Raw genomic sequence first — 57,671 nt, 5'->3', positions numbered from 1 at the left:
CATCGGTGGCGCAGGCCGCGGACCGCTTCATTACCGTTGCATCGACCACATCGACGGAAAATTCGGGCCTGTTCAGGCACCTGCTGCCGCTGTTCACGGCGAAAACCGGGATCGAGGTGCGCGTCGTGGCGCAGGGCACCGGTCAGGCGCTCAGGACCGGCGCCAATGGCGATGCGGATGTCGTACTGGTCCATGCCCGCGCGGCGGAAGAGAAATTCGTCGCCGACGGCAACGGCGTCGCGCGTGTTCCGGTGATGTTCAACGATTTCGTCATCGTCGGCCCGGCGGCCGACCCGGCGGGAATCGCAGGCGGCAAGGATGTCGCCGCCGGCCTTCAGGCCATCGCCACGGCAAAGGCCCTGTTTGCGTCGCGCGGCGATGATTCCGGCACCCACAAGGCGGAATTGCGGTTGTGGAAGGCGGCGGGCATCGATCCGAAACAGGGCGGCGACTGGTACCGGGAGATGGGGTCGGGCATGGGCGCGACCCTGAACACGGCGGCGCAGCTTGGCGCCTATACCCTGTCCGACCGCGCCACCTGGATCGCCTTCAGGAACAAGGCGGATATGAAAATCGCGGTCGAAGGGGACCAGCGCCTGTTCAACCGGTACGGCGTGATCCTGGTCAATCCGGCGAAGCACCCGCATGTGAAGCAGGCGGACGGCCAGGCGTTCATCGACTGGCTGGCCGGCCCGGCGGGCCAGGAATCCATCGCGGCGTTCCAGGTCAACGGCCAGCAGCTGTTCTTCCCCAACGCGGACATGAAAGGCGTCTGACGCCATGACCCGGTCTGTCCTGTTGAAGGCGCTGTAAATCGGTAACCGGGATTTTGCGTCAGGCGCCGGCGGCCTGCCCGGAAAGCCGGACCCGGTTTCGCCCGGCGTTCTTGGCCTGATACATTGCCGTGTCCGCCGACTTCATCAGATCATCGATATTGTCGCCGTTAATCGGGTATATCGCGACGCCGATGCTGGCGCCGGTCACGATGGGTTCGCCCGATGTGTCGACCGTAATCTGCAACGAACCGCATATGCGGTCGGCCAGCATCTGGGCTTCCTCATCGTTTATCACCCTGGCGGCAACGGCGAATTCGTCGCCGCCAAGCCGCGCGACCATGTCGGTTTCGCGAATGCATTGCCCGATGCGTTCGGCAACCTGGATGAGCAGGTTGTCGCCCCGTTCGTGGCCCATCACGTCATTGACCAGCTTGAACTTGTCGAGGTCGATGAAAAGTACGGCAATCGTGCAATCCGGCGGTTCCGGTGAACACAGGACCGCCTCAAGATACTCAAAGAAGTAACGGCGATTGGGAAGCTGCGTCAGAACGTCGTGCCGGGCCAGGTAATCGCTGCGCTTCTGGTTTTCCTCGACCAGTTGCTTCTGCGTATTCAGTTCTTCCGCCAGGAAATTCGCATGCGCGGCCTGTTCCTCCATCAGGTCCCGGTTATACCGGAGTTCACTGATCAACCGCTCCCGCTCCTCCTCGGCCGACTTGCGGTTGGTGATGTCGCGAATGATGCCCATGAAATAGCGTCCGTCGGGCAATTCAATCGAACTGACGGCGATGTCGACCGGAAAATCGGAACCATCCTTGCGTCGTGCGCTCAGTTCCCGCACGGCGCCGCGAATTTTCAGTTCGGTTCCTTGGGCGTTGCGCAGGTAATTATCGTGACGCCGGGCATTCTCGTCGTCCATCAGCATGGAAATATTGTGGCCGATCAACTCCGATTCGGAATAGCCGAAACAGGCTTCCATTACCGGGTTGGCGACGATGATTTCGCCATTCGGCTTGATCAGCGTGATGCCATCGACGGCGTTTTCGAGCACTTTTTCCAGGTAAATGCCCTGACTGGTCAATTCGCGATCCTTCTCCTCGAATTGCCGGGAAACAATAGACGCGATCAGGGTCAGTTGCGTGACGACAAAGGCGACGCTGCCGATGACAATTGCCATGCTGTGATGGCTGAGCGCCATATTCGAGGCCATGACGTGCGATTCGCCGGGCGTGTAATAGGTGGCCGCCATTCCCGTATAGTGCATCGAGGCGATGGACGCCCCCATCAGTACCGAACCGAAGGACTTGACCGCGAGGGAGCGGGCGGCATAGCCGTATTGAAGCATGCGCAAGGACAGCGACGAGAGGACAACGGCAACGACAATCGATACGGCGAATATCAGCGGGTCATATTTGATGCTCGCCGCCATGCGCATTGCGGACATGCCCATGTAATGCATGACGCCGATACCCGCGCCCAGGATCACGCCGCCACAGATTATTCGCGGGAGGTTTCCCGTCCCTTTGCTGACGATGCTCTTGGCAAGGCCGCTCGCGACGACCGCGGCCGCCGCCGAAAGAATGGTCAATGTGACGTCATACCGGACCGCCATGTCCATTTCGACCGCCAGCATGGCGATAAAATGCATCGACCAGATGCCGCCGCCGAGGGTAACCGCACCGGTGGCGAGCCATGCGAATCGGCTGATCCGGTTGCTTGCGGCGTTTAACCGGTCGAACGTGTCGAACGCGCAGTAGGCGGCGAGGATCGCGATGACGATGGACAGGGCTACCAGCCGGTAGTCGTAATCATACGCCATCGCTGTGCGAAGTTCGGACTGTTCGGCGATGAACCATTCGCGAAGCATTCAAACCTGACTCTATGCGCTCGCTGTCGTTTGGCGGTTTCACGACGGAAAAGGTCGCAAAGGGGTCTTTGACAGCGGCAAGGTTAATGCGGTGGCTTTTTTAATTTTACGAATTAGCGATTATTGTCGCAGGAATTGGTTAACGAAGCCTTTGCGCCGATAATTGCCGCTTAAAAGAGCGCGGTCCGCGGGTTGAACCCGCCGGTCCGCCGCCGGATGCGCCATTCGAAGCATTCGTCGCCGTAATCCATGCGCCGCAGGACTTCCAGCACGAGGAAGCGGTTATGGGCCATCAGCGCGCCCTGCCACAGCCCGTTCCAGCCCTCGAAGGCGCAGTCGTGCAGGTTCGCCCGGCCGCGCATGACGCGCCAGCCGAATTGCCGCACCAGCATCGCGTCGCCGGCGGATTCCACCTCGGCCCGGTCGCCCTGCGCTTCGGCCATGGCGGCGAGATACGCCGCGAAATCCGCTTCCGTGTCGCCGCTCAGGCCCAGCAGCGCGCGGGTTTCGTCATAGAACTGCATCCCGATCAGCTTGCCCGTGATGCTGGCGTAATGGGTCGCGTCCGCCGGGCCGTAGATCGCGGCGGATTCGCCCAGCAGGGCGCGGGTGAAGTTCATCGAATAGTTCCGGTTGGCCTTCCGCAGCCGCTCTTCCGGCCAGTCGGCCGCATCGAAACCGGGTGCGGCGTCGGGGTCGAAGGGCGGCGGCGTTTCGCCGGGCGAAAAGACCAGCCGTTCCTCCGGGGAAAGATCGCGGTCGTATTCGCGGAAATATCCGGCGAGCCCGTGCTGGCCGTCCATGGTCTGCGCCGTGCAGACGAAGCCGAGCCGGGGATTGCCCAGCGCGACGCCGTTATGCCCGTACCAGCCGCGCAGCAGGGCGCGGGATACGGAACCCGGCACGCCGCAGATCGCCGCGCCGTCATAGACCCAGCGCGGCGGCACGAACCGGACCCAGGCCTTGCGGTCCGATTCATACATGTATTCGACCTTCACCCCGGCGACCCGGTTGGACAGGTAGTGGTATTGCGCCGCCTTGACCGCATCGGACAGCCCGTCCAGCCCCAGCTTCGTCAGCCCCGGCAGGAACAGGTCCAGATGCTGGCGGCGGAACACGGCGAACCACAGATCCTCGGCCTCCCGCGCGCCGCCGCGCGTCGCAACGGTCAGGATGAAGCCGGTGATATAGGCGTGGTACAGTGTCGCGACCGCTTCCCAGCCGCGCACGGTCCGGTCGTCCATGCAATCAGTCTTTCATGACCTTGCGCAGGACGTGGCGACGGTTGGTGGTGTGCGGGCGAACCTCGGTCGGCCAGCGCCCGGTTTCCCCCGCCTTCGCCCAGGCGTCGGACATCAGCACATCGGGGCTGTCGATTTCATAGATCGCCTGGTAGGTCGGCTCGCCTTCCATGACCATCGTCTTTTTCTCGCCACCCAGCATCATGGTCAGCGGCGCCATCTTCGCCCGGGTGACGGACACCACGCCCGGCACGCCGCCCAGCAGGGGAACATGCTCGGTATCGTAGACTTCGTTGAACAGGTCCTCCTTGTCCGCCGCCACGTCCATGCTGACGATGAACAGATAGTTTCCGCTGATGGGCATGCCCTGCCTCCCCTGATTGATGTTGCCCGGAATGTCCTCGCCGTGATGAGAAAGGGCCGGGCGGCAATTGTCAATTCCGGGCGCAGTTTGCGCTGTTTACGCTGTTCAAACGGGCCGGGTCGGTAATCGGTCGCGGACGGGTGACAAAACCGCGCCAACAGGGGATATTCCCCGCAACGGCGCTGTCCCCAACGGATGGCGAAAACCATAACCCTTGAACAGGCAGGATATCATGGCGCTTCCCCTTCTTCCCACGACCGTTGTCGGCAGCTATGTGCAGCCCGACTGGCTGGTTGACCGCAACAACCTGAAAGGGCGGCTGCCGCCGCGCATCCGGGCGAAGGAAATCTGGCGCGTGCCGGAAGAATTCCTGACGGCGGCGCAGGACGACGCGACCGTGGTGGCGATCCGCGACATGGAGCGCGCCGGGGTGGACATCATCACCGATGGCGAGATCCGCCGGGAAAGCTATTCCAACCGCTTCGCCACCGCGCTGGGCGGCATCGATATCGACAATTACGGCACGGCGCTGGACCGCACGGGCGAAGCCAATCCTGTGCCGCGCATCGCCGGACCGATCCGCCGCGACGGGCCGATCGAGGTTCGGGACGTCGAATTCCTGCGCGCCAATACCGACCGGCAGATCAAGATCACGATCCCCGGTCCCTTCACCATGACCCAGCAGGCGCAGAACGATTACTATCCCGACGGCGAGGCGGCGGCGATGGGCTATGCCGAAGCCGTGAACGAAGAGATCAAGGCGCTGTATGCGGCCGGCGCCGATATCGTGCAACTCGACGAACCCTATATGCAGGCGCGGCCCGATGTGGCGCGCGGCTATGCGATCAGGGCGATCAACCGGGCGCTGGAAGGCGTGACCCGGACCACGGCGCTGCATATCTGTTTCGGCTACGCGCATGTGGTCCATGAAGGCAAGAACGACGGCTACAAGTTCCTGACCGAACTGGAGGAATGCGTTGTCGACCAGGTCTCCATCGAGGCCGCGCAGCCGAAGCTCGACCTGTCGATCCTCGACGGGCTGCCGTCGAAAACGATCATGGTCGGGGTGATAGACATGGGCGATCCCAACGTGGAAACGGCGGATATGGTGGCCGGTCGGGTGCGCAACGCGCTGAAGCACGTTCCGGCGGAGCGGCTTATCATCGCGCCGGATTGCGGCATGAAATACCTCGACCGCGCCACGGCCTTCGGCAAGCTGAAGGCGATGGTCGACGGCACGAAGATCGTGCGCCGGGAAATCGCCGGCTGACCGGCAGGCGAAAGGATAACACGACATGGCGCTCCCCCTCCTTCCCACCACCGTCGTCGGCAGCTATGCGCAGCCGGACTGGCTGGTGAACCGTGAAATTCTGATGGGCCGCGGCCCGGCCCGCATCCGGGCGCACGATATCTGGCGCGTGCCGGAGGAATTCCTCGACGACGCCCAGGACGATGCGACCGTCGTTGCGATCCGCGACATGGAACGGGCCGGCGTGGACATCATCACCGATGGCGAAATCCGCCGGGAAAGCTATTCCAACCGCTTCGCCACCGCGCTGGGCGGTATCGATATCGAAAACTTCGCCATCGTGGCCGGACGCTCCGACAAGCCGAGCCAGGTGCCGCGCATCACCGGGCGGATCCGCCGGGTGGCGCCGGTCGAGGTCCGCGATGTCGAATTCCTGCGGGCCAACACGGACCGGACGATCAAGATCACGATCCCCGGCCCCTTTACCATGACCCAGCAGGCGCAGAACGATTATTACCCGGATGCGGAATCGGCGGCGATGGATTACGCCGCCGCGGTGAACGAGGAAATCAGGGCGCTGTATGCCGCCGGCGCCGATATCGTGCAACTGGACGAACCCTACATGCAGGCAAATCCCGACGAGGCGCGCAAATACGCGGTCAGGGCGATCAACCGGGCGCTGGACGGCGTGACCGGCACGACGGCGCTGCATATCTGTTTCGGCTACGCCCATACGATCACGACGGAAAAGACCGGCGGCTACAATTTCCTGGCCGAGCTGGAGGATTGCAGCGTGCAGCAGGTTTCCGTGGAGGCGGCCCAGCCAAGGCTGGACCTGTCCATCCTGTCCGTCCTGCCGTCGAAGAAGCTGATCGTCGGCGTGATCGACATGGGCGACCCGGATATCGAGACGGCGGAAATCGTCGCGGACCGGGTGCGCAACGCGGTGGCGCACGCGCCCGCCGAACGGCTGGTCATCGCGCCGGACTGCGGCATGAAATACCTCGACCGCGCCACGGCCTTCGGCAAGCTGAAGGCGATGGTCGACGGCACGAGGATCGTGCGCCGCGAACTGGCCGGGTAGGCCGATCAGGCGCCTTCGCGATCCCAGAAGCGCAGGCTGTTGCAGGTCTCGACGAACGAATTCGCCTTCGCCGTGTTGTCGAATGGCATGAAGCCGTCGTCCAGGTCCTCCGGCAACCCGGCTTTCTTGAACAATTGCCGCGCCGGTTCGGTGAACAGGACGAACTTGTAGTGGGCGAATGCGTCGGCCACGAAGTCGCGGGCGGCGGGTTCCGGTAACAGATCGCCGATACCGTCCCGGGAAGGGAGGATCGCAACCGCGTCGTACAGGACGGACGGGCCGCCATCCAGCTTTTCATCGCCCTCGACGGTGCTGCCGTCGGACGCGGTAACGCCGCCGACGGTCGGGGCAATGATGTCCATACCGGCGCCCGCGCCTTCCAGGGCCTGCTCCAGCGCGGCCAGTAAACCGGCATCCACGCCGTCGGTGACAAGAACACCGATCTTCCGTCCCCTGAATGACGTTTTGTCGTCCTTCTGGATGCTGAGGGCCGGTGACGGTTCCATATCCTGCTTCGTCGGGCTAGCGGCACTGGCGGCTTTCGGCATTTCCTTGAGCCCCAGCCCGTCGGCAACGCCCCTGGCGAGGCTGCTGTCTATATTCAACAGGTGCGAGACCATGCGAGAGCGGATGGCCGGGCTGTTGACCTTGCTCAGCTCGAAGACCAGCGCGTCGACGATGTGCTCCTGCTCGACCGGAGTCTGGCTGATGAAGAACTGCCGGGCCTGGCTGTAATGATCGTTGAAGGACTCTGAACGCACGCGCTCCCTGGCGCCGGACTCCTCCGCGGGATAGGAGGTGAAACCATTGTCCGGCGATTCGCGCGGACCGCCTTCCGCGCCGCCCCAGCTGTTCGGCTCGTAATTTGCCCGGCCTTTCGGGTTATGAATGGCCATATGACCGTCCTGCTGGAACAGGTGGAAGGGGCACTTTGGCGCGTTGACGGGGATATGGGTGAAATTCGGGCTGCCGAGCCGTTTGAGCTGTGTATCGAGGTAGGAGAAATTCCGTCCCTGGAGCAGCGGGTCGTTGCTGAAATCAATTCCCGGCACGATATTCTGCGTGCAGAACGCGACCTGTTCGGTTTCGGCGAAAAAATTGTCGACAAGCCGGTCGAGGACGAGCCGTCCGACAATCTCGACCGGGACCAGTTCCTCGGGGATCAGTTTGGTGGCGTCCAGCACGTCGAAATCGAAGCTTTCGGCGAACGCTTCGTCGAAAACCTGCAGGCCCAGCTCCCATTCGGGGAAGTTGCCGGACTCGATGGCGTGCCATAAGTCCCGGCGATGGTAGTCCGGATCCGCGCCATTGATCTTGACGGCTTCGTTCCAGACAACCGACTGCATGCCGAGTTTCGGTTTCCAGTGGAATTTCACGAATTTCGATTCGCCCTGCGCATTCACCATTCGGAACGTATGGACACCGAACCCTTCCATAAACCGGAACGACCGGGGAATGGCGCGGTCCGACATGATCCACATCACCATGTGCATCGATTCGGGCATGAGCGAGATGAAATCCCAGAAGTTGTCGTGCGCTGTCTGCGCCTGCGGAAATGCGCGATCGGGTTCCGGCTTGGCCGCATGGATCAGGTCCGGAAACTTGATCGCGTCCTGGATGAAGAAAACCGGAATATTGTTGCCGACGATGTCCCAGTTACCCTGCTTTGTGTAGAGCTTCACCGCGAAACCCCGCACATCCCGCGCCAGATCCGCCGAGCCTTTGCTGCCGGCGACAGTCGAGAACCTTACAAAGGCGGGCGTTCTTTCTCCCTCGCGTTGGAAGATATCCGCGGCGGTGAGTCGGTTGAGGGACTGATAATTTTCAAAATAGCCGTGCGCGCCATAGCCGCGGGCGTGGACCACGCGCTCGGGAATACGTTCGTGATCGAAATGGAACAGCTTTTCCCGGAAATGAAAATCTTCCATGGCCATCGGGCCACGGCGTCCGATCTTGAGCGAATTCTGGTCGTCGCTCACCGGCGTGCCCTGCTGTGTCGTCAGGACAGGAGCGTCGCCGCCTGCGGTCTGATGGACTTCGCCGCCGTTGCCTGTCTGTACGGCCGTGTCGCCGAATGTCGGGGATTTGGTTTTCGATCCGCGTGCCTTCGCCATGAAACTGCTCCCGGTTGTGCTGCGATACGCACTTAACGCTGCGCCGGGCGACGGGTTCCGCCAATTCCAGGCGGGCGCAAGGCCGTGCGTTTCGAACCGGAAGATCAGGCGGCCTGTTTCAGCAGCCTGCTAAACGGAATCGGCCTCGGACGTCGGCTTTCCCAAGGGCGAGGCCGGGGTATGTCTCGTTACCGTCGCGATCAGGCGATCGACAAAATCCGCGAGCACCTGCATGCCCATGACCGACAGGGCGGCAGAACCCGCCAGCATGCCCGGCCAGACCGGATACTCGACCGCGCCGAAACGTATCTGATTCCGTACGGTGGCGTAGATCGCCTCGCTCCAGGCCTGCCATGTCATCAGGCAGAAGAACACCAGGACCAGGAGCAACACGACGGCTTCCAATGGCAACAGTATGCGCGTGGGCAGCCGGTCGATGAACAGGCTTAGACGCAAGTGCCCCTTCAGGAGCTGCGTATACGAAAGCAGAGCGAAGAAGATGAACGCCATGAGCATTTCGACCAGTTCGACGACGCCTAGAAACGAATGGCCGAAAACATAACGACCAAACACCTCGGCCAGCATCGCAATCGTGATGACGATGATGCTCAGCGAACCAAGAGCGCCCATGAATACGCTGAGCCGCCCGATTACCCATTGCACCTGCCGTAGCACTTTTCCAACCGCTTCCATTTCCGATCCTCTCAACCCAGACTGGCGCCCATCGGTGTTGCCACTGCCACGAAGCCATAGGCTGCAATAATTCTTCAATAAGATAAATCAGAAAGATAAATCAGATAGTGTTTAACCTAAACATTGAATCGCGCGATCGGCGCACGCGCGCGAGGCCCTGGCGGGTTCCTCGCGCGCGTGGCTGATGCTTAGTCCGGCCGTCCGATAGCCGCAGACACGGGATCGATGTAGTCCGTGGATTTCGGCTCGTTCTCGGCGATGAGTTCCCGGAACCGATCGAAGAACTCCTGGGCAGGAACGCCACGTTCCTCGCGTGAGTCGATCGCCTGCTTCCAGACCGTATCGCGGACCATTTTCGTTGCTTTCTCCCGTTCTTCCTTGGACCAGCGCATGATCGTCATTTTCGATTCTTCTATCGCCTTCGCCCGCTCGCGGTTCAGCTGCGCAAGATCGGCGATGTAAACGTCCTTCACCAGCTCGGAGAAAGTATCCAGGAGCAGGCTCTGCGTCTTTTCGTTCAGACCGGTGAAGCGGGGCTTGTTCATCACGATGGCGTTGGCGGCATAAAGTCCACCGCCATAGTCGATGACGTAGTCGGACACCTCATGCAGGGACCACGGCGGAATGAGGCTGGCCGGCAATCCCGAGTAGGCGTCGATCACCCGACGCTCCATGGAGGCGTAGATATCCGGCGCCGGCAGTGCGACAGGAACCGCACCAAGGGTATCCAGCGCCTGATTGATCAGGCCGAAAGCGCGAATGCGCTTGCCCTTGAGGTCTTCGATGTTCCGCAAGGGTTCACGGCTGCCCAGGATCGTGGGGTCTCCCGCCAGGCCCGTGAGCAGGACGAGATTGTTTTTGTCGTATTCCTCCTTCATCCCGTCGAATTCACCGTAAATCTGCAGCAGGCTGGCCAGCAGCGCCTGCGAATTGTTGGTGAGGAAGGGCAGATCCAGCAGTGTTGTCATCGGCAGCTGGGAGGGAAAATATCCCACGGCCAGATAGCTGATGTCCGAGATCCCGCGGGACGCTCCGTCGAGAAGATCCAGGGTTTTGAGAAGCGCCTGGTCCCGGTATGCATCGAACGTGACGCGGTTACCGGAACGCTTGGTAACTTCGTCCATCCATTTCTGGATGAATAGTTCGCGGGCATGGCTCGCTGGCAGATAGCCGGCATAGCGGAGCTTCACTTCGTCGTATTCATCCGAAGCCTGGGCGACGTTCACGATACCGACGCCCGAGATCAGGGCAGACATCGCGACCGCGATCAACCCTCGTTTCCAACGATCAGGTTTGGTCATGGCATGCTTCCTCCTCTAATTCTGTTCTGTTTTTTTCTCCACCCTGAAAACCTACACCGTTCCCGGCGAGGCTGTCGAATCCGGCGTTCGCCAAACGCATTTCCCGCTTTCGACAATAGCGTCCCCCCCGGTAAAAACTGTTGCGGGTGCAAGCTTGGGCGGCTTAACCTCGAAAACGAACCTCGTCTTGAGAGGCGATGAAAAAGGGACGGTCGGTATCCTCTGGCGGAATCGGTCGATTCTGGAGAATGGTGCGGAGAGGGAGGGAAGCGAATGGATCCGACGTTAATCGGTATTCTGGGGCTGGGACTGCTGTTGTTGCTGCTATCTGTTGGCGTACACATTGCCTTCGCCCTCGGAGTATCCGCTTTTACCGGCTTGTGGTTCCTCCTGCCGCCGCAGGCGGCGCTCAGCGCACTCTGGATAACGCCATGGGGATTCGCGTCGTCGCACGCGCTGAGCGTGGTCGTCCTGTTTGTGCTGACGGGGTATCTGGCCTTTGCGTCAGGGATCACCGCAAATGCCTTCGAAGTCGGTTACAAACTGTTCGGGCGCTTTCCGGGCGGGCTGGCCCTCGCCACGGTATACGGATCGGCGGCCTTCGCCGCGACCACCGGATCCAGCGTGGCCACCGTCGGCACCATGGGCCGGGTGGCAATTCCGGAGATGGAGCGTTACGGCTATGATCGCGGACTGGCCGCCGGATGCGTGGCGGCGGCGGGCACGCTTGGAACGCTGATCCCGCCGAGCGTCCTGCTCGTCCTCTACGGGATCCTCGCCGAAGCATCGATCGGCCAACTGCTGATCGCCGGTATTATTCCAGGCATCCTGTCAGCGGTTATATACGGCTGCATGATTGCCGTGCGGGTGATTTTGAATCCCGAACTCGCGCCACCCGCTCCGCCGACACCCTGGCGGGACGCCGTGCGGAGCCTGCCGAAGATGAGCGGCGTGTTCGTGCTGTTCTTTGCTATGATCGGCGGTATTTTCCTTGGAATCTTCACGCCCTCGGAGGCCGGGGCGGTCGGGGTGCTGGTTGCTTCCCTCGGCGTGCTGCACCGCTTCTACAAACACCGGGTAATGGGCGTGCTGCGGCGGATGGGCCTCCCGACCAAGGTGCCGGCCGGCGTCATGCGGGTGATCGGCGACCCGGAAGGCGTGGATCCGACCGCCGGCGCGGCGTTTCGGCAGGCGATCGGCGAAACCACCCGTGTCGCCGGGATGATTCTTGCCATCCTGATCGGCGCGGCGCTGTTCTCGCAGTTCGTTTCCCTCAGCCGGATTCCCTACAACTTCTCGGAAATGCTCAGCGCGCTGGATCAGCCGGGCTGGGTGATTCTGTTGCTGATATTGCTGATGTACATTCCCCTCGGAATGTTCCTCAACCCGCTGTCGGTGATGATCATCACCGTTCCCATCACGCTCCCCGTCATTATCGAACTCGGCCATTCCCCGATCTGGTATGGCATCATCGTCATCAAGATGATGGAGGTGGCGGCCATTACGCCGCCGGTCGGTCTCAACGTGTATGTCGCAAAAGCGGTTGCGCCGCACATCCCCATGGAAGTCATCTTCAAGGGGATATTCTGGTTTTTCATCATGGACCTTATCACCATCGCTATTCTGGTGATATTTCCGGACATCATCCTCTTCCTGCCGAATCTCATGTTCTGACGAGAGCGGGTGCCGCGGCGGAAGGTCAACCTGTCGAACGCCTAACCCGCGGGCGCCGCCTTGTGCATCCGGCGGGCGGCCAGCATCAGGACGGTCGCCGCGGCCATAAATCCCACGGTGGCGTAGATCATCGTATCCAGCCCGATATCCGCGTCCATGGCCCAGCCCATCAGCGGCGGGCCGAAGGCGGAACCGAAGACGCTGAGCGTGGTCGCCAGACTCTTGATCGCGCCGATATGGCGGGAGCCGCAGCGTTCCGCCCACATCGCCGGAACGACGGTCTGGCGGATGCCGGACGCGAAACCGGAAATCGCCAGGTAGCCCCAGGCCCAGGCGGGGTGGTCGAACCAGGCGAGGGTCAGCATCCCCACGGCCAGCGGCGCCAGGATCAGCGGCAGCAGGCGGATCGCGCCGATCCGGTCGACCAGCGGTCCCATGGTGATCGACACCACGACCATGACGGCGGCGAAGACGGTATACCCCGCGGTGACCCAGGTCGGCGACCAGCCCTTCATGTCGGCGATGGTCAACTGGTGGAAGAACAGCGCCGTATCGATGACCGACGCCGCCATGACCCCCGGTATTATCAGCCAGAAGAACGGATCGCGCAGGAACTGCGACACCGATTTATGCGTTTCGGCGCGCGGCGCGGTCCCGGTTTCGGATTTGACGGCTTCCGGATCGAACAGCCGGTTCTCGACATTGCCCGCCAGCAGCCAGGCGACGAGCGGCAGCATCACGGCGGCGGCGAATACCGCGCAGATGAGGTAGGTTTCGCGCCAGCCGATGGCGACAATACCGATGACGGCGGCCAGCGGCATGATCGCCCGCGCCACGGGATGGCCCAGCAGCGCCAGCGCGATGGCCTTGCCCCGGTTATGCCGGAAATATTTCACCATGCCGGTGATGGCGGTGTGGCTGGCGAGGCCCTGTCCCGCCTGGCGCAACAGGAAAATCACGACGATCAGGAACCAGCCGGCCGGCGCCGCGGCGGCGACAAGGCAGGCGACCGTCAGCCCCGCGCAGACCAGCATCGCATAGGCGCGCAGCGAAATCCGGTCGATCCAGCGCCCGGTAAACGGCAGCAGCGCGGCGGACATCAGCGTTCCCGCCATATAGATCGTGCCCCATTCCGCGTGGCTGAGCCCGAATTCGGCCTCGACCGACGGCCCGAACACGCCGATGAAATGGGTCTGCCCGAAGCAGGACCCGAAGGTCATCAGCAGCCCGAACGCCAGAAACCGGCGGTTTTCCACCGCAAACCGGACATAGCCCGGCGCTGCGACCGTATCGGTCAAAGTCTCTTCCCTATGCAGGTTGGCCGCATGGCGGATGCATGCGCGGGACGGATTATAACGGTAATTCCGGCACCCGTCATGTTCGCGGCGCAGGGGGGCGGCGGAATCGGTCGAATACTGCGCGTGAACCGAAGATGGCAAGCCGGAAAGGGCGAAGTTTGTCCTGAAATACGCCTGGCACGGAAATATTAATACTTGTTAATATATGAACGCCTGCGGCGTGTATTTCTGAATTCAACAATAATCTGAAGCAATGCATGGAGGCTGTCGGATTTCTTTACATTGCCGGATGCGGGCGTCCGCTTTGACGTGGCCAGATAAGTATTTGATATCGTTCGGTGAAAATTAGAAATGAGGGCATTTTTCCCGAATTTGATGAAACCCCGTGTCGGTATTCTTTACAGAATTTGCAAAAACCCGAATTTGAGAAACTCAAACATCACGCCATTACAAAGACTTGCCCATTGGGCACGAATGTTGCATAATATTCGATATGAATATTCAGGTAATCGTATTTAGTTAATGTAGTGGAGTCTTTTCCTGATGGATATACGAAATAAAGCAATCGGCGGGATGATCGGCATCGGTATTTTCGCCGCAGCCATGTCATCGGCGCACGCTATTCCCAGCACGGTGGCGGGAACCGTTATTTCGAACGGGTCAGTGACATTGGGCGTCATCAATATGTTCGATGTTTCTTCGGATTCGGCCCAGGGAGCAATTGAATTTTCGCTCGCAGGCGTATCGAATCCCGTGTCATCCGCACTTCTTCAGGTTTTCGATTTAAGTTCGGCGACAAGTTTTCCCGGGAATACGCTCGTGAATATTTTCGGATATACGGGCGATGGCGCGCTGTCGTTTGCCGGTGATTTTGACGCTGGCGGCGCGACGTCAATTGGTTCCTTCACGTTCGTTGACGGACAGGTGGCGCCTTTTGAGGTCGATGTCACGGCTTTTGTAAACTCTCTCATTGGAACCGCGGGTTTTGCCGGGTTCAATCTGCGGTTGGGGGAAACTTCTGAATTTGTCGACCTGCAGGGGCAGAACGGCAGCCCGGATACCAACCCGCAACTGATCCTGACGGCGGATAACGGCAATATTGACGAAGTGAGCGAACCCGGGACTGTGGCGCTGCTCGGTATAGGATTGCTTGGAATCTGCGCCGCAACGCGGGGCCGAAAGCGCAAGCCTGCCTGAAACCCGTCGCTTTTACGATAACTCTATGGTTCCAGATCCTATCGGAACAGATTCAGGATCGCCTGTTCGCTTTGCGCGGCGAGGGACAGTGAATTAAGCCCCAGTTGCTCTCGTGTCTCCAGGGACAGCAGGTTGGCGCTTTCCTCATTGAGGTCGGCCAGGGTCAGTTTCCCGGCGCCGGCCTGCAGGGTATTGGTGAGATCCTCTGTAAAGTTGAGCCGGGTCTGCAGGACCGTGGAATTCGAGCCGAGCGTCGCCGCGGTGGTGCGCAATGTGGTAATGGCGTCGTTGACCTGTGTGATCGCGATGTTGATGAAGGTATCGATGGCGAAACTGGCGATTGACGCCCCGATGTTCAGGCCGGTCGTGGATGAATCGATGCCGCTGACGGTCAGCGAACTGGAGCCGTCTTCATTGAAACTGACGGCCAGGTTGTCCGGCGCATTGGAAATCAGGTTCGTGCCGCCAAAGCTGGCATCGTTGGACAGGGCGTTGATCTGAACGCGCAGCGCATCGAACTGCTGCGCCAGCGCGGCGCGTTCGTCAGTATCGCTGGTCGCCTTCGCCGTTAACGCAATACCCTTCGCCTGCTCCACCAGCGCCGTGATCGCCTCGATACCGTTGGTGGCGGCGGCGAGCGTGCTGATTCCCTGGTCGATATTGTCCTTCAGGCCCAGCAGGTCGTCGGCGCGGTTGGTCAGGCTGCGGGCGGCGAAGAAGGCGGCGGCGTCGTCCAGCGCCGAGCCGACCTTCAGCCCGGACGCCAGCCTTTCCTGCGTCCGGTCCGAGAGCTCGCTCGTGCGGCTCAGGGTCAGGAGGTTCGACCTGATGCCGGCGCTGAGAGTGATCCGTTCCGCCATGCCTGTCTGTTATCCGCAAAACGTGTTTCCCGGCCGTCGCCGACTGACGACCGGGCCGGTTCTTCGGTACAGGAGTATGCAATTCACATGCCGTATCGGTTCCGGAAAATACAATTTGGAAACAATGGATTACGTCGGACGCGGCGGATTTTGAAGCGATGGTTTCGGCAGGATTCTCCTGACCCGGCATGAACTTGCCCGCCTTCGGGACAGAATTGACCGGGCGGGCGCGTTGGCCGATGATCCTCCCCATTCGGGAGGGGCATTGACATGACGGCATTCGAACGGCGGCGCATCGGCCGCACCGGCGTCACCGTGAGCGCGATGGGCTTCGGCGGGGTCGGGCTGGGACAGCGCGTTGGGACAATCGGCGAGGCGCAGGCGGACGCCACCGTGCACGCCGCCTATGCGGCGGACATCCGCTATTTCGACACCTCGCCCTGGTACGGGCACGGGCTGAGCGAGCACCGCACCGGCCATGTGCTGCGCACCCTGCCGCGCGACGATTTCGTGCTGTCCACCAAGGTCGGCCGCATCTTCCACCGCCCGGAAAACCCCGCGACGTTCAGCACGGGCCAGTGGCGGGGCGGCCTGCCCTTCGACTACCGGCGCGACTATACCGCCGCCGGCGTGCAGCGGTCCTACGAGGACAGCCTGCTGCGGCTCGGCATGAACCGGGTCGACATGCTGTTCGTGCACGATATCGACCAGCGGCACATGGGGCCGGAGAACAGTTACGGCGGGGTCGGCGGCATCGAGGGCGCGTTCTGGCAACTGGAATGCGGCGGCGGCTGGCGGCGCCTGTCGGACATGCGCGCCTCGGGCGAGATCGGCGCCATCGGCTTCGGCTGCAACTACGCGAACATGATCCCGCGCTTCCTCGAACGCTTCGACCCGGATGTGTTCCTGGTCGCGATGCCCTATACGCTGCTCGACCAGGATGCGCTCGACGAGGCGTTTCCCATGTGCCAGGAACGCGGCATCAGCATCGTCATCGGCTCCGTCTTTTCCTCGGGCATCCTCGCCACCGGCATCCGCGACGACGCCGTCTACGGCTATAACGCGCCGCCCCCGGCGGTGGTGGAAAAGGTGCGGGCGATAACGGCGGTCTGCGCCCGCCACGGCACGACCGTCCAGGCGGCGGCGCTGCAATTCCCGCTACTGCATCCCGTCGTCGCGGCGATCATCCCCGGCGCGATGGCGCCGGGCCAGGTGACCGAAAACGTGTCCCGTCTCGGCGAACCGGTGCCGCGGGACTGCTGGAACGAACTCAAATCCGAAGGATTGCTGCGCAGGGATGCGCCAACCGGGCAAGGGAGACCCAATTAATGCAGAACTTCACCTTCACCATCGACGATCTGGGCTTTCACGGGCAGGACCTGTCCCGGCCGGAATGCGTCTGCTGCCTGGAATCGGGTGTGGTCGTCGTCTCCAACGGTTCGGGCGGCGTGTCGCGCATCGATCCGGACGGGACAACCCGGCACATCACCGCGCCCGACGGGTCGCACAAGCCGATGACCAACGGCTTCGCCATCACGCGGAAGGGCGACTTCCTGCTCGCCGATCTCAGCGCCGAGGGCGGCGTGTGGAAGCTCCAGGCGGACGGGACCTGTACGCCCTTCATCACGGAAGTCGACGGCGAAACGCTGCCATCGACGAATTTCGTCGGCGTCGATGCGAAAAACCGCGTCTGGGCCACGGTCAGCACCCGCCACAGCCCGCGCACGCTGGCCTACCGCAAGCATATCGCCGACGGCTATATCGTCCTGTCGGACGAACGCGGCACGCGCATCGTCGCGGACGGGGTGGGTTATACCAACGAGGCCATCGTCAACCCGGCCGGCGATTTCCTGGTGGTCAACGAAACCATGGCGCGGCGCACCAGCCGGTTCCGCATCCGCGATGACGGTTCGCTGGGCCCGCGCGAAACGGTCACCGAATACGGCGCGGGCGTCTATCCGGACGGGCTCGCCTTCGACGAGGAAGGCGCGTTCTGGATGACCAGCGTGCTGTCCAACCGCCTGATCCGCGTCACCCCCGATGGCGGCCAGACGCTGGTGTTCGAGGACAGCGACCCCGACATGCTGGCGGTCTGCGAGGCGGCCTACCAGGGCGGCAGCCTCGGCCCCGAACACATGGGCAAGGTGGTCTCGAAACTGGCGAAAAGCATCTCCTCCATCGCTTTCGGCGGCCCTGACCGGCGCACCGGCTATCTCGGCAACCTGCTGGACAACCGCATCTACACGTTCAAAAGCCCGGTCGCGGGGGCGGCGCCGTCGCACTGGAAGGTGACGGTCTGAGAAAGGCCGGGCGCCGCTAATCGTCAGTCCGCGGCGTAATCCAGTTCGTTGCCCCAGCGGTTGCGGATCGCCGATTCCACCGCCGCCGGCTGCATGTTGCCCATCATCGTCCCGGTGGTTCGCGTGTCGTAGTCCGGGCCGCCGATCAGTTCCTCGACCGTTTCCGGAGTCCGGACGACCAGCCCGTTCTCGCCCCACGGCGCGTAATGTTCGTCGCGGGTCGGGCCGAACAGGCCGACGGTCGGCTGTCCGGTCGCCGCCGAAAGATGCATCATGGCTGAATCGTTGCCGACGAACAGCCGGCATCGTTTCAGGGCCGCATAGGTCGACAGGATATCGAGGCCCATGCCGTCGACGATGCGGGATTCGCCGAAGGCATCGACGAGCGGTTGCGCAAACGCCCGCTCCTGGGCCGCGCCGACGAGCAGGATCCGCGCCCCCCCGGCAATGCCGCCGGGACCGGTAAGCCGCTGCGCCAGCGCGACGAAGCGGTCGGCCGGCCATATCTTGCCCTTCCAGCTTGCGCCCGGCGCCAGCGCGAGCAGGTTCCGCTCGCTGCCGAGTAAGTCCCGGGCGGCCTGCTCATGCCGGTCTGCCGTCCAGATGGTCGGCGCCAGCGGCGGCAGGGCCAGCGTGCTCGAAATAAGTTCGACGCGATGAATCGGCGCGCGGCTTTTCGGCAGGGTGTATTTTTCCCCGGCCCGGAGGACATAAGGCAAAGCCGTACGCCGCAGATCCACAATCACGCGCCAGCGCCGCCCCGCGGCCGAACGCCAGAATTCAAGCCAGTGCCGCGCGTATCGCTTCTTGCGCAGCACATGGAGGTTTTCGAGCCCCGGCGCCGCCTCGAACACTTTGGCGGCCGGCGCGCCGCAGGCGATCCGCACCGGCTCGCCGGGATAGTGCGCCATGAGATGCTGCAGCAGCCCCGTCGACAGAATCGCGTCGCCGATATGGGTGGAGGTGACGAACAGGATCCCCGTCGGTTTGCGGATCATGCGGGTTTCCGCGCTCGCCGCCGCGACCAGGGTGTGTCCTCGGGAATGTCCGGACCCGGCAATGTATCGATCCTCCGCTTCAGGGATGCCTGCCGGTCGTTGGTACGGCAAACGGAACGCCCCGGCAAGCGGCTGTCCGGTGTTCGGGGGCATAATACGCGGCGGCGGGCCTTTATACTTTGCAGCGTCGGTACGGAGTTAGGGAATGCCGGGCAGGACAAGGCCGGGGTTATGGGCATGCCAGCATATTTGATATAATTCATATATTTAGTAAATATGGCACTTTAGTTTTGCAATTTAAAATGGAAATAAGGTTATTGGCGCCAGCCTTAAATGGAGGATGCCGTGTCAGATCAATTTTCAAACATCCTTAAAAACATTATTGATAAACCGATTGAAGTGTATTCATTTGGGACGATTTTGTGGCAATGGAACGGTTTTACTTTTCGCGATGAAGCTGCGGCACTTCGTGAGCGAAAAAACATTTTAAGGGAATTTGGAGAGAATTTAATGAAATTGCAACTGAAAACGGTTGCAATTTCCAGCCCTGATGCCATACTACTTTTGAGAAACAGGACGGGCGTGGCGGTATGAGTCGGCGCGACAAGCTGGTTGCCCGACTGAAGGGCAGGCCGAAAGACTTCACCTGGGACGAACTCGTCAGGCTGCTTGAGGGTCTCGACTATACCGAGGCCGTGACGGGCAGGACAGGCGGGTCCCGGAGGCGCTTTGTCCATGCCGCCGCGCCCGCCATGGCGTTGCACAAGCCGCACCCCGGCAACATCGTCAGGATGTACGTCATTGATGACGTGTTGCGGGTGCTGACCGAGGAGGGGCTGATATGAGCACGATGCTGGAATATAAAGGGTATCTCGGATCGGTCGAATACAGCGACGAGGATGAGGTGCTGCACGGACGGCTTGAGTTCATCCGTGACCTGGTGACCTACGAAGGCGAAGACGCGAAAGGCATCAAGGCGGCGTTCCGGGAGGCCGTGGAAGATTATCTCGCGCTATGCGAGGCCGAGGACCGCAAGCCCGATGTGCCGCTGAAAGGCAGCTTCAACGTGCGCCCCGGTCGCGACCTGCACCGCCGCGCCATGCTTTACGCCAGGCGCCGGGGCATCAACCTCAACACCGTCGTCAGCGACGCGCTGCGCCGGTATCTTGAACGCGATGAGCATGCGGCGTGACCCTTATTACACTTGGGCGGTCAGGAAATCGGTGACAGAAATCGGTGACAGTGCACTATTTTTGGTGCATGGAAATAAAAAGTGCACTGTCACTGATTTACCTGTGAGATATCCGGGTTAGGCAATTACTCTTCCGGTAGCCCGAGTTTGGCGAGTTGTACGCCCATACGGTCAAGAACCTGCGGTGAGAAGACCATCGCGTCCTTGAAATGCTTGACCGTCAAGCCCGGATAGGCCGCCAAAATCACCTCAAAGGACTTCCGCGCTTCCCGTTCCCTGCCGGCGCCCAAAAGCGCTGGCGCTAGATTGCGGTGGATCCAATGGGCGTTATGCCGTTCGTCGAGCGCCCGCTGGAACATATCGGCAGCCGCATTGTCGTCTCCGGCCACCTGCAGCGCCGAGGCGATGCCTACATAATTATTGAAGTTCATCGGATCCACCGGGCTGAGCCGCAGCGCCCTGTAGAAATAGGTCTGCGCTTTTTCCGGCCGGTCGGAGTAAGTCTCTAGCCAGCCCAGTCGGCTGTAGGCCCAAGCGGCGTTAGGATCGAGCACAACGGCCCGTTCTAGCAGAATCCGGGCGGTGCCGTAATTTCTCGTAAATGTGTGGACTGTGCCCAGGACGGTAAGTATTAGCGGGTCTTCGGTGGAGATGTTTGCCGCCCGCTCGGCGAGAGACAGTGCCTGCACCTTGGCCGCATTGATGTCGTCGACCCAGTTGTAAACTGAAGTCTGCGCATGGCACCAAGCGGCTAGAGCGAGCGCCAGAGGGTAGTCCGGATCGATCTCCAGGGCCTTGTTGAGCAGGTAAAGTGCTTTGGTTGCCTCGTCCTTTTCCAACGCCCAGACATGGCCGAAGGCGCGCATTGCATAGTCGTAGGCACCCAAATCCTGCGGCGGCTTCCGCCGCGCGCGTCCGATTTCCGCCAGTCGGATGGATGGCTGCAGGGCGCCAGCTACCTGTTCGGTGATCTGGTCCTGCAGATCGAAAATGTCGTCGAGTAGACCGTCGTATTTTTCAGCCCAGATGTGCGTACCGCCTTCGGTTTCGATGAGCTGAATGGTTAACCGGATCCGACCGCCAGCCCGCTGGACGCTGCCCTCCAGTAAATAGGCAACACCGAGGTCACGCCCGATCTCGCGTACGTTTTTCGCCTGCCCTTTATAGACGAAGGCCGAGTTGCGGGCGATAACAAAGAAGGCGCCGATACGGCTCAGCGCGGCAGTCAGCGCCTCCACTACGCCGTCCGCGAAATATTCCTGCTCGGGATCCCCGGACATATTGTCGAAGGGTAGGACGGCAATGGACGGTTTGTCGGGCAATGGCGGAGCAGCGTAGGCAGGAGATTTTGCGCCTGGTTGCTCGGCCACGTTGGAAGCCGCGGGCGACCATTGCCACACGCGAACCGGCCGCGAGATATTTTTTACCTCTTGCTCACCCAGATCAATGAATGATGCGTCGATACGATCCCTAATCTGTTCATATGTGCCGCCGGAGATACAAATACCGCCCGGCAGCGACATCATTTCCAGCCGTGCGGCGATGTTCACGCCATCGCCCTGAATATCGTCGCCGTCGATCACCACGTCGCCAAGGTTGACTCCGACACGGAATTCGATCCGCTCTTCCGCCGCCTGAGCGGCATTACGGTCGGCGATCGCATGTTGTATTTCGATGGCGGCACGAACGGCGTCCACGACGCTCGAGAATTCCGCCAGCATGCCATCCCCCATCAATTTGACGATCCGGCCATGATGTTCGGCGATCTTCGGGTTAATCAGGCTCGCGCGCAATGCCTGCAGGGCCGCGAGTGTTCCTTCCTCATCCGCCCTGATAAGGCGCGAGTAGCCGACTACATCGGTGGCAAGAATTGCGGCGAGACGGCGTTCCAATGAGTTCCTCCGTTTCAGGAAGCTTAGCAGCGATCAAGCTGGCAATCCATGCGCCAGTGATGGTTCGCGAAACCCGAACGCCGCGCCCGCCGCACTCGACCAAACGGGCGTGCAAAAACGTCCCCCCTTTTTTCCAGCCGCCGATCGCCAAACTCTCCCAACGTCATCTCGCTCATCCCGACCTCCGAAGATCATAGAACCAGCAAAACGAATCAAAACCTGCGTATCAATTCAAGAAATCTTCCGCCGTATACAGCCGCCACCTCAAAGCCGAAAATACTCCGGCCGTCCCGTCGGCCATGAGTCGCCCCAGAGCTGCTGGCCGCCGTCCACCGTCAGCACCTCGCCGGTGACGAACTTGCCGGAGGGGGCCGCCAGGTAGACGCAGGCTTCGGCGATGTCCTGGGCGTCGCCGACATGGCGCATCGGGTTGGCCTCGCTGAAGGTCGCGCTGCCCTCCGGCGGGTAGACGGCGAAGCCCTCGGTCTCGTTGCAGCCGGGTGCCACGCAGTTGACGCGGATGTTCAGCGGCGCCCATTCGATGGCGACGCTTTTCGACAGGTACACCACGCCCGCCCGCGCGGCGCAGGTATGGGCGATGCCCGGCATGCCGCGCCAGATATCGGCGACGATATTGACGATGCAGCCGGGTTTGGCCGCGTCGCGCCAGCGTTGCGCCGCCGCCTGCATCATGTACCAGCTGCCGTTCAGGTTGGTGTCGATCACCGCGTTCCAGCCCTTCACCGAATAGTCGATGGCCGGCTGCGGGAACTGCCCGCCCGCGTTGTTGACCAGCACGTCCAGCCCGCCATGCCGTTCCGCCACCGCGTCCATCAGGTCCGATACCGCCTGCGGGTCGCGGATGGTCATGGGGTGGGTCGAGATATCGGCGCCGATGCGGTCGAACAGCGGCTTCACCGCGTCCAGCTTTTCCGGGTTGCGGCCGCAGATCGCGACCGACGCGCCGAGCCGCGCGAACAGCGCCGCCGTCGCCTTGCCGAGCCCGCTGCCGCCGCCCGATACCAGCGCCACCTTTCCCTTGAACAGGTCCGGCGCGAATACCGTCGGCTGGGTGATCAATTCGTCGTCGGTGAACCCGAACTTCTGTTGCTCGCTCATAAACAATCGCCTTTGTGCTGTCGTAAGTCCTAGGATGCTCCGCTACTCAACCAGTCCCGGGAAGGAAAGACAATGGAGTTCGGGTTTACCGACGAACAGCAGGCGATCCGGGACACCGCCCGCCGCTTCGCCCGCGAGAAACTGGCGCCGGACTACCGCGCGCGCGCGGAAAACGGCGCGATCGACCGGGCGCTGGTGCGGGAAATGGGATCGCTGGGGCTGATCGCCGGCGACCTGCCGGAGGAATATGGCGGTTTCGGGCTGGACAGCACGAGCATCGGCATCGTGGTGGAGGAGATCTGTTACGCCGACCTGAATGTCGGCTATGTGCAGGTGCTGGGATCGCTCAACGGCCGGATCATCGGCGCGCATGCCCGCCCGGCGCTGGCGCGCGAATGGATCCCGCGCATCGTCGCCGGGGAAACGCTGGTCGCGCTGGCGCTGACCGAACCGCGCGGCGGGTCGGACGCCGCCCATCTGCGGCTCCGCGCCGAACGCGACGGCGGCGAATATGTGCTGAACGGCGAGAAGACCTCCATTTCCCTGTCCGGCCAGGCCGACCTTGCCGTGGTCTTCGCCCGCACCGGCGCGCCGGAGGACGGGGCGCGCGGCGTCAGCGCCTTCCTCGTGCCGCTCGATTCGCCGGGCGTTTCCCGCACGCGATTCGACGACCTGGGCTCGGAGGCGGTGGGCCGCGGCGCGCTGCATTTCGACAATGTGCGGGTCGCGGCGGACATGATGCTGGGCGAGGAGGGCGGCGGGTTCCGGCAGGTGATGAACGGGTTCGACTACAGCCGCGCGCTGATCGGGTTGCAATGCCTTGCCGCCGCGCGCGCCTCGCTGGACGAAACCTGGCCGCATGTGGCGGAACGCGAGGCCTTCGGCCGCCCGCTGGCGCAGTACCAGGGAGTCAGTTTCCCGCTGGCGGAGGGCGAGGCGCATTACAAATCCGTGCGGCTGCTGTGCTACGAAACCCTGTGGCGGCGCGACGCGGGACAGCCCCATACCGGCGAGGCGGCGATGGCCAAATGGCTCGGCCCGAAGACCGCGCTGGAGATCATCCATCAATGCCTGCTGACCCATGGCCATGCGGGCTATTCCCGCGACCTGCCGCACCAGCAGCGGCTGCGCGACGTGATCGGGCTGGAAATCGGCGACGGCACCGCGCAGATCATGAAACTGATCGTGGCGCGGGAAAAGATCGGCCGCATTGCCGTGCAGTACGGATGATCGTAGCATTCCGCCACCATAGATATGCGCCACCGCGCCAGAGACATGCGCGAATGCGCCAGCCTGGGAGGGACAGAGCATGAAAGCCGGAGAAGTCATTGCCGAAATCCTGAAACGCGAAGGGGTCGAAATCCTGTTCGCCTATCCGGTCAACCATATCATCGACTTCGCGGCGCGGGCCGATATCCGCCCCGTCATCGTGCGCCAGGAACGTATCGGGCTGCACATGGCCGACGCGCTGGCGCGGCTGTCCAGCGGGCGCAAGGTGGGCGTCTTCGCCATGCAGCACGGCCCGGGGGCGGAAAACGCCTTTGGCGGCGTGGCGCAGGCCTGGGGCGAGTCGGCCCCGGTGCTGGTCATCCCCCAGGGCTATGCTCGCAAGCTGGCGCATGTGTCGCCGAACTTCAATTCGGTGCTCAATTTCAAGCATGTCACCAAGTCGTCGGAGCCGATCATCAACGCGCAGTCGATCCCCGACGTGATGCGCCGCGCCTTCACCCAGATCCGCAACGGCCGGCCCGGCCCGGCGCTGGTGGAGATGCCGGGCGACGTATTCGCCGAGGAATTCCAGGGCGAACTGGACTACACGCCGGTGCACCGCACCAGGGTCGGGCCGGATCCCGCCGCTGTGGCGGAGGTGGCCGACGTGCTGGCCAGTGCCAGGAACCTCGTCATCTATGCCGGGCAGGGGGTGCATTACGCGGAAGCCTGGGACCAGTTGAAGGCGCTGGCCGAACTGCTGGGCGCGCCCGTGACCTCCAGCCTGGGGGGCAAGAGCGCCTTTCCCGAAAACCACCCGCTTTCGCTGGGTTCCGGCGGACGGGCGATCTCAAAGCAGCTTCGCGTCTTCCTCGACAAGGCGGACGTGATCTTCGGCATCGGCTGCAGCTTCACCCAGACCAATTTCGGCGTCGACATGCCGAAGGGCAAGACCATCGTACATTCGACCCTGGACCCCGCCGACCTGGACAAGGACGTGGTGTCGAAACATGCGCTGGTCGGCGATGCGGGGCTGGTGCTGGACGCGCTGCTGCCGGCGCTGAAGGAGAAGCTGGGCGGCACGGCGCGCGATGCGGGCCCCGTCGCGGCGGAGATCGCGTCGATCAAGGAGGGCTGGCTCGCGGAATGGATGCCGAAGCTGACCTCGGACGAGGCGCCGCTGTCGCCCTACCGGGTGCTGTGGGATCTCGCCAACACGGTCGACCGGCCGAACACGATCATCACCCATGACGCGGGTTCGCCGCGCGACCAGCTGTCGCCCTTCTGGGAATCGGTCACCCCGCTGTCCTATATCGGCTGGGGCAAGACGACCCAGCTCGGCTACGGGCTCGGCCTCGCCATGGGGGCGAAGCTGGCGAAGCCGGACAGGCTGTGCATCAACGTCTGGGGCGACGCCGCCATCGGCTTTACAGGCATGGATTTCGAGACGGCGGTGCGCGAGCGCATCCCGATCCTGTCGATCCTGCTGAACAATTTCTCCATGGCGATCGAACTGCCGATCATGAAGGATTCGACGGACAAGTACCGATCCACCGACATTTCCGGCGACTACGCCGCCATGGCCCGCGCCTTCGGCGGCTATGGCGAACGGGTGACGACGCCGGAAGAGATCGTCCCCGCGATCAGGCGAGGCATCGCCGAGACCGAGGCCGGCCGGCCGGCGTTGCTCGAATTCATCACCAGCAAGGAAATCTCGATTTCCAGCTACTGACCTGTCAGTATTCCGGTGAGAGGAAGGGCCCGGATAAGGCGGCGCGGCAAACGGCGCATCGATCATTGCCGGCAGCACATCACATTCGCATGGCTGCTGGATCGCCACAGGCGATGTCCGTAAACCACGATCTGCGCGGGACATAAACATACTTAGCACCTAAAATCACCACATTTACGCCATAAATTCTACCGAGGGTCTTTCCCTTCTGCGCGACACCGTACCCGCCGGGGACAGGCAGGGCTATGCGGGTACCTGTCGCACTGTCAATAAGAAGGGGGAAATTTCATGGCAGAACTATGGGTCGGCCCGGGAGAATCGTTTTCCACGCTGAGTGGTGCGGTCGGGGCCAGTCAGGATGGCGATACGATCTTCATCCGCGCGGGCGTCTATGCGAACGACTTTGCGACGATCAATCATCCGCTCAGCATCATTGGCGTCGGCGGCATGGCGCATCTGACCGCATCCACCGAGATCAGCAACGGCAAGGCGATCCTGGTAACAAACGCGGACACGGTCATTGAGAACCTGGAGTTTTCGGGCGCGGCGGTCGCAGATCGCAACGGTGCGGGAATCCGCCAGCAGTCGGGCGATCTGACGGTGCGCGACAGTTATTTTCACAACAACGAGAACGGCATCCTGTCCGCCTCGAATTCGACCAGCCAAATCGCCATCGAAAATTCCACGTTCGACCGGAACGGCAATGGGACCAACTCCACCCATCACCTGTATATCGGCCGCGTCGAATCGCTGACGGTAACCGACAGTACCTTCACGGAAGCCCGCGACGTTACCCATATCCAGAGCCGCGCCTTCAGCACGACAGTGGCCAATTCCACCTTCGACGATACCGGGGGAACGGCGAGTTACCTGATCAACCTGCCCAATGCGGGCGAGGGAGTCATCACCGGTAACACACTGGTCTACAGCGAGACAGCGGGGAACCGCGTCGCAATAAACTACGGCACTGCTTCGCTGAAGCATCCGGGGTCGATTACCGTCGAGGACAACATCCTGATCAACAATTTTGATCCGGGCAAGGTCGTCAACGGTGTCCGCAATGCGACGGATCACGAAGCCTTCGTCACTGATAATATCCTGGTCCGCTTCGACAATGCGGTCATCGGCAATGCGACGCAGTTCGGCAACCAGATGCTGGAGGCCGAAATCACCGGCGATTCGGGCGCCAATATCCTGACCGGCACGGCAGCGGATGAACTGATCGACGGACGCGCTGGCGACGATACGATCTCCGGTGGCGGCGGTAACGACATTCTGGTCGGCGGCGCAGGCAACGACACGTTCGTCATCGGCGCGGATAACGGTCACGATACCGTTTACGGCTTTATTGCCGGTGCCGGAACCGAAGACCGTTTCGACCTGTCGGCGCGCTCCGACGTCGCGAGTTTTTCGTCACTGCTCGACGTAACCTCGGATGACGGTACGGATACAACCATTGCCTTCGCCAATGGTGACCGGCTGTCGCTGGCAAATATCCTTGTAGCGGAACTCCATCCAGAGGACTTCATATTCGACGGTACTGCTCCGCCGCCACCGGTGAGTGAGCCTGCGCCGCCGCCGGTGAGTGGGGGCGAACTGCTGTCGGAAACGTTCGACGACGGGAACCTGGCGGGCTGGACGGTCATGGATCAGGGCGATGTGCGGGGGCCGTCATCCTGGTCGGTGATCGACCAGGAGGCGGTGCAGAAATCGAACATCCACAACATACAACTTCCGAGGGGAACCGGCCGCGAGGGCACGATGCTGGTCTGGAACGATGCATCGGCCCAGTCCTGGCAGGATTATACCGTCGAGACGACGATGCGTTCGACGGATAATGACGGCATCGGACTGGCGTTTTATTTCCAGGACACGGACAACTATTACAAGGTCGATTTCGACCATGAGCGTTCCTTCAGCACGCTGTTCCAGGTGAAGGACGGGGTTGAAACGACGCTGGCGACGACCGCCGGTCCGGGATTTGTCGTCGGCGAGGAGACGCAGCTGTCGGTATCCGTATCCGGCGACGGGATCACGGTGTCGCGCAATGGCGAGGACGTGTTCGGCGGCCCCGTGACGGGCGGGTCCCTGGCGGGCGGAACGGTCGCGCTGTACTCCTGGGGCAATAGAGGCGCCCATTACGACGATGTTGTGGTCACGTCGCTCAATGACTTGCCGCCGGTGAGTGAGGCTCCGCCGCCGGTGAGTGAGCCTGCGCCGCCGCCGGTGAGTGAGCCTACTCCGCCGCCGGGAAGTGGGGGCGAACTGCTGTCGGAAACGTTCGACGACGGGAACCTGGCGGGCTGGACGGTCATGGATCAGGGCGATGTGCGGGGGCCGTCATCCTGGTCGGTGATCGACCAGGAGGCGGTGCAGAAATCGAACATCCACAACATACAACTTCCGAGGGGAACCGGCCGCGAGGGCACGATGCTGGTCTGGAACGATGCATCGGCCCAGTCCTGGCAGGATTATACCGTCGAGACGACGATGCGTTCGACGGATAATGACGGCATCGGACTGGCGTTTTATTTCCAGGACACGGACAACTATTACAAGGTCGATTTCGACCATGAGCGTTCCTTCAGCACGCTGTTCCAGGTGAAGGACGGGGTTGAAACGACGCTGGCGACGACCGCCGGTCCGGGATTTGTCGTCGGCGAGGAGACGCAGCTGTCGGTATCCGTATCCGGCGACGGGATCACGGTGTCGCGCAATGGCGAGGACGTGTTCGGCGGCCCCGTGACGGGCGGGTCCCTGGCGGGCGGAACGGTCGCGCTGTACTCCTGGGGCAATAGAGGCGCCCATTACGACGATGTTGTGGTCACGAGTAACCAGGTCGCCACGAGCGCCGATCTGCACGTCGCTGGTCAGTTCGGCGTCACCTCGGAAGGGACTGTGGATATGGCCGCATCGGACCTGTCGTCCGCCTCAACCGGAAGCACGGTCAATACGGCCAGTGCTGAAGCCTCCCCTGTTGCCTCGACGACAGCGGACACCGAAGCGCATGAAGTACCCGGTGGCGACGGTTATTCCGCCTACGACACCGGTAGCCCCCGCGATGCCGCTTTTGCGAATGCCGTTGCCGAATCGGCCTGAGGACATATCACTGATGGCATATCAGGATTAAACGGAACCTCGACCGGTTCCCTTTAATCCTGTGAAGGTGCTTTGTCTTCAACAAGACACATCAGATTCACGTGTTTGATTGGATCGCCAGAGGCGATTCCAGTCAAACACGATCTGATCTGATAGCGGGCGATGATGATGACGGAATCGTGAAATTGAAACGTAACGCCTTTTGCAACGGAAACGGAATCTCCCTATAATCGGGACCGACGTCTTCAACGTGACTTGTCCATGTTTTGAGGGAGTTACGCCATTGCCCCGCAGACTGCTTCGGTCCCTGTTTTACGGTGTCGCGATCACCCTGTTCGTCATCCGGGCCGTTGCGGCCGATGGCATGGTCCTTGGCCTGTCGGCCGAGGTCGACGAGCTGGAACTGTATAAATCGAGTACTGACGACAAGCCGGCACTGGTCCTGACGGCGGATGAACTGGCATTTCCGGCCGCCATCCTGGCCGTGTCCGATAACGGCATGTTCAAGATACCGCACAAAGGCGCGGAATACTGGGTCATCACCGACGACGTGCGGTCCAGCGTGGAGCGACGCGTGGATACCTCATGCGATCCGAAGATGGCGGGAAGCATTGTCGCGCACGGTAAACGCGGCGCGGGGGAGGGATGTCAATGATACTGAAGCAGACCGCTGCTGTATTGGCGCTATGCCTGGGTTTTGGCCAGGGCGCCGCGGCACAGGGTTTTTTCGACAACCTGAAAGGGGCGCTGGGCGGCGACCAGAAGCCGGCGCAGGATGCAACCTATCTTGACCGGCTTACCGCCAGTCGCCCCGGTTGCGGCGGCAACGGGCAGACCAGCTACCTGAATGCGTCGGTCGAGCAGGGGCTTGGCGTCGTCGCGGAAAAGGAAATTTCCGCCTACCTCCAGGGCATCGCCGCGAAGCTGCTGCGGCATTCGCCCTATCCCGCCTGCCAGGTCACGGTCTATGTGACGCCGCATGACGCCGCGCAGGCCGTGGCGCTGGCCGATGGCGGAATCCTGATCGCGCTGGGCTTCCTGCGGAACCTGAAGAACGAGGACGAAGTCGCGGCGCTTCTGGCGCATGAACTGTCGCATATCCTGATGGACCATCATTCCAGCGACAGCATGGTCGAATCGCAGGATGGTTTCCTCAAGGGGCTGGAGGCGGCGAATGCATCGGGCGGCATGCTGCTGGGCCTTGTCGATCCGAACTTGAAGAAAAGCGTCGATGCGACGCTCTCGGTCGGCGACGCGCTGTACAATGTCAGCGAAAGCATGATAGCCCCGGCCTGGACCGTGGCCCAGGAAGACGAAGCCGACCTGCTGGGCACGGACCTGCTGGTCGCGGCCGGGTACAACCCGCGCGCCATGGCGTCGGTGATGGACATCATCCAGGCGCAGGAAGCAAACGCGGCGGCGGTCGACGCGGAACGCGACAGGCTGTACCAGCAGCGCGTTACCGGCTCGCTGATGGATGCGGTGACAACCACTAACCCGAACGATACGACATCGATTGTCGGCGCGGTCGCGGGGCTGACCTCGGCGCTGGTGTCCGGCGCGGACAAGAAGACCCATCGCCCCGCCGCCGAACGCAAGGCGGACGTGCTGGCCTATATCAAGCAGTTTCACAGCCAGCACCGGCGTCGCGCCTTTGCCGCCGAGCCATGGGAAACGCGGATGAACGCCGGTGAAAGCGGGCAGATGTTCGCGCAGTACCGGGCGGCGGCGTCCGCGCGGCGGGCGGTCTTTACCGGCGGCGATCTGAATGCCGCGGCGGAGGATGCGCGGAAGGGCGTTGCCGGCGCGTTTTCAAATGACGCCTATCCGCGCCTGGCCTATTCGGAGGTCCGGCTCAAGCAGGGCGCGCATGACAAGGCGCTGGAGAACCTGGAACTCGCGATGGGCGCCGGCAACGCGCCATGGCATGTCTATCGCAGCTATGCGGACATGCAACTGGCGACAGGCAATGCCGGTAAGGCGACGGAAACGGTTGAAAGCGCCGACCGGAAGTTCGGCCGTCCGCTCGGGATCGCGCCCTACGCCATCAAGGTATACCGGTCAGCGAATAATTCGGAAAAGGTCAATTATTATATGGAACGCTGCCGGAACGGCGGGTCGCGGGCGCATATCAAGGTTTGTGAAACCGCGGCGGGGCTGGAACCCGAAACGGGTTCCGGTCAATCCGGTGGCGGTGCAACGGGCGTGCGCGGCTTTTTCGGCGGGATTATTTCCGGCGGTGCGGCGGGGTCCTCTTCGAGTTTTGACCCCCTGAGCACCGATAACCCCAGTCCGGATTAGCGCGTAACGCTATTTGGATTCCGCAACGTAGACACCTGTCCAGTCCGTGCCTGGCGGCGATATCTCGTACGCGGCTATCCGTTCCTCATACAGGTCGTACAGCGTGTCGAGGCGCCATTCAGCGCGCGCCAGATCCCGGCATTTGCTTGCGTGCTGCCGCGCGGCGGTCCACTGCTGCGCACGATACGCCGCCAGCAGCGCGGCTTGCGCCGTCTCCAGGTTCCGGAAATCGTCGTCCTCGCGCAGCGTCCTGTCGCCCAGCAGGGCATGGACATGAACCGCCGCGGCCCGACCCTTCACGGCAATCATGTCCAGTTCCAGCGCCGCGAATTCCGGCGCGGCGGCGCGGGTGTCCTCGCCGATCAGGATATCCACGCCATAGGTCTTCGACTGCCCCTCCAGGCGCGATGACAGGTTCACCGCATCGCCCAGCACCGAATAATCGAAACGCTGCTCCGAGCCCATATTGCCGACGATGCAGTTTCCCGTATTGAGCCCGACCCCGGCCCTGATCGTGATAGGGGCCTCGTTCTCCGCCGCGGTATTGGACAGCCGCTCGTTCAATGCCTTCAGGGCGTCCTGCATGGCCAGTGCTGACTGGCAGGCATGGGCGGCATGCACGGGATCGTCCAGCGGCGCGTTCCAGAACGCCATGATGCAGTCGCCCATATACTTGTCGATTGTGCCGCCCCGGTTCAAAATCTCGTTGCTCATCGGCGTCAGGAACCGGTTGATCAGCTGTGTCAGCCCTTCCGGATTTTGCCCGAAACGTTCCGATATCGCGGTAAAGCCGCGGATGTCGCAGAACAGGAAGGTCATATTGCGCCGTTCGCCGCCCAGGGTCAGTCGGTCCGGGTTCTCCGCCAGCAGTTCGACGATGGCCGGGGCGACGTAATGGCCGAAGGCGCTGCGGACGGCGCTGCGTTCGCGCCGCAGCTCCAGGACCAGCAGGAACCGGTCCAGCGCCGCGGCGCTCAGCAGGGTCGCGGCCGGCAGGACGGGGTCGAACAGCATCCGGTGCCCGGCGAATGCGAACCAGGCGAACAGGCCAAGCGCGCCGGAAGCGACAACGGCAATGATCCAGGGCGGCGGCCATGTCCGGCCCAGCCCTACGGCCAGCAGGAGCAGCAGACCGACCGCCAGGGTTACGGCGAACTCCGCCTCGCGTCCCCAGTCCGGCCGCTCCAGAAAGTCCCGGGACAGAATCTGTTCGGTGAACTGCGCATGGGTTTCCATGCCCGGAACCCACTGGTCCAGCGGGGTCAGGCGCAGGTCGTGCAATCCCTCGGCGCCCGTGCCGATAATGGCAATGGCATCTTTCAGGGCCTCATCGGGCAGGCTGCGCGACAGGACATCCGCCGCGGAAACATAGCGGCCCGGTTTCGAGCCGATGTCGTACAGTCGCATCTGGCCGTACCGGTCCGTCGGAATTTCGGTGTCGCCTATCGCGACGGCCCGCAAACCCGGCTGGCGGGTCAGGGCGGTGATGCCGCCGCCTTTTGCCGCGAGGACCAGCGCCGCCGCCAGCGACGGCACGGTACGCTTGCCGACCTTGTACAGCAGCGCCGCCCGCCGGGTGATGCCGTCCGCATCGACACGGGGGTCGATGGACGCGTTCGACGCGGCCTGTTCCTGCAGGATGGGCAGGGCGGAAATGGCGCCTGGAAAATACGACAGGTAGCGCTGGTCCTTGCGCCGTTCGAAATTGACGCGCGGCAGATTGGCCAGCGCCCGCGACCCGTTCGGCGATTCAGTTTCCTCGACGCTGAGCGCCATGACCGTTGGAATCCTGCCGACAGCGGTGGCGAGGATCGTATCGTTGTCCGGCTGCGCGGCAATGGCTTCCGGATCGAGCGGCGGCGTGTATCCCGGCACGTCGCGGCGCAATCCGTCGAAGACGTTGGCCAGCGACGTCCGGTCGGGTTCCGCGAAAATCACGTCGAAGGCGATGGCCCGGGCGCCATAGGCGTGCAGCGAATCCACCAGCCGCGCCATGCGCGCCCGCGGCCAGGGCCACTGGCCGTGCGCGGCCAGGCTTTCCTCGTCGATATTGACGATACGGACCTTCAGGTCCGGGTCCCAGGCGCGCGGCTTGGCGCGCACCATTTCGTCCCAGACCCACTCGCGCGACAGCAGGATGAACTGCGGCTCGAACCAGGACAGGCCGGCGCCGATGGTGACCAGCGCCGCGACGATGGCCAGCCGCGCCGCTTTCAGGCGGAATGGTTTGAGGAAACGCGAAATCGGACGTGCTGGTCGCATGCGGCGCGCGGCTTCTTCGAAGTTCATCCATCGGGACCACGCCGTTGACTTGCGGCGCGATGCGTCCTGCCGAAGTGTATCGCTTGCCCGGCCCGAATCAAACTCGGTCCGCGCCGGTCAGGTCACGCTGAGCAGGATCATGCCGACGACAACGGCGATCCGCGCGAGTTCCGCCCAGTGACGCTCGCCGGGATAATGCGCGGCGGCGCGCCAGACGCCGACCGTGACGGCGAGATTGTAGGGCAGCGACGGCGCATAACCGGCAATGACCGCCAGGACCGGCTGGTCGTTCGAGACCAGCACAAGAAACGCGGCGCTGGACAGGATATTGACGAGCAGCCCGCCGAGCACGGCCCAGGTCCAGAACGCGGTGAACAGCGGCAATTCACCGCGCCAGAGGCGGATCAGGCCGATTCTTGCGGGCGGATTGGGAGTGTCCTGCATCACGCCACCGCGCAGGTCCGGAACCCGGCGAAGACATCGCGGCGGTCCGGGCCGAAATAGTTGCGATAGGTCGAATCGATCATCCGGCCGCGCGTCGTCCAGGCGCCGCCGCGCAGCACCTTCGTGTCGCCGAACAGCGGTTCGGAATATTCCCGGTAATCGTCCGGCGCGAAGCCGGGGAAAGGGCCGAAGGTGGTGCCGGTCCATTCCCACACATTGCCGATCATCTGGCGGATCCCGTGCAGGCTGTCGCCCGCCGCCCGCGCGCCGACATCGACGCAGCCCAGCGCGCGCCCGTCCAGGTTGGCGCGGTCGATATCCGGCGCATCGTCGCCCCAGGGGTAGGCGCGCTTGCCGTCCGATCCCGCCGTCGCGGCGAATTCCCATTCGGCTTCGGTCGGCAACCGGCGGTTGGCCCAGCGGCACCAGGCCTGCGCCTCGTGCCAGCAGACATGGATGACCGGCTGGTGCGGCGGCAGGGGGATGATCCGGTCGAAGCAGCGAACGCCCCATTTCCCGGGCCCATCCGGCACCCAGTAGACCGGGTGCGTCGCGTTTTCCTGCTGCCGCCACCGCCAGCCGTCCGCGTCCCAGAATTCCTGTCGGTCATACCCGCCCGCGTCGACGAATCCGGCGAATTCCGCATTGGTGACCGGCGCGCGGGCCATGCGGAACGGGGCGACCGTCACCGGATGGGCCCATTTCTCGTTGTCGAACACGAAAGGCGCGTCCGGCGGATTCCCCAGCATCAGCGTACCGCCGGGAATCGCCGCATCGCCCGGCAGGGGACCCGCGGCATCGTCTTCCGCCAGCGTTTCCGCATTGGCGAAGACCGGCGTCGGGTAGGCCAGCGCCTGGCGCGACCAGGTATAGGCCTCGGTATGCATATCCTCGTGGAAGGTGGTGAACTGGTACAGGTAGCTGTCCTGCTCGCTCGCCATGCCGCCGCCGAGCCGGTCCAGCAGGGCGTCCTGCACCCTCTCCATGTAGTCCAGGGTTTCGGCCATCGAATAAAGCGGCAGGTCCCAGCGGGTTTCATGGGCGATGGCGATGGAATCGTACAGCGCGTCGCCGCGCGCCAGCAGCGGCGCATGGCCGTACTTGCGGCGCAGGATGAAGTATTCGTGAAACCAGGCGACATGGCCGATTTCCCATTGCAGCGGGTTGACCGTGGGCAGGAGGGGGCCGATAAACTGTTCATCGCAGAGCCCTTGCAGGAGCTCGATGGTGCGTGACCGTGCGTCGCGCATGTGTTCCTGCAATCGGGTGGTCGTAACGGGGTGGGTCATTGGGACGCCTGCACGAAAATCATTGCCGCCGGATCGTTCTTATAACCCCGGCGGCGCGGCACTCCAAATCCGGTAATCGCGCCACCGCGAACCGCTGGGCGCGGATCCTGCGCGGGCTCGGCCACGACGTGCACGTTGCCGAAACCTATGACGGCGAGGGCGCGGACCTGATGGTGGCCCTCCATGCCTGGCGCAGCGCCGCCTCGATCAGGGCCTTCCGCGCGGCGTATCCTGAACGACCCATCGTTCTCGCGCTCACCGGTACCGATATTTACGCTTTCCAGTACAGCCATCCGGCCGAAACGCTGGCATCGATGGAAATGGCGGACTGGCTGGTCTGCCTGCATGACCGGGTGGGACAGGATATCCCGGCGCAATTCGGCGCGAAGCTGACCGCGATCCCGCAATCCGCGCCGCCCCTGCCGCAACCACGCGCGCCCTCGAAACGAAGCTTCGACATCTGTGTTGTCGGCCATCTGCGGTCGGAGAAGGATTCGCTGCGCGCGGCCTATGCGGCTCGGGACCTGCCGCCCGAATCGCGGTTGCGTGTGATCCACCTGGGCAAGGCGCACACCGAGGAATGGGCGCGGATGGCGCGGGCCGAAATGGCGCGCAACCGGCGCTATATCTGGCGGGGCGAGGTGCCGGGCTGGCGCGTACGCCGCGAATATGTCCGGACCCATGCGATGGTGATGAGTTCGGTGATGGAGGGCGGCGCCAATGTGGTATCCGAATCCATCGTGGCGGGCGTGCCGGTGCTGGCGTCCGATATCTCCGGCAATATCGGCATGCTGGGGGAAGATTATCCGGGTTACTACAAATGCGAGGATACGGATGCGCTGCGGGCATTGCTGGTCCGGGCTGAAACGGAACCGGAATTCCTTGCAGACCTGACGCGGCGATGCGGCGTACTGGCGCCGCGTTATACGCCGGAAGTCGAGGCGGCCGGCTGGCGCGATGTGATCGCGCACGTCACAGGATCAGCGTAACCGGCTCCAGCGCGTCACCTTCCGGCCTGATCGTGCCGATAATCGCGGTGCGCTCGTAGCCCAGTCTTTTCAGCTCTTCGACGCAGGCTTCGGCCCGGTCCGCCGGAACGCTGGCCAGCAGCCCGCCCGCCGTTTGCGGATCGAACAGCAGCGGGTAGCGCGGGTCCCTGCCGACCCTGTCGAGATCCTTTATGGCGCGGCGCAGGCGTACATTCTGCGGCTGCAGCGAACTGACGATCCCGGCTTTTACCGTGTCCAGCGCCCCGTCCATCATCGGAATGGCGTTCAGGTTCAGTTCGACATCGACGCCGGAGGGTTTGGTCATCTCCACCAGGTGGCCGAGCAGGCCAAAGCCGGTCACGTCGGTGCAGGCGGTGGCGCCGTGCCGGAACAGGCATTCCGCCCCGGCCCGGTTCGATTTCAGCATCGATTCCAGCGCGCCGGCGATCCAGCGGCCTTTCGCCTTCAGCCGCATATCGGCGGCGAACAGCGTGCCGGTGCCGATGGGTTTGGTGACGATCAGCCGGTCGCCGACCTGCATGCCGCCCTTGCGCATGATCCGGTCGCGCTCCACCAGCCCGTTCACCGCAAAGCCGAGCGACAGTTCCGCCCCTTCGCTGGTATGGCCGCCGACCAGCGCGCAATTGGCGTCCTTCAGCACCTTCATGGCGCCGCTCATCATCTGGGTCAGGTCGTCCTCGACCTTGGCTTCGATGCCATAGGGCAGGGTGGCGATGGCCAGCGCCGTTGTCGGGTCCCCGCCCATCGCGAAGATATCGCCCAGGCTGTGATTGGCGGAAATCTGGCCGAAGGTATAGGGGTCGTCGATCATCGCGCGGAAGGAATCGACCGTATGGACGACGACCTTTTCCGCGCCGACATCGACCACCGCCGCATCGTCCGGCGCATGCAGGCCGATCAGCACTTCCGGCCGGTCGACCGGTTCCAGCATGCTCAGCGCGCGGGTCAGCACGGTCGCCCCGACCTTCGCGCCGCAACCGCCGCAGCGCATGGCGATGGCGGAAATCTCCTTTATTGTCGCCGCATCGGCGACGCCGCTGGCGATATTCACCTTTTCGGCGGTTTTCATTTCCGGGAGTTCGTTGAACTTGCGCATGAAGCGCCGATCGATCCAGTCCTTCCAGCGCCACAGCAGCCGGCCCTCGCGGGCCCATTCGCCGCGCGAGGCGACGGCGTATCTGTCGCCGGTACTGATCAGGCCGAGGAAGTTCTTTTGTGGCGTGAAGGGCTTGAGCCCGCGGCCTTGCAGGCGCCGACGCAGGTTCTCCGCGAGCGGCGGCCCCTGCCGCACCGCGAAGACGCCCGATTTCGGCCGCGGGTGATTCAGCACGGCGGCGATATCGCCGGCGGCGAAAATATCGGGGTGCGAGGTCGACTGCAGGCAGTCATTGACCGCGACAAAGCCGTGTTCGTCCACATCCAGGCCCGATTCCTTCAACCAGGGCGCAGCCCCGGCGGAGGTTACCCAGAGGATTTCATCGAGATCGAAGCCGGCGCCGTTGTCGCAATGCAGCCTGCCGGGCTCGACGTTCGAGACCGCGTGTCCCGTATGGACCGCAACGCCCCGTTCGGCCAGGACGCGGGCAAAGATACCGCTGACCTTTTCATTATGGGTATGCAGCACCGCATCCTGGTCGGTGAACAGGTGGAAGCTGAGATGGTCGGCCTTGCGGCCCTGCGCCGCCAGCATGGCTTTCAGCCGGTACTGGACCGACAGCAGCAACTCGACTCCGCCCGCGCCCCCGCCGACCACGCCGATCTTCGCCGGTTCGGTCCGTTCCAGCATGCGGTCGCGCATGGCCTCCCAATGGGCGAAGAAGCGGGCGATGGGTTTCACCGGTACGGCGTTTTCGGTCGCGCCGGACACCAGGTGAGTCGCCGGTGCGGAGCCGATATTGACGCTCAGCAGGTCATAGGGGACAGGCGGGCGATTGTCGCACAGCACGCGTTTGTTGACCGTATCGATGCCGGTGACGTCACTGTGATAGAAGCGCGCATGGGCGAATTGCGACAGCGGCCCCAGGTCGATATGCGCGTCGTCATAGCCGTAATGGCCGGCGATCATGCCGGGCAGCATGCCGGAATAGGGCGTGTGGACATCGCGGCAGATGACCGTCAGCCGCACGCCGGGCATCGGCTTCATGCCGAACCTGCGGAGGACGGTAACATGGCTGTGCCCGCCGCCGATCAGGACGAGGTCTTTGACGATCGGTGTGCCGGAATCCATCATGTCTTTATCCGTTATCCGTGTTCCAGGGTGGTTTTCAGCCGCAGCCCCGCGCGGATGCGGCGCGACAGCATATCGATGGCGATGTTCAGCAGGGCGGTAATCAGGATCAGCACCAGCGCCCGGTCATACCGGATATCCGCAAAGGCGCTGTCGACAAAAAAGCCGAGCGTCGGAATGCCCAGAATGCCGAGGATCGCGGTTTCCCGCAAGATTACCTCCCAGCGATAGAACAGGAAGGCGAGGAACTGCGGATAGATCCGCGGCAGCACCTCCCATGCATACAGGTTGAGGCCCTTCGGACTGTCCGGCCGCAGCGGCAGCGTTTCGGTGTGACGGCCGATCAGGTGGCCGATGATCCCCGCATTGTGCAGCGACAGGGCGACGATGGCCGGCGCCATGGAGGGGCCCCAGAGCTGCAGAAAGACGTAGGCCAGGATGTATTCCGGGGTCGAGCGGACCACCACAAGAAAGACATGTCCGGCGGTCCGGCCCTTCGGCCCGAGGAATTTGGGCGATACCAGCGGGAAGAAGGCCAGCGTGCCGATCCCCGCGCCGACCAGGGCGATCATCGTCAGCACCAGGGTATTGGCGATGCCCGGCAATGCCTGTGTGGTGAAGAGATCGCTGAACCAGATCCACAGTTCCGCCATTGCCGCCGCGTCGACATGCGCCGCCACCCGGATCGGGTGCGGGACAATATCGCTGGTCAGGAACCGGATGATATTGTCCAGCGCAAAGCCGCTGCCGGCGGGCAGGAAGAACAGCGCGCCGATCAGGTAGAGCGGCAGCAGCCGGCGATGCATCCAGCGCCGCAGCGTTGCGATGATGACGTAGAACAGGATCAGCAGCGCCGAAACTTCCGAATAATGACCCTGACGGAAGGCGGATTCCAGGTGATAGCCCAGTGTCGGCAGCCCGACAAAACCCAGTACCGCACTGGACCGCAACCCGCATTCCAGCCGGTACAGCGAGTAGGTCTTGAAATGCGTCCAGGCTTCCGGCAGGCGCGCAAACAGGAAGACCGACAGGCTGCCGGTCCCGTGCGGCATGACGCGCAGCGGGGTATGATCCGCTTCTTCCAGGATTTCGGAATAGACCTTGGCGATGATGCCGGAATAGGGGATCGCGATGGCCAGGATGCCGGTCAGCGGCGACAGCCCGAATATCTGCAGGAAGATCATCGCCCAGAACAGTTCGTGTATGGCGCGGATGAAGGCGCAACCGGTCCGGACGATCCGGTAATGAAATACCAGCGATAACAGAAATCCGAACACATTTGCGACGGCCACGCCCAGCAGCGCGAAGGCGACGGTCATCAGGATGGCTTCGAACAACTGTTCGGTTGCGGTGAAATCGGGCGTAACGACGCCCCGGGCCATGCGGCCGAATTCGGTCCAGGGGTCGGAGGTGCTGATTTCAATGTCGGCGACGAACAGCAATACCACCGCAAGCGCCAGAAAGCCCAGGCTGGTGCGCAGCATCGGCGATGCTTCGCCGCGACCGTCGGCGCGATCAGCCGCGGTAGAGGTCATTGAGGTCGTCCGGATTCATGCCGGCGGTCGGCTGGTCCATGACAATCCTGCCGTTGCGCAGCCCGATGATGCGATCGGTGTATTCGATGGCCAGCGCCGTATCGTGCATGGCGATGATGACCGTTTTGCAGCAGTCATTGATATTTTGCAGGACGATCCGGGACTGGTGGTCGTCGACGGCGGAAACCGGTTCATCCCCGATCAGGACCGGGCTGCCCTGATACAGGGCTCGGCCGACGGCGGTGCGCTGTTGCTGCCCGCCGGAAAGCTGGCCGGAGGGTTCGAACAGTTTTTCCTCAATCCCCAGCCGTCGCGCCATCGCGCGGACGGCATCCACTTCGCGCGCCATCGGGCGGATCAGGTTGACAAGGTTGTACCAGGCTGAATGGCGGTTCAGCCGTCCCATATAGATGTTGTGGAAGACCGACAGAACGCGTACGAGGCCAAGTTCCTGCGGCAGCAGGGCTGCCTCGGCGGCGCGCTGTTCATACAGCATGCGCAGCAGGGTCGACTTGCCGGCGCCGCTGCGGCCGACCAGCGCAACGCGTTCTCCCGCCGCGATGCGGAGGGAGATGCTGTTCAGGACAACGCGTCCTTCGTATCGCGCGCTGGCTTCATGCAGGTCGAAAAGCGCCACTGGCGTCAGTCGACAAGGCCGATTGATTTGCCGACGTCGACAATCGGCTGGTAGTCTTCATTGGATGCGGGCACGAAGCGCTTGCGCGGAAAAGATGCCAGCAGGTCTTCGTCATCCATGCCGAGCAGCGCCTGCGTCACTTTTTCCTTGAAACCGGCGCCGAATTTCTCCGACACATCGCCACGGATCGTCCACTGGTAATCGGGATAGGTCGGGGTTTTCCAGATGATCCGGACCTTCGAGGTATCGATGGTGCCGGCCTTCACCTCGTTGTCCCATACCGTGTAATTGGTGGCGCCGACCTCATAGGCGCCTGACTGGACCAGCGCGATAGTGCGGGAATGATCGCCGCTGAACCCGACCCGGCTGAACACCTTTTCCGGTGCGTCGCCCAGTTCATTGCGGATGTGGAATTCCGGCATCAGCCGGCCGGAGGTAGAGCCCTTGGATCCGAAGGTAAAAGTCTTGCCTTTGATGCCCTTCGGGAAGTCCTTGCTTTCTTCCAGCCCGGTGCTGGTATTGGCAATGAAATAGGTGACGAAGAACTGGTCCTCATAGCCCTGGGCAATGGCTTCGGATCCGGCAACAAGCCGCCGCGCCCGCACGCCGGATAGCCCGCCGAACCAGGCAAGCTGCACCTGGTCGTTGCGGAACGCCGTCACCGCCGCATCATAGGATTTCACGGGCACGAATTTCACATCCACGCCCAGCTTTTCCGACAGATAGGTCGCGACCTTGTCGAACCGCGTCTGCAGGCGACTTTCGTCCTCGTCGGGAATGGCGGTAAAGACAAAGGTTTCCGCATGCGCCGCGGCGCTCAACCCCAGCAGCATCGCAGCCGCAAAAAAGGTACTCCGTATCATGATCACCCCTATGTCTGGTTATTTGTTGCCGGCCTTAGCCGGGAAAATTGCCCGGCACGTTACGTCAGGACGCCGTCGGCCGGAAGTGTACGTCGCTCACTATATCGTCAGAGCCGGGGACGTTTCACGGAAAAAATGTGTTAATAAGGGACGGTCGCTGATTGAATGATAATTTCCTCTGCGGGCGTTGCGCCTGCATGATGCCCGACGGAAAGCCCGTGTGTCAGCGCGTTATGACGACGACTTTCCCGGTTGCCCTGCGGGTCAGCAGCATGTTCAGCGCCTCCGCCGTCCGTTCCAGCGGGAAGGTCTGGCCGACCAGCGGGCGCAGCTTCCCCGCCGCGAACCATTCGCTCAGCCGGGACAGCGTCTGCCGGGTCAGGTCCGGGCGGCTCCGCCGGTATCCGCCGACGGAAATGCCGATCGCGGAAATATTCTTGACCAGCAGGTAATTCGCCGGAATTTGCGGGACGGTGCCGCTGGCGAAGCCGATAATCGCCAGACGACCGTCCTCATTGATACAGCGCAGCGATTGCGCAAAGGCGTCGCCGCCGACCGGGTCGAACACCACATCGGCGCCGCCGACCAGCGCCTTGACCTGGTCGCGGATGCTTTCCGTCGTATAATTGATGACGTGGTCCGCGCCGCTTTCCCGCGCAATCCGCATTTTTGCGTCGCTGCCTACCGTGGCGACGACCGTCGCGCCCATGGCCTTGCCCACATCGACGGCGGCCAGTCCCGCCCCGCCCGTGGCGCCATGCACCAGCAGGACTTCACCCGCCGCCAGATGCACCTGACGATGCTCCAGCGTGATGGTAGCGGTCGAATAGGTGATCGGAAATCCCGCCGCGACCGTGAAATCCATGCCATCGGGGATCAGGGCGGTGTTATTGGCGTTGGCGAGGGCCTCTTCCGCATAGCCGCCCAGGCCGACCCACGACATGACCCGGTCGCCGGGCCGGAATCCGGTCACGTCCGGACCCGCATCCATGATGGTGCCGGCGACTTCCAGCCCCGGCGTAAAGGGCATTTCCGGCTTGTACTGGTAGTGCCCGCTGATCATCAGCGTATCGGCGAAATTGCACCCTGCGGCATGCACGGCAATCCGTACCTGTCCCGGTCCCGGCACCGGCGACGGTACTTCGGACATAGTCAAGGTCTCGGGCTTGCCGAGTTCGTTAACGCGCATGGCCCGCATGCGGCCCCCCATGATTGTTTGCTGCAATAGATATTGTGCCGACAGGCTGACAATACGGCAACAGGATGCAAATCGCAGCTTGCCCCTGAAGGGGCGTCCATGCAAGAAACTCCGTCATGCGGGGTTTTTTTGGAATCGGCGTCGAGAGCATCTCGAAGCCCATGAATGTCGGCGGTCTGTTCCGTTCCGCCCACGCGTTTGGCGCCAGCTTCGTGTTCGTTATCGCGCCGGTGTTCGATGTACGGGCGTCGCTTCGGGCGGATACATCCGCAACCGCCCGGCACGTGCCGCTATACCAGTTCGATTCGGTGGATGAATTCAGGGCGCCGCATGATTGCCGGCTGGTCGGCGTGGAATTGCTGGACGATGCGGTCGACCTTCCCAGTTTCGCGCATCCGGACCGGGCGGCTTATGTGCTGGGGCCGGAACGGGGCTCGCTGTCGCTTGCCCTGACGGAACGGTGTGACTTTACTGTCAAGATTCCGACCAAATTCTGCGTTAATGTCGGCATCGCCGGTGCGATACTGATGTATGATCGACAATTGTCGAAGGGCCGATTTGCGTCGCGGCCGGTCACCGCCGGCGGACCGGTCGAGGCCGCCCCGGCGCATGTTCATGGCGGGCGGTTTTCGCGGCGCAAATCGTAACAGCAGGGAGCGCAAATTGAACGTTGCAGCGGGAATAGGATTTCTTTTTCTGGTGGCCGGCATCGGCCTGGCGCCGGGCGTGGTAGCCGCGGAGGAAACTGCGCTGGGGACCTTCAAGGACTGGCAGGCCTATAGTTTCGAGGAAGACGGCAAGACCGTCTGCGTTGTATGGAGCACGCCGCAGGCGGAAACCGGCGATTACACCAGGCGCGGGCCGGTGCGCATTTTCGTCGCCCACCGCACCTGGGCGCGGCCGAAGCGGGTTAACGAGATCAGCATTGAAACCGGCTACACCTACAAGGAAAACAGCGACGCCGTCGCGACCGTCGGCAACGAAAAATTCGAAATGTTCACCGATGGGGACACGGCCTGGAACCGCGCACCGGAAGACGATGCGAAAATGATCCGGGCGATGCGCATCGGCAAGGATATGGTCGTGGAGGGGGAATCGAACCGCGGCACCAGGACGACCGACACCTACTCCCTGCTTGGATTCACGGCGGCTCACAACGCCATCAACGAAGCCTGCGACGTGAAGTGAAATGCCGGCGAACGACGTGGGGGTCCATGCAAACGGCATAACCTTCAACTGCCGTATCGACGGACAGGAGGGCGCCCCCTGGCTGATCTTCAGCAACTCGCTGGCGACCGACCTCACCCTGTGGGACAATCAGGCCGCGCTGCTGGGGGACCGCTTCCGGATACTGCGATACGACACCCGGGGTCATGGGCGTACCGAAGCGACGGCGCCGCCCTATTCCTTCGAGCTGCTGACGGGCGATGCGGTCGGGCTGATGGATGCGCTGGGGATTGACAGGGCCCATTGGGTCGGGCTGTCGCTGGGCGGCTCGACCGGGATCGCGACGGCGCTGAATCATGGCGACCGGCTGCTGAGCCTTGCCGTCTGCGATTCCCGGGCCCAGGCCGATCCGGCCTTCGTTGCGGCATGGGATGACCGCATTAGGGTGATCGACGCCGGCGGAATGGAGGCCATCGTCGAGCCGACCATCAAGCGCTGGTTTACGCCGCCTTTCCTGCAAATGGGCAGGACGGTCTGCGACCGGGTCCGCGACATGATCCGCAACACCAGCCGGGAAGGATTCACCGGCTGTTCGCGCGCGTTGCAGACGCTGGATTTCGAACGGCGGCTGGGTGAACTCACGCTGCCGGTCATGTTCCTCGTCGGATCGCAGGACGCGGCCTGTCCGCCCGAAGCGGCGCGGGCCATGCACGCACGGGTTCCGGGGTCGGAATGCGTCATCGTCGATCCCGCGTCGCATATCTCGAATCTCGAAAACCCCGCACAGTTCAATGCGGCGCTGGAGGCGCATCTGCAGCGGGCGACCTGATACCTCCGGAGCATTCAGCCTTCGGTCAGCGTCATCAGGATGTCGGCGTACCAGGCGCAGTTTAGGCCCAGCGCTTCGTCGATATTGAGGTCACGCGTGCCGACATCGAGCCGCGCCGAATGAATGCCGAGCAGTTTCCAGGGCAGGTCGCTGATCGCGGGATCCGGGTTGGCGCTGCGCATGACGACGGCGGCCCCGCTGATGCCGCGATGGGTGCGCCCGTCGGTCAGGAAATAGCCCTGGCCCTGGAATCGCAGCCCGAGGGAGGAGGCGATGATGGCCTGGCGCGCCACCGGCAAGTGGTGCAGCGTGTCGTGAAATCCGAGTGGGAAACCGATGACCAGCAGCAGGGTTCCGACATCGGGCTGTTCCTCGGGGCGGAGCAGGTGTGCGGGGGTAAAGGCGTAATAGCTGGTTGTTTCCGGGATGGCGCCGCGGTCGATCTCTATCGCCGCGACGTCGACATTCCCTGCGGCGTCGATGCCCTGCCGCCACAGGGCCTTGCCGTCGCGGTACAGGGGAATCGAAAAACCGGTCGACTGTGCCATATTAGAGGGATCGACGTGGAATTCTATGACGATCCGGTCGGGGAAATGCTGGCTCGGTTCGTCGACGAACACGTGCCGGCTGGTGACCAGGAACAGCCGGCCGTCTCGTTCGAACAGGAAGCCGCTTGCATTGGTTAGCGGCTGCTGGCCGAAATAGGTGTTGACGCAGGATGAGGTGAGCAGGATTGATTCAATCATCTAAACCACCACGCAGTCAGTCGCTATCGGGCGCCGTCCGGACGATATAGCCGCCGGAGCGGTCATCCAGTTCCAGCGCCAGCAATCCCAGGTCTTCCGCTTCCTCCAGCACTTCGCTGAAGGAGCGGAAGCCGTAAAAGCTTTCGTTGAAGCCCGGTTTGCGCCGCTTCAGCGTCTGCTTGACCATCGAACTCCAGACCTGTCCGCCACGTTCGGCGATCAGTTCTTCCGCCAGTTTCACGACCATGTCAATGGCTTCGGCTTCCTTGGCGTCCAGCGCTGCGTTTTCCTCGGCGGTGGCCGGTTTTGCGGCCGGCGCCTTCGCCTTGGCCGGCGCCTTCGCAGGCTCCGCGGATACCGGCTTTTTCGTCACGGGCGTCTTTCGGCGCGGCGCGGGAGCGGCGACGGCGCGTGCAAGGTCATCGTAATAGATGAATTCGTCGCAATTGTTCATCAGCAGGTCGGAGGTGCTGTTCTTCACGCCGACGCCGATGACGGTCTTGGCGTTCTCGCGCAGCTTGCTGACCAGCGGCGAGAAGTCGGAATCGCCGCTGATTACCACGAAAGTGTCTATATGCTCCTTGGTGTAGCACAGGTCGAGCGCGTCCACGACCATGCGGATATCGGCGGAATTCTTGCCGGACATGCGGGTATGGGGAATCTCGATCAGTTCGAAGGCGGTTTCGTGCATTGTCGACTTGAATTCCTTGTACCGGTCCCAGTCGCAATAGGCCTTCTTGACCACGATGCTGCCTTTGAGCAGCAGCCGCTCGAGCACCAGCTTCATGTCAAATTTCGGAATCTTCGCGTCGCGCACACCCAGCGCCACGTTCTCGAAGTCGCAGAACAGGGCCATCGTGTATTCAGTGTCACTTGTCGTCATAACGGTCTTTCAATGGGGCCGCATGCCGGTCATGCGGAACTGTATCCGCATTATGCACCTATTCGGTCGGGGGCACACGTTTTGCCGCCAGATAAAGTTCCGTCCGGTAGGGAATGGTGACGCTGCCGTCGGGGTTGCCATGGCGGGCCGCCATGGCGCGCAGGGCGGTTTCGACGAAACCCTCGCCGCACGCCGCGACGGCGGGTTTCATTGTGCGGCGGGACAGCATCATCCCGGTGAAGCGGTCGGCGGAGATATCCAGCGGCCAGTCATGGGACAGCAGTTCCGCCGAATCCGCCCAGGCGAGCGCCTGGAATTCGCCCAGCAGGTCGATGTCGCGGTAATGACGGGAATAGCCCGCCGCGTTTTCCTCAACGAAGGTTTCATGAGCGTCCAGCAGCGGCGAGTCTTCCCATACGCGGTTGTTCTGGATCACCGCCAGCACGCCGCCGGCGGCCAGGACGCGGTCGGTTTCGGCATAGAATACCGGCCGGTCGAAAAACTGGATCGCCTGCGCGACGGTCAGCAGGCCCAGCACGCCGTCGCCGCAGGGCAGGGATTCCGCGCCGCCCTCCCGGTAGATGATGGCGTATTCCGGCGGCGTCGATTCCGCCGCCTGACGGCGCATGTCCGCGCCGGGTTCGATGCCTTCGATCGCCCAGTCCGGGCCGAGCATCCGGCGCAGCGCCCGGGTCAGGATGCCGGTGCCGGCCCCCACATCGGCGGCTTTGCGGGCGCCCTCCCGCCGTTCCACCCGCTCCGCCAGTTGCCGCAGCAGCGATTCAGGGTATTCCGGCCGGTTCGCCTGGTAGCACGCGGCCAGGCCATCGAAGGGATTCTCCGCCGTGCTCATTCTTTCGTTTCGGCCTCGAATTCGGCGGAAAGCGATTTTTCCAGTTCGGCAAGGTCTTCCGGCACGGTCAGGCCCTCCGCGCGCATGGTCGACAGCATCTGGCGCAGGCGCATGAAGATTTCGTGCCTGTCCCCCTGATCGCCTTCCATTTCGTCGATCAGCAGCGACAGCGCCGCTTCCATTTCCTCCATATTCATGACCACTCTCCTGTTGCCGCGCGGCCTTTGTTTACCGGAAATCAGTATGGGCCGGCAATGACATGCGTCAACCATGGCGGGCTGAATACGCGGACAGGTAAAAAGCGAGTTGTCCGTTGCCGCCGATAGCCTATATCTAGGCGCTATGGAACCGATACAGACAATCGCGGCCAGCGATGCCGCCGATCCCCGAACCGATCTGGTGGGGATGAATCTCGAGGAAATCGTCGCGGTTGCGGCGTCGCTCGGGCAGCCGGCCTATCGCGGCAGGCAGATCTATCAGTGGATCTACCAGCACGGCCTGACCGATTTCGCCGCAATGACGAATCTTTCCGGCAAGTTGCGTGACCGGCTGACGGCCGAATTCCGCATCGGACGGCCGGCGATCAATACCGACCTGCTATCGACCGATGGCACGCGCAAGTGGCTGTTGGGATTCGGCGACCGTAACGAAGCGGAAATGGTCTCGATTCCGGAAAAAACCCGCGGCACCCTGTGCGTTTCCAGCCAGGTGGGCTGCACGCTGACCTGCGCTTTCTGCCACACGGGTACGCAGCGGCTGGTGCGCAACCTGACGGCGGGGGAGGTCGTCGGACAGGTCATGCTGGCGCGGGACGCCTTTGGATTGTGGCCGGCGTCGAAAGGCAATATCCAGTTGACGAATATCGTCATGATGGGCATGGGCGAGCCGCTGTACAATTTCGACAATGTGGCCAAGGCGCTGCATATCGTCATGGATGGCGACGGGCTGGCGATGTCGCGCCGCAAGGTGACGCTGTCGACCTCCGGCGTCGTGCCGGGCATCCAGCGCTGCAGCGACGAACTGGGCGTGATGCTGGCGATCTCCCTGCATGCGGTGCGCGACGATCTGCGCGACGTGCTGGTGCCGATCAACCGGAAATATCCGCTTGCCGAACTGCTGGAAGCCTGCCGCAATTACGGGGCGGCATCCAACGCCCGTCGGATCACCTTCGAATATGTGATGCTCAAGGGTGTGAACGATTCGGTCGCGGACGCGCGCGAAATGGTGCGGCTGCTGGCGGGCATTCCGGCCAAGGTGAACCTGATCCCGTTCAACCCGTGGCCCGGCGCCGAATTCGAATGCTCCAGCGGCAACGCCATCGCACGGTTCGCCGATGCGGTCCATGAAGGCGGGCTGGTCGGCACGGTGCGCAGCCCCCGGGGGCGGGATATCTTCGCGGCCTGCGGCCAGCTCAAATCGGACAGTGTCCGGCAGCGGCGGGTGCGCGTTGCAGCGGCTGAATAGCGCAACGACAGGGAGGAAATCGTCATGGCGGAACAGGAAAAGGCGCTGATCGTCGGCGCGGGCCGGGGGCTGAGCGCCTCGCTGGCGCGGCTCTTCGCATCGGAAGGCATGGCGGTCGCCGTCGCGGCGCGCAACACGGATAAACTCGGCGGCCTCGTCGCGGACACCGGCGCCAGGGCCTATGCCTGCGACGCGTCCGACCCGGCGGCGGTCGACGGATTGTTCAGATCGGTCACAGCCGATATCGGCGCGCCGGATATCGTCGTCTACAACGCCAGCAACCGCGGCGGCCGGGGGCCGGTCACGGAACTCGATCCGGAAGCGGTTCGCAACGCGCTGATGATTTCCGCCTTTGGCGGCTTCCTGGTGGCGCAGGCGGCGGCGAAGCTGATGATCCCGGCCGGCGGCGGCACGATCCTGCTGACCGGCGCATCGGCCAGCGTGAAGGGCTATCCGAACTCGTCGTCCTTCGCGATGGGCAAGTTCGGCCTGCGCGGCCTGGCGCAGAGCCTCGCCCGGGAGTTGCAGCCGCGGAACATCCATGTGGGCCATTTCGTCATCGATGGCGGCATCCAACTGCTCGACGGCGAGGACGAGCGGGCGGCGGCGCGCGGCGAGGACGGCACGCTGAACCCGGATGAAATCGCGAAGGCCTATCTGCAGGTCCACCGCCAGCACCGCAGCGCCTGGACCTGGGAAATGGAACTGCGGCCCTGGGTGGAGAAGTTCTGAGAGTCGCTTTCCGCCTCAGTGATACTCCGCCGACTTCGCCAGCGCGGCCTTCACCGTATCGATATTCGCGCCCGGCGCCTTGCAGGCGGCGAGGACGATGGCCTCCCGGTTCTGGATCTGCTTCGCGGCCTTCGGCACTTCCCGCGCCACCTCGATCGGAATGACCACCGCGCCATGCTGATCCGCATGGATCAGGTCGCCGGATTGCACGTCCATGCCGTGGATATGCACCGGCTTGCCGAAATCGACGATATGCACATGCGCGTGGGACGGGCCGACCCGGTCGGCGAGTAGCTGGAATCCCTCCGCGCAGTCGGGCAGGTCGCGGATGCTGCCCGTGGTGATCACGCCCAGGCAGCCGATCGCCTTGTGGATATTGGTGTTCACTTCGCCCCAGAACGCGCCAAAACCCGGATGGTCGTCGATATCCTGGATGCAGGTGATCGTCGGGCCGGCGCCGGCGGCGACATATTCGTAATAGGCGACCCGGTTGACCACATCCGGCGCGGCCGGCTTCATGGAGCGCAGGGTGGCCGTGCGCGCAAATCCGACGATCGGCGGCAGGTGCGGGCGGGGACAGACCAGCGGCGTGGTCGTGAAGCCCATCGCGCGGCGCTCCGGCGAGGTGATTTCCAGCGCGTTGCAGACGGTCGGCGTATCGAGCGCGCGCAGCGCGGCGAAATCCGCTTCGGTCAAGGTGATGTCGCTCATGGTTCGGTCCCCCCGTAAAAGAAATTGGCGCAAACCATCGGATGTTTTACCGCATTGCGCAAGGGTTGCCTGCCAGCGTATACGCAACGCTGAACGCAAAGCGACGGGATACCAGAATGTCGATACAGAATGTAAAGAAGATCGTCCTCGCCTATTCCGGCGGCCTCGATACCTCCGTCATCCTGCGCTGGCTGCAGGATACGTACAAGTGCGAGGTCGTCACCTTCACCGCGGATCTGGGCCAGGGCGAGGAGATCGAACCCGCCCGCGCCAAGGCGAAAATGATGGGCGTGAAGCAGATTTATATCGAGGACCTGCGCGAGGTCTTCGTGCAAGACTTTGTCTTTCCGATGTTCCGCGCGAATGCCCTGTATGAAGGCACCTATCTGCTGGGCACGTCCATCGCGCGGCCGCTGATCGCCAAACGCCAGATCGAGATCGCCCGGGAAACCGGCGCCGACGCGGTCGCCCATGGCGCGACCGGCAAGGGGAACGACCAGGTCCGGTTCGAATTGGGCTATTACGGGTTGAACCCGGATATCAAGGTAATTTCCCCCTGGCGCGAATGGGACCTGACCAGCCGCACGCGGCTGATCGAATATGCCGAACAGCACCAGATCCCGGTGCCGAAGGACAAGCGCGGCGAAGCGCCGTTCTCTGTCGACGCCAACCTGCTGCATATTTCCGCCGAAGGGAAAGTGCTGGAGGACCCGAACGAGGAGGCGCCGGAATATATCTATTCCCGCACGGTTTCGCCGGAAGCGGCGCCCGACGCGCCGACAGTTGTCGAGATCGGATTCACCAGGGGCGATCCCGTTTCCATCGATGGCGTGACGATGTCCCCCGCGACCCTGCTGACGAAGCTGAACGAACTGGGCGGCGCGAACGGCATCGGGCGGCTTGACCTGGTGGAGAACCGTTTCGTCGGCATGAAGTCGCGCGGTGTCTACGAAACGCCGGGCGGCACGATCCTGCTGGCGGCGCACCGGGCGATGGAATCGATCACGCTGGACCGCGAGGCCATGCATCTCAAGGACGAGATTATGCCGCGTTACGCCAAGCTGATCTATAACGGCTTCTGGTTCGCGCCGGAACGCGAGATGCTGCAGGCGCTGATCGACAGGAGCCAGGAACGCGTCAACGGCACCGTGCGGCTGAAGCTGTACAAGGGCAGCGCCACCGTGATCGGCCGCGCATCGCCCGACAGCCTGTATTCGCTGGCGCATGTGACCTTCGAGGAAGACGATGTCTACGACCAGCACGACGCCGAAGGGTTCATCAAGCTGAACGCGCTGCGCCTGCGGCTGGCCCGGCGGCGCGAGGGTTAAGGCAGTGCTGCGACCCCGAACGCCATGTCATGGGTCAGCAGGATGATGACGTAAAGGGCCAGTCCGGCGAGCGGCCGGGTGACGCCGATTCCGGCCCAGTCGATTTTCGTGCGCCCCTGGATGACGGCCAGAAAAGGGATCGCGGAACTGGTCATCGCGACCGGCCCCCAGGCCGCGCCGGTCGTTTCCCGCCGCCGGTGGTCGATATGCGCCATGCCGCCCAGCGCCAGGACCGTCAGCCCGCCGAACAGCACGATACTGGCAAGGTCGCCGTTTGCCGCGATATGTGCGATTCCCCATAGCGCCACACCCCACAGGAAGGGATGGCGGGTAATCGTGGCGATGCCGCGCACCGGGTGCGGATCGTCAAGCAGATTTTCCCCGCCGATGGACGTGACGCTTCGGGTAAACAGACCGATCACCACAAACAGGCAGGCAAGCGGCATGATCGCCAGCGGCACGTGCCGCAACGCAGCGGACTGCGACCAGATTTCAATATACGGGGCGTCGCGATACGCCAGCAGCATCCAGCCGAACGCCGTCAGCACGATCAGCGAATAGATCCCCCTGAACGAGCCTTCGCCAATCCGCAACACAAGGCCCGTGCGGACGGGAATGCTGGAAAGGATGAAATGTGCGCCGATAAAGAAGGCGGTCGCCAGTGCGAGGGTATCGATCGTTCCGGTCATGCGCCAAATTATTGACACGGCGTGTGGCGGCGTCCAGTACCCGTTTCGTCGCAAGTTGGTTGTTGCTATCGCGAAATGCCATGCTAAACATCCGCCATGATGGAAACAGATGACAAAAGCAAGGACGCGGAACGCAAGGACGACCCGATAGCGGAAACGATCCTGTCGTATCTTGATGCGCTCGGCCCCGGAAAATCGGCATCGCCCATGGATATCGCCAAGGCGATCGGCGAAGCTCGCGCGAAACCGAAGGACCCGCCCGAGCTGTGGCGGCGTTACATGACGTCGGTCAAACAGCAGATGATTTACCTGGCGCGGTCGGGGCGGATCGATATCACCCGCAAGGGCCAGAAGGTCGACCCCAATGACTTCAAGGGTGTTGTCCGCCTGCGCCTTCCCGATTCGGACGGATAACCGGCTGTTTCACCGCCCGGCGCCGCGACACCACATTTTCTGATTCAGAACAATGCCCGGTCGTATTGAACCGCGGCCGTAACCGGATGTAGTGCCGGTGTCAGATGGCGGGATCGGGCAAGCCGTTCTGACGGCAGACCGCGACGACCGTATTGCGCAACAATACCGCAATCGTCATCGGGCCGACTCCGCCGGGTACGGGGGTGATGGCTCCGGCGATGGAAGCGACTTCGGCGAAGGCGACATCGCCGACCAGCCGCGTCTTGCCTTCCGTTGCGGATGGTACACGGTTGATGCCGACATCGATGACGGTCGCGCCGGGCTTTACCCAGTCGCCGCGGATCATTTCCGGCCGGCCGGCCGACACGACCAGAATATCGGCGCGGCGGCAGATGGCGGGCAGGTCGCGGCTGCGTGAATGGGCGATCGTCACGGTACAGTTGGCGGCCAGCAGCAGCGTCGCCATCGGTTTTCCGACGATGTTGGAACGGCCGACAATGACCGCTTCCAGGCCGGAAAGGTCGCCCAACCGGTCCTGCAGCATCATCAGGCAGCCGAGCGGCGTGCACGGCGTCATTGCCGGGGCGCCGGTCGCCAGCCGACCGGTATTGATGACATGAAACCCGTCGACATCCTTCGCCGGATTGATGGCGTCGACGACCGCATGTTCGTCGATTCCCGCCGGCAGCGGCAGTTGCACCAGGATGCCGTGTACGGCCGGATCGCTGTTCAGCCGCGCGACCAGCGACAACAGGTCCGCCTGGCTTGCATCCGCCGGCAGCCGGTGCTCGAAACTCCGCATGCCGCAGGCGGCGGTCTGTTTCGCCTTGTTGCGCACATAGACGAGGCTCGCGGGATCCTCGCCGACCAGCACCACGGCGAGCCCCGGCGTCAGGTTATGGTTCTGTTTCAGGTCCGCCACGATTTCCGTCAGGGACGCCCGCAACCGCGCCGCAAACGCCTTGCCGTCGATGATTTTCGGATCAGTCATGTTGTGTCGCCATCCAGTCTCTCCCAGTCTCTCCCAGTCTCTCAGTGTCTCGTTCAGTTGTTGAGTATTCCCGGCGACGTGGACCAGCTTGTTCCGGCCGGTCTGTCCTGCCGAGATGCGAAGCGCCGGCAGGGCCGTAGCATTGGCGCGGTTGCGCCCGGGCGCTTCCGTCCCGCCGACCTTGAGGGCCATGCCGTCCGCCAGCGCCCGAACCCCGTTGAATCCTGCATTCTTCGCCTTTGGCGTCAGCCGGATCGACACGGTGACGCCATCCTCGACGCAGCGGACAGGCGATGGCGTCACGTCACATCATTCCGGGCCAGTATTCGTTCAGCAGGTTGCGCGCGAAAATCAGCAACAGGATCAGGACGACCGGCGACAGGTCGATGCCGCCCAGGCTTGGCAGGAACTGGCGAATGCGCCGCAGGGCGGGCTCCGTGATGCGATACAGGAATTCCCCTATCGAATAGACGATGCGGTTCTGCGTGTTGACCACATTGAAGGCGATCAGCCAGCTGAGGATGGCGGAAATGATCAGGCACCATATATAAAGTCCGATGACGGCGTTTATCAGCCCGAGAAGTGACAACATGGCGATTCTGATCCCTTGATTGCGGAAGAATTCCCACGCGAAACTACTGCGCGGCGGTTATCCGAGGCAAGTCCGTTGGCCGTTGAAATTCGATTGACGAGGAGCCTTGACACGGTCCCGCGCTGCTCACATATTCCCGCACGCTTAGCGGGCGGGCCCTTATCCGGTCAAGCCGCTGTGGGGCCGTAGCTCAGATGGGAGAGCGCCGCGTTCGCAATGCGGAGGTCAGGAGTTCGATCCTCCTCGGCTCCACCACTCGTTTCCGGGATATTTTGGTCATTTCGTTGTCTTCAGAATAACCGCCTGAATTCAGGGGTCTAGCGTTACAGGCGCGCCCCTGTCCAGGGCCGGGAGACGCATTTAAACGCTATTCTGGCGGTATTTCGCAGTGCGTCTCCGCGGGCACTTTTCGAGGTCATTCCGTTAGGATAACAGCCCGGAAGCAACTGCTATTGGATGCGCAAGAGCTCTCGCTGGGCTTGCCACCGCACCGGCAGTTTCAGGCGCCTGATGCGGGACAGGGTGAGTTCGGGATCGATGCGCCCGTCGATGATCGCGTTGACGATATCCGGGGCAAGGAAGGCCAGCGGCAGGGTGCGGCTGATATGGCTGGGATCGACCTTGTGGCGCGCCGCCAGTTCGAGCACAGATTCGGCTTCGCCTGTTTGAATCTCGGCGAACCAGTTTCGGGCCGCCGCAACGGCGGCAACCAGTTTTGCGTTTGGCGCTGCAATCCGGGCATGGCCTTCGCCCGTGACCAGCCGGGCTTCAATACCTCGTCGCTTGAGTGTGACGGGAACCGCGATCACGATCTGCTTCGCTTCACCGGAAGGAATGTCGGACAGGTTGAGTGCGTCAGACAGACGATGGCGGTCGAGCGTGATCCGGATTTCGGCGGGCGCCAGTTCGATGCGCTCGACCAGATCCGCGATGGATTTCGGGTCGCTCCCGCCTTGCTTCCATTCCTCGACGATCGCTTGCGCTGCAGCGGTCAGGCTGGTCCGTTCGGCAATCCGGGCCGTCGTGGACAGCAGGCAAGCTTCCGGTTCGCGGTGATCATGCAGCCATCCGATCACGATCCGCGCAATCGTGTGGTTCAACTCCCTGGCAGGCAGGCGCCATCCTGAAGGGTCAGGGTTGCCCGGCTCGGCAAGCAGGCGGCGGGAAACATAGTAGTGATAGCGTCGGCCCTTCTTGTTGGCGTGATGGGGTCGGAGCATATCGCCGGTTTCATCGAAGATTCTGCTCGCGAATGTGTGCCTGCTGATGGAATTTGTCGCGGATCGACGCTTCACGCCATTTTCTGCCAGACACGCCTGGACTTGCTCCCAGGAGTCGCGGGTGATGATCGCAGTATGCTGGGCCTCGTGACGCTGCCCCTTGTGCGCGATCAAACCCGCATAAAGAGGGTTGGCGAGCAGCTTGTAGAGATGGCCACGGGTGAACGGCAGATTGCCGCTGGGTCGCCCGTTGTTCGGTTTGCGGGGTTTGGTGGTTAGGCCCAGGCGGTCGGCTTCACGCTTCACCAGGCGGACATTTTTATGCTCCAGGTACAAGGCGAACAGACGCCGCACGGTTTCGGCTTCCGCCGCATTGATAATCAGCTTCTTGCCCAGATTGTCGTATCCGAGCGGCGGCAGACCGCCCATCCACATACCTTTCTTCTTCGAGGCGGCGATCTTGTCGCGGATGCGCTCCGCCGTCACTTCCCGCTCGAACTGGGCAAAGGACAGCAGCACGTTGAGCGTCAGCCGGCCCATGGACGTGGTGGTATTGAAGGCCTGGGTGACCGAGACGAAGGACACGTGGTTCGTATCGAATACATCGACCAGCCGGGCAAAATCCGAAAGTGCGCGGGTCAATCGGTCCACCTTGTAGACCACCACCACATCGACCTTGCCGGCGGCGATATCGGCGAGCAGTGCCGTAAGGCCGGGCCGGTTCATTGATCCACCGGAGAAGCCGCCATCGTCGTAACGGTGAGGAAGCCCCAGCCATCCTTCGCCGGCCTGACTCAGGATATAGGCTTCACAGGCCTCGCGTTGCGCATCCAGGCTGTTGAAGTCCTGTTCCAGCCCTTCGTCGGTCGATTTGCGGGTATAGATGGCGCATCGCTTCTTGCGCACCCGCGCGCCTTTGGTGGACACTTGTCTGTCGGGCATCACGATTGTTTTCCTCGCAAGCCGAAGAAGCGCGGTCCGGACCAGCGCGCCGGTGATGGCGCAGGCGATGGCGGAGAGCGAGGTATAGGTCTGTTCGTTCCACAGGAGCCCGGTCTCGGTCACGTCAACCACATGGGTGCGTCCGTTCCATTCCCGCATCAACCGCATGCCGGGTTTTAAAACCGGCGTTGACGGAACCCGAGGCGGCAGCGCTTCCCGGTCGCCCGATACGACAGCACGCAAACAGCGGTCCGTTCTTGAATCGAGATCGCCGAAAGCATCCGCCTGTATCCGATAGGCGAGCGCCAGCAGCAATAGCTTGCGGCTCAGGCCTTTGGGTGGCCGTGTACCCAGCCTGGACAGCCAGCACGCGACCAGACCCGCATACGGGAGATCGCTCAACAGGGCGATCTCCCGCTCCGGATCGGAGGCGCTATTCCTGCCCGTCATGCGGATAGGCTTCGCGGGCCGGGTTGGCGCATTGAATTTGGCCGGGTGTTTTCTTTCCATGTTCCCGATTCGGTTCGGCACGCAGCAGATCGCGCGGGGCCGCTTCACAAGTGCGCAGGGGTTGCTGCAAACAGGGGCTCACGTTCGGATCATGATCGGCGACGGGTTTGTTGCGGCACATGGTTCAGCCCTCCGCCGCGATGCGATAAACGCGGCCGCGCGTGGCGTTCGCCTCGGACATTACCGTGAAGCCGAGCTTCTTCTTCAAGGCGCCGCTGATGGCGCCACGCACCGAATGGGCCTGCCAGTCCAGGGCCAGGCTCAATTCGTCGATACTGGCGCCATCGGGACGCTTCAGCAGGTCGATCAGCATCGTCTGTTTGCTGTGCTTGCGCGTTGGCTTCGTGGCGCTATCCGAAGGCGCTTCCACCGGATCGACGCCGATTGCGGCAAGGCCGGGGCCGGTAATGACAAGTGTCAGACGGACATCACCGGTTTCGCGCCAGACCGCGTCATCGGGAGCCGCGTTCCGTTCGGCGATCAGGCCGCGCTTGATCAGGCTTCTGATGGTGTTCGATGACGTAGCCGTCCGGTCTGACCGCTCTTGCGGGTGACGATTTGATCGTGCTTCTTGG

The 57,671-nt window shown here is 62.7% G+C and carries 53 protein-coding genes and 1 tRNA gene (1 of these 54 running past the window's edge); 24 read left to right on the top strand and 30 right to left on the bottom strand.

What is annotated here, in order from left to right:
- Nucleotides 1–776: the 3' portion of a substrate-binding domain-containing protein gene (locus WD767_10170; protein ID MEX2616452.1), read on the top strand. 49 nt of this gene lie to the left of the window's left edge; only the last 776 of its 825 coding nucleotides appear in the window; its start codon lies off the left edge, out of view; it ends in the stop codon at nt 774–776.
- A 58-nt stretch (nt 777–834) separates the two neighbouring features.
- Here WD767_10170 and WD767_10165 read toward each other — a convergent pair whose 3' ends face one another.
- The 3 genes from WD767_10165 to WD767_10155 all read right to left on the bottom strand — a co-directional run bounded on the left by WD767_10165 (nt 835) and on the right by WD767_10155 (nt 4,248).
- On the bottom strand, nt 835–2,643 hold the full coding sequence (locus WD767_10165; GenBank protein MEX2616451.1) for a diguanylate cyclase: 1,809 nt from the start codon (nt 2,641–2,643) through the stop codon (nt 835–837).
- 170 nt (nt 2,644–2,813) lie between these two features.
- Nucleotides 2,814–3,887, bottom strand: coding sequence for a hypothetical protein (locus WD767_10160; protein MEX2616450.1), 1,074 nt, complete (start codon nt 3,885–3,887; stop codon nt 2,814–2,816).
- 4 nt (nt 3,888–3,891) lie between these two features.
- The gene (locus tag WD767_10155; protein MEX2616449.1) at nt 3,892–4,248 is read right to left on the bottom strand and encodes a hypothetical protein; all 357 of its coding nucleotides are present in this window, start codon (nt 4,246–4,248) and stop codon (nt 3,892–3,894) included.
- Nucleotides 4,249–4,480: 232 nt separating this feature from the next.
- On the opposite strand from WD767_10155, the gene WD767_10150 reads away from it, so the two are divergent.
- Together WD767_10150 and WD767_10145 are read left to right on the top strand one after the other, a co-directional pair.
- Nucleotides 4,481–5,518: a 5-methyltetrahydropteroyltriglutamate--homocysteine methyltransferase gene (locus WD767_10150; protein ID MEX2616448.1), complete on the top strand. Its 1,038-nt coding sequence runs from the start codon at nt 4,481–4,483 to the stop codon at nt 5,516–5,518.
- A gap of 25 nt (nt 5,519–5,543) precedes the next feature.
- On the top strand, nt 5,544–6,581 hold the full coding sequence (locus tag WD767_10145; GenBank protein MEX2616447.1) for a uroporphyrinogen decarboxylase family protein: 1,038 nt from the start codon (nt 5,544–5,546) through the stop codon (nt 6,579–6,581).
- Between the two features lie 5 nt (nt 6,582–6,586).
- Here the strand turns inward: WD767_10145 and WD767_10140 are convergent, their stop codons facing one another.
- The 3 genes from WD767_10140 to dctP form a co-directional block, all read right to left on the bottom strand.
- Complete coding sequence (locus tag WD767_10140) at nt 6,587–8,695, bottom strand: catalase (protein MEX2616446.1); 2,109 nt, start codon at nt 8,693–8,695, stop codon at nt 6,587–6,589.
- Nucleotides 8,696–8,824: 129 nt separating this feature from the next.
- Nucleotides 8,825–9,388, bottom strand: coding sequence for a TRAP transporter small permease (locus tag WD767_10135; GenBank protein ID MEX2616445.1), 564 nt, complete (start codon nt 9,386–9,388; stop codon nt 8,825–8,827).
- Between the two features lie 188 nt (nt 9,389–9,576).
- Nucleotides 9,577–10,689, bottom strand: a complete 1,113-nt coding sequence (dctP, locus tag WD767_10130; protein MEX2616444.1) for a TRAP transporter substrate-binding protein DctP — start codon at nt 10,687–10,689, stop codon at nt 9,577–9,579.
- 273 nt (nt 10,690–10,962) lie between these two features.
- On the opposite strand from dctP, the gene WD767_10125 reads away from it, so the two are divergent.
- Nucleotides 10,963–12,363, top strand: coding sequence for a TRAP transporter large permease (locus WD767_10125; protein ID MEX2616443.1), 1,401 nt, complete (start codon nt 10,963–10,965; stop codon nt 12,361–12,363).
- Between the two features lie 41 nt (nt 12,364–12,404).
- Here WD767_10125 and WD767_10120 read toward each other — a convergent pair whose 3' ends face one another.
- Nucleotides 12,405–13,661, bottom strand: a complete 1,257-nt coding sequence (locus WD767_10120) for an MFS transporter (protein MEX2616442.1) — start codon at nt 13,659–13,661, stop codon at nt 12,405–12,407.
- Nucleotides 13,662–14,234: 573 nt separating this feature from the next.
- On the opposite strand from WD767_10120, the gene WD767_10115 reads away from it, so the two are divergent.
- Nucleotides 14,235–14,858, top strand: coding sequence for a PEP-CTERM sorting domain-containing protein (locus WD767_10115; GenBank protein ID MEX2616441.1), 624 nt, complete (start codon nt 14,235–14,237; stop codon nt 14,856–14,858).
- Nucleotides 14,859–14,896: 38 nt separating this feature from the next.
- Here WD767_10115 and WD767_10110 read toward each other — a convergent pair whose 3' ends face one another.
- Nucleotides 14,897–15,718, bottom strand: coding sequence for a flagellin (locus WD767_10110; GenBank protein MEX2616440.1), 822 nt, complete (start codon nt 15,716–15,718; stop codon nt 14,897–14,899).
- Nucleotides 15,719–15,988: 270 nt separating this feature from the next.
- Between WD767_10110 and WD767_10105 the strand changes: the two genes are divergently transcribed.
- Entirely contained in the window at nt 15,989–17,047 is a 1,059-nt protein-coding gene (locus tag WD767_10105) for an aldo/keto reductase (GenBank protein ID MEX2616439.1), read from the top strand.
- On the top strand, nt 17,047–18,018 hold the full coding sequence (locus WD767_10100) for an SMP-30/gluconolactonase/LRE family protein (GenBank protein ID MEX2616438.1): 972 nt from the start codon (nt 17,047–17,049) through the stop codon (nt 18,016–18,018). The genes WD767_10105 and WD767_10100 overlap by 1 nt, the downstream gene beginning before the upstream one ends.
- Nucleotides 18,019–18,041: 23 nt before the next feature.
- Here WD767_10100 and WD767_10095 read toward each other — a convergent pair whose 3' ends face one another.
- Nucleotides 18,042–19,016 carry a glycosyltransferase family 9 protein gene (locus WD767_10095; GenBank protein ID MEX2616437.1) on the bottom strand — a complete coding sequence of 325 codons (975 nt, stop codon included), beginning with the start codon at nt 19,014–19,016 and terminating at the stop codon, nt 18,042–18,044.
- A gap of 345 nt (nt 19,017–19,361) precedes the next feature.
- On the opposite strand from WD767_10095, the gene WD767_10090 reads away from it, so the two are divergent.
- The 3 genes from WD767_10090 to WD767_10080 are packed head-to-tail and all read left to right on the top strand — an operon-like array spanning nt 19,362 to nt 20,208.
- Nucleotides 19,362–19,610, top strand: coding sequence for a hypothetical protein (locus WD767_10090; protein ID MEX2616436.1), 249 nt, complete (start codon nt 19,362–19,364; stop codon nt 19,608–19,610).
- A complete protein-coding gene (locus WD767_10085; GenBank protein ID MEX2616435.1) occupies nt 19,607–19,861 on the top strand; it encodes a type II toxin-antitoxin system HicA family toxin in 255 nt (84 codons plus the stop codon). Before WD767_10090 ends, WD767_10085 begins: the two co-directional genes overlap by 4 nt.
- The gene (locus WD767_10080; GenBank protein ID MEX2616434.1) at nt 19,858–20,208 is read left to right on the top strand and encodes a type II toxin-antitoxin system HicB family antitoxin; all 351 of its coding nucleotides are present in this window, start codon (nt 19,858–19,860) and stop codon (nt 20,206–20,208) included. Before WD767_10085 ends, WD767_10080 begins: the two co-directional genes overlap by 4 nt.
- A 125-nt stretch (nt 20,209–20,333) precedes the next feature.
- Here WD767_10080 and WD767_10075 read toward each other — a convergent pair whose 3' ends face one another.
- Together WD767_10075 and WD767_10070 are read right to left on the bottom strand one after the other, a co-directional pair.
- The gene (locus WD767_10075; GenBank protein ID MEX2616433.1) at nt 20,334–22,100 is read right to left on the bottom strand and encodes an adenylate/guanylate cyclase domain-containing protein; all 1,767 of its coding nucleotides are present in this window, start codon (nt 22,098–22,100) and stop codon (nt 20,334–20,336) included.
- Between the two features lie 264 nt (nt 22,101–22,364).
- Nucleotides 22,365–23,219, bottom strand: coding sequence for an SDR family oxidoreductase (locus WD767_10070; GenBank protein MEX2616432.1), 855 nt, complete (start codon nt 23,217–23,219; stop codon nt 22,365–22,367).
- A gap of 72 nt (nt 23,220–23,291) precedes the next feature.
- Here WD767_10070 and aliB point away from each other — a divergent pair, with 72 nt between their 5' ends.
- The 5 genes from aliB to WD767_10045 all read left to right on the top strand — a co-directional run bounded on the left by aliB (nt 23,292) and on the right by WD767_10045 (nt 31,560).
- Nucleotides 23,292–24,449, top strand: a complete 1,158-nt coding sequence (gene aliB, locus WD767_10065; GenBank protein MEX2616431.1) for a cyclohexanecarboxyl-CoA dehydrogenase — start codon at nt 23,292–23,294, stop codon at nt 24,447–24,449.
- 22 nt (nt 24,450–24,471) lie between these two features.
- Complete coding sequence (locus WD767_10060; protein ID MEX2616430.1) at nt 24,472–26,160, top strand: thiamine pyrophosphate-requiring protein; 1,689 nt, start codon at nt 24,472–24,474, stop codon at nt 26,158–26,160.
- A 288-nt stretch (nt 26,161–26,448) separates the two neighbouring features.
- The gene (locus WD767_10055; protein ID MEX2616429.1) at nt 26,449–29,259 is read left to right on the top strand and encodes a right-handed parallel beta-helix repeat-containing protein; all 2,811 of its coding nucleotides are present in this window, start codon (nt 26,449–26,451) and stop codon (nt 29,257–29,259) included.
- Between the two features lie 283 nt (nt 29,260–29,542).
- The gene (locus tag WD767_10050; GenBank protein MEX2616428.1) at nt 29,543–29,914 is read left to right on the top strand and encodes a hypothetical protein; all 372 of its coding nucleotides are present in this window, start codon (nt 29,543–29,545) and stop codon (nt 29,912–29,914) included.
- A complete protein-coding gene (locus WD767_10045; protein ID MEX2616427.1) occupies nt 29,911–31,560 on the top strand; it encodes a M48 family metalloprotease in 1,650 nt (549 codons plus the stop codon). The genes WD767_10050 and WD767_10045 overlap by 4 nt, the downstream gene beginning before the upstream one ends.
- Before the next feature lie 9 nt (nt 31,561–31,569).
- On the opposite strand, the gene WD767_10040 is transcribed toward WD767_10045, so the two are convergent.
- The 3 genes from WD767_10040 to senA form a co-directional block, all read right to left on the bottom strand.
- The gene (locus WD767_10040; protein MEX2616426.1) at nt 31,570–33,822 is read right to left on the bottom strand and encodes an adenylate/guanylate cyclase domain-containing protein; all 2,253 of its coding nucleotides are present in this window, start codon (nt 33,820–33,822) and stop codon (nt 31,570–31,572) included.
- A gap of 117 nt (nt 33,823–33,939) precedes the next feature.
- Nucleotides 33,940–34,266 (bottom strand): hypothetical protein, encoded by a 327-nt coding sequence (locus WD767_10035; GenBank protein MEX2616425.1) that lies wholly within the window; start codon nt 34,264–34,266, stop codon nt 33,940–33,942.
- The gene (senA, locus tag WD767_10030) at nt 34,266–35,555 is read right to left on the bottom strand and encodes a selenoneine synthase SenA (protein MEX2616424.1); all 1,290 of its coding nucleotides are present in this window, start codon (nt 35,553–35,555) and stop codon (nt 34,266–34,268) included. Before senA ends, WD767_10035 begins: the two co-directional genes overlap by 1 nt.
- Between senA and senB the strand changes: the two genes are divergently transcribed.
- Complete coding sequence (gene senB, locus WD767_10025; GenBank protein MEX2616423.1) at nt 35,555–36,544, top strand: selenoneine biosynthesis selenosugar synthase SenB; 990 nt, start codon at nt 35,555–35,557, stop codon at nt 36,542–36,544. The two genes, senA and senB, sit on opposite strands and share 1 nt — an antisense overlap.
- On the opposite strand, the gene selD is transcribed toward senB, so the two are convergent.
- The 5 genes from selD to WD767_10000 form a co-directional block, all read right to left on the bottom strand.
- The gene (selD, locus tag WD767_10020) at nt 36,528–38,795 is read right to left on the bottom strand and encodes a selenide, water dikinase SelD (GenBank protein MEX2616422.1); all 2,268 of its coding nucleotides are present in this window, start codon (nt 38,793–38,795) and stop codon (nt 36,528–36,530) included. The two genes, senB and selD, sit on opposite strands and share 17 nt — an antisense overlap.
- 11 nt (nt 38,796–38,806) lie before the next feature.
- Entirely contained in the window at nt 38,807–40,327 is a 1,521-nt protein-coding gene (locus WD767_10015; GenBank protein MEX2616421.1) for an ABC transporter permease, read from the bottom strand.
- A complete protein-coding gene (locus WD767_10010) occupies nt 40,308–40,964 on the bottom strand; it encodes an ATP-binding cassette domain-containing protein (GenBank protein ID MEX2616420.1) in 657 nt (218 codons plus the stop codon). Before WD767_10010 ends, WD767_10015 begins: the two co-directional genes overlap by 20 nt.
- A gap of 5 nt (nt 40,965–40,969) precedes the next feature.
- Nucleotides 40,970–41,827 (bottom strand): putative selenate ABC transporter substrate-binding protein, encoded by an 858-nt coding sequence (locus tag WD767_10005; GenBank protein MEX2616419.1) that lies wholly within the window; start codon nt 41,825–41,827, stop codon nt 40,970–40,972.
- A gap of 223 nt (nt 41,828–42,050) precedes the next feature.
- Nucleotides 42,051–42,977: an NADPH:quinone oxidoreductase family protein gene (locus tag WD767_10000; GenBank protein MEX2616418.1), complete on the bottom strand. Its 927-nt coding sequence runs from the start codon at nt 42,975–42,977 to the stop codon at nt 42,051–42,053.
- A 164-nt stretch (nt 42,978–43,141) separates the two neighbouring features.
- On the opposite strand from WD767_10000, the gene WD767_09995 reads away from it, so the two are divergent.
- From WD767_09995 to WD767_09985, 3 genes are read left to right on the top strand one after another with little or no spacing between them, the layout of a single operon-like run.
- Nucleotides 43,142–43,672: an RNA methyltransferase gene (locus WD767_09995; protein MEX2616417.1), complete on the top strand. Its 531-nt coding sequence runs from the start codon at nt 43,142–43,144 to the stop codon at nt 43,670–43,672.
- A gap of 52 nt (nt 43,673–43,724) precedes the next feature.
- Nucleotides 43,725–44,213: an invasion associated locus B family protein gene (locus WD767_09990; protein ID MEX2616416.1), complete on the top strand. Its 489-nt coding sequence runs from the start codon at nt 43,725–43,727 to the stop codon at nt 44,211–44,213.
- 1 nt (nt 44,214) lies between these two features.
- Entirely contained in the window at nt 44,215–45,021 is an 807-nt protein-coding gene (locus tag WD767_09985; GenBank protein MEX2616415.1) for an alpha/beta fold hydrolase, read from the top strand.
- A 14-nt stretch (nt 45,022–45,035) separates the two neighbouring features.
- Here the strand turns inward: WD767_09985 and WD767_09980 are convergent, their stop codons facing one another.
- The 4 genes from WD767_09980 to WD767_09965 are packed head-to-tail and all read right to left on the bottom strand — an operon-like array spanning nt 45,036 to nt 47,700.
- A complete protein-coding gene (locus tag WD767_09980; GenBank protein MEX2616414.1) occupies nt 45,036–45,767 on the bottom strand; it encodes a trypsin-like peptidase domain-containing protein in 732 nt (243 codons plus the stop codon).
- A gap of 16 nt (nt 45,768–45,783) precedes the next feature.
- Nucleotides 45,784–46,650: an NYN domain-containing protein gene (locus WD767_09975; GenBank protein ID MEX2616413.1), complete on the bottom strand. Its 867-nt coding sequence runs from the start codon at nt 46,648–46,650 to the stop codon at nt 45,784–45,786.
- Between the two features lie 58 nt (nt 46,651–46,708).
- The gene (locus WD767_09970) at nt 46,709–47,503 is read right to left on the bottom strand and encodes a class I SAM-dependent methyltransferase (protein ID MEX2616412.1); all 795 of its coding nucleotides are present in this window, start codon (nt 47,501–47,503) and stop codon (nt 46,709–46,711) included.
- Nucleotides 47,500–47,700: a hypothetical protein gene (locus WD767_09965; GenBank protein MEX2616411.1), complete on the bottom strand. Its 201-nt coding sequence runs from the start codon at nt 47,698–47,700 to the stop codon at nt 47,500–47,502. The genes WD767_09970 and WD767_09965 overlap by 4 nt, the downstream gene beginning before the upstream one ends.
- A gap of 145 nt (nt 47,701–47,845) precedes the next feature.
- On the opposite strand from WD767_09965, the gene rlmN reads away from it, so the two are divergent.
- The gene (rlmN, locus tag WD767_09960) at nt 47,846–48,967 is read left to right on the top strand and encodes a 23S rRNA (adenine(2503)-C(2))-methyltransferase RlmN (GenBank protein MEX2616410.1); all 1,122 of its coding nucleotides are present in this window, start codon (nt 47,846–47,848) and stop codon (nt 48,965–48,967) included.
- Nucleotides 48,968–48,991: 24 nt separating this feature from the next.
- On the top strand, nt 48,992–49,699 hold the full coding sequence (locus tag WD767_09955; GenBank protein MEX2616409.1) for an SDR family NAD(P)-dependent oxidoreductase: 708 nt from the start codon (nt 48,992–48,994) through the stop codon (nt 49,697–49,699).
- Nucleotides 49,700–49,714: 15 nt separating this feature from the next.
- Here WD767_09955 and WD767_09950 read toward each other — a convergent pair whose 3' ends face one another.
- Nucleotides 49,715–50,410 carry an RraA family protein gene (locus WD767_09950; protein ID MEX2616408.1) on the bottom strand — a complete coding sequence of 232 codons (696 nt, stop codon included), beginning with the start codon at nt 50,408–50,410 and terminating at the stop codon, nt 49,715–49,717.
- A 116-nt stretch (nt 50,411–50,526) separates the two neighbouring features.
- Between WD767_09950 and WD767_09945 the strand changes: the two genes are divergently transcribed.
- Nucleotides 50,527–51,738, top strand: a complete 1,212-nt coding sequence (locus tag WD767_09945) for an argininosuccinate synthase (GenBank protein ID MEX2616407.1) — start codon at nt 50,527–50,529, stop codon at nt 51,736–51,738.
- On the opposite strand, the gene WD767_09940 is transcribed toward WD767_09945, so the two are convergent.
- A complete protein-coding gene (locus WD767_09940) occupies nt 51,735–52,427 on the bottom strand; it encodes an NnrU family protein (protein ID MEX2616406.1) in 693 nt (230 codons plus the stop codon). The two genes, WD767_09945 and WD767_09940, sit on opposite strands and share 4 nt — an antisense overlap.
- 96 nt (nt 52,428–52,523) lie before the next feature.
- Between WD767_09940 and WD767_09935 the strand changes: the two genes are divergently transcribed.
- Complete coding sequence (locus WD767_09935; GenBank protein ID MEX2616405.1) at nt 52,524–52,841, top strand: DUF3253 domain-containing protein; 318 nt, start codon at nt 52,524–52,526, stop codon at nt 52,839–52,841.
- A 100-nt stretch (nt 52,842–52,941) separates the two neighbouring features.
- Here the strand turns inward: WD767_09935 and folD are convergent, their stop codons facing one another.
- On the bottom strand, nt 52,942–53,832 hold the full coding sequence (gene folD / locus WD767_09930) for a bifunctional methylenetetrahydrofolate dehydrogenase/methenyltetrahydrofolate cyclohydrolase FolD (protein ID MEX2616404.1): 891 nt from the start codon (nt 53,830–53,832) through the stop codon (nt 52,942–52,944).
- A gap of 304 nt (nt 53,833–54,136) precedes the next feature.
- Nucleotides 54,137–54,424 carry a YggT family protein gene (locus tag WD767_09925; protein MEX2616403.1) on the bottom strand — a complete coding sequence of 96 codons (288 nt, stop codon included), beginning with the start codon at nt 54,422–54,424 and terminating at the stop codon, nt 54,137–54,139.
- A 179-nt stretch (nt 54,425–54,603) separates the two neighbouring features.
- Here WD767_09925 and WD767_09920 point away from each other — a divergent pair.
- Nucleotides 54,604–54,679, top strand: a tRNA-Ala gene (locus tag WD767_09920).
- Between the two features lie 194 nt (nt 54,680–54,873).
- Here the strand turns inward: WD767_09920 and WD767_09915 are convergent.
- The 3 genes from WD767_09915 to WD767_09905 all read right to left on the bottom strand — a co-directional run.
- Complete coding sequence (locus tag WD767_09915) at nt 54,874–57,036, bottom strand: recombinase family protein (GenBank protein MEX2616402.1); 2,163 nt, start codon at nt 57,034–57,036, stop codon at nt 54,874–54,876.
- Nucleotides 57,020–57,217, bottom strand: coding sequence for a hypothetical protein (locus WD767_09910; GenBank protein ID MEX2616401.1), 198 nt, complete (start codon nt 57,215–57,217; stop codon nt 57,020–57,022). Before WD767_09910 ends, WD767_09915 begins: the two co-directional genes overlap by 17 nt.
- Before the next feature lie 3 nt (nt 57,218–57,220).
- Nucleotides 57,221–57,671 (bottom strand): DUF3489 domain-containing protein (locus WD767_09905; GenBank protein ID MEX2616400.1); only part of this gene is annotated, 451 nt, incomplete at its 5' end.

The sequence above is a fragment of the Alphaproteobacteria bacterium genome, assembly GCA_040905865.1.
Taxonomy (GTDB): Bacteria; Pseudomonadota; Alphaproteobacteria; order UBA8366.
Note: the sequence above shows the minus strand (reverse complement) of the source record. Positions and strands in the feature narration are given on the sequence as shown.

Coding starts and splice junctions, on each gene's coding strand:
- WD767_10165 (MEX2616451.1), bottom strand. CDS start 2,643: ATGCTTCGCGAATGGTTCATCGCCGAACAGTCCGAACTTCGCACAGCG.
- WD767_10160 (MEX2616450.1), bottom strand. CDS start 3,887: ATGGACGACCGGACCGTGCGCGGCTGGGAAGCGGTCGCGACACTGTAC.
- WD767_10155 (MEX2616449.1), bottom strand. CDS start 4,248: ATGCCCATCAGCGGAAACTATCTGTTCATCGTCAGCATGGACGTGGCG.
- WD767_10150 (MEX2616448.1), top strand. CDS start 4,481: ATGGCGCTTCCCCTTCTTCCCACGACCGTTGTCGGCAGCTATGTGCAG.
- WD767_10145 (MEX2616447.1), top strand. CDS start 5,544: ATGGCGCTCCCCCTCCTTCCCACCACCGTCGTCGGCAGCTATGCGCAG.
- WD767_10140 (MEX2616446.1), bottom strand. CDS start 8,695: ATGGCGAAGGCACGCGGATCGAAAACCAAATCCCCGACATTCGGCGAC.
- WD767_10135 (MEX2616445.1), bottom strand. CDS start 9,388: ATGGAAGCGGTTGGAAAAGTGCTACGGCAGGTGCAATGGGTAATCGGG.
- dctP (MEX2616444.1), bottom strand. CDS start 10,689: ATGACCAAACCTGATCGTTGGAAACGAGGGTTGATCGCGGTCGCGATG.
- WD767_10125 (MEX2616443.1), top strand. CDS start 10,963: ATGGATCCGACGTTAATCGGTATTCTGGGGCTGGGACTGCTGTTGTTG.
- WD767_10115 (MEX2616441.1), top strand. CDS start 14,235: ATGATCGGCATCGGTATTTTCGCCGCAGCCATGTCATCGGCGCACGCT.
- WD767_10110 (MEX2616440.1), bottom strand. CDS start 15,718: ATGGCGGAACGGATCACTCTCAGCGCCGGCATCAGGTCGAACCTCCTG.
- WD767_10105 (MEX2616439.1), top strand. CDS start 15,989: ATGACGGCATTCGAACGGCGGCGCATCGGCCGCACCGGCGTCACCGTG.
- WD767_10100 (MEX2616438.1), top strand. CDS start 17,047: ATGCAGAACTTCACCTTCACCATCGACGATCTGGGCTTTCACGGGCAG.
- WD767_10095 (MEX2616437.1), bottom strand. CDS start 19,016: ATGATCCGCAAACCGACGGGGATCCTGTTCGTCACCTCCACCCATATC.
- WD767_10085 (MEX2616435.1), top strand. CDS start 19,607: ATGAGTCGGCGCGACAAGCTGGTTGCCCGACTGAAGGGCAGGCCGAAA.
- WD767_10080 (MEX2616434.1), top strand. CDS start 19,858: ATGAGCACGATGCTGGAATATAAAGGGTATCTCGGATCGGTCGAATAC.
- WD767_10070 (MEX2616432.1), bottom strand. CDS start 23,219: ATGAGCGAGCAACAGAAGTTCGGGTTCACCGACGACGAATTGATCACC.
- aliB (MEX2616431.1), top strand. CDS start 23,292: ATGGAGTTCGGGTTTACCGACGAACAGCAGGCGATCCGGGACACCGCC.
- WD767_10055 (MEX2616429.1), top strand. CDS start 26,449: ATGGCAGAACTATGGGTCGGCCCGGGAGAATCGTTTTCCACGCTGAGT.
- WD767_10045 (MEX2616427.1), top strand. CDS start 29,911: ATGATACTGAAGCAGACCGCTGCTGTATTGGCGCTATGCCTGGGTTTT.
- WD767_10040 (MEX2616426.1), bottom strand. CDS start 33,822: ATGCGACCAGCACGTCCGATTTCGCGTTTCCTCAAACCATTCCGCCTG.
- WD767_10035 (MEX2616425.1), bottom strand. CDS start 34,266: ATGCAGGACACTCCCAATCCGCCCGCAAGAATCGGCCTGATCCGCCTC.
- senA (MEX2616424.1), bottom strand. CDS start 35,555: ATGACCCACCCCGTTACGACCACCCGATTGCAGGAACACATGCGCGAC.
- selD (MEX2616422.1), bottom strand. CDS start 38,795: ATGATGGATTCCGGCACACCGATCGTCAAAGACCTCGTCCTGATCGGC.
- WD767_10015 (MEX2616421.1), bottom strand. CDS start 40,327: ATGACCTCTACCGCGGCTGATCGCGCCGACGGTCGCGGCGAAGCATCG.
- WD767_10005 (MEX2616419.1), bottom strand. CDS start 41,827: ATGATACGGAGTACCTTTTTTGCGGCTGCGATGCTGCTGGGGTTGAGC.
- WD767_10000 (MEX2616418.1), bottom strand. CDS start 42,977: ATGTCCGAAGTACCGTCGCCGGTGCCGGGACCGGGACAGGTACGGATT.
- WD767_09995 (MEX2616417.1), top strand. CDS start 43,142: ATGCGGGGTTTTTTTGGAATCGGCGTCGAGAGCATCTCGAAGCCCATG.
- WD767_09985 (MEX2616415.1), top strand. CDS start 44,215: ATGCCGGCGAACGACGTGGGGGTCCATGCAAACGGCATAACCTTCAAC.
- WD767_09980 (MEX2616414.1), bottom strand. CDS start 45,767: ATGATTGAATCAATCCTGCTCACCTCATCCTGCGTCAACACCTATTTC.
- WD767_09975 (MEX2616413.1), bottom strand. CDS start 46,650: ATGACGACAAGTGACACTGAATACACGATGGCCCTGTTCTGCGACTTC.
- WD767_09970 (MEX2616412.1), bottom strand. CDS start 47,503: ATGAGCACGGCGGAGAATCCCTTCGATGGCCTGGCCGCGTGCTACCAG.
- WD767_09965 (MEX2616411.1), bottom strand. CDS start 47,700: ATGAATATGGAGGAAATGGAAGCGGCGCTGTCGCTGCTGATCGACGAA.
- rlmN (MEX2616410.1), top strand. CDS start 47,846: ATGGAACCGATACAGACAATCGCGGCCAGCGATGCCGCCGATCCCCGA.
- WD767_09955 (MEX2616409.1), top strand. CDS start 48,992: ATGGCGGAACAGGAAAAGGCGCTGATCGTCGGCGCGGGCCGGGGGCTG.
- WD767_09950 (MEX2616408.1), bottom strand. CDS start 50,410: ATGAGCGACATCACCTTGACCGAAGCGGATTTCGCCGCGCTGCGCGCG.
- WD767_09945 (MEX2616407.1), top strand. CDS start 50,527: ATGTCGATACAGAATGTAAAGAAGATCGTCCTCGCCTATTCCGGCGGC.
- WD767_09940 (MEX2616406.1), bottom strand. CDS start 52,427: ATGACCGGAACGATCGATACCCTCGCACTGGCGACCGCCTTCTTTATC.
- WD767_09935 (MEX2616405.1), top strand. CDS start 52,524: ATGATGGAAACAGATGACAAAAGCAAGGACGCGGAACGCAAGGACGAC.
- folD (MEX2616404.1), bottom strand. CDS start 53,832: ATGACTGATCCGAAAATCATCGACGGCAAGGCGTTTGCGGCGCGGTTG.
- WD767_09925 (MEX2616403.1), bottom strand. CDS start 54,424: ATGTTGTCACTTCTCGGGCTGATAAACGCCGTCATCGGACTTTATATA.
- WD767_09915 (MEX2616402.1), bottom strand. CDS start 57,036: ATGACGGGCAGGAATAGCGCCTCCGATCCGGAGCGGGAGATCGCCCTG.
- WD767_09910 (MEX2616401.1), bottom strand. CDS start 57,217: ATGTGCCGCAACAAACCCGTCGCCGATCATGATCCGAACGTGAGCCCC.